Origin of the sequence: Streptomyces luteireticuli, from assembly GCF_041519305.1 — a bacterium.
GTDB classification, from domain to species: domain Bacteria; phylum Actinomycetota; class Actinomycetes; order Streptomycetales; family Streptomycetaceae; genus Streptomyces; species Streptomyces luteireticuli.
Map to the genome: position 1 here is coordinate 5510328 of NZ_CP167927.1, position 56345 is coordinate 5566672.

Genomic DNA, 56345 nt, shown 5'->3' on the forward strand with positions numbered 1-56345 from the left:
GGGCATGAACAACCAGCACTTCGGCATGGGTTCGGCCATCTCCATCCTCACCATCCTCATCCTGGTGACGATGTCGGCCTACTACCTGCGCCTGGTGCTCAAGCAGGAGGAGGACGAACTGTGAGGCGCTCCCTGTTCGGCCGCATCTGGCCGGGGGCCACGGCGGTCGTCCTGTTCCTGGGCTTCGTCTTCCCCGTCTACTGGATGTTCACCACGGCCTTCAAGGCCAACAAGGACATCGTCGGCGACACCCCCGTCTGGTTCCCCACCAGCCCCACCACCGAGCACTTCCGGCGGGCCGTCGAGGCCGACGGCTTCTGGACGTTCGTCGCCAACTCGCTGATCACCACGGTGGTCGCCGTCCTGCTGTCGCTGGTCATCGCCCTGCTGGCGTCCTTCGCCATCGCGCGGATGCGGTTCCGCGGGCGGCGCGGCTTCATCCTGGTGATGATGATGGCCCAGATGGCGCCCTGGGAGGTGATGGTCATCGCGTACTACATGATGGTGCGCGACGCCGACATGCTGAACAGCCTGCCGCCGCTCATCGCCATCTACACGCTCTGCGTGCTGCCGTTCACCGTTCTGACGCTGCGCGGCTATGTGGCCGCCGTGCCCAAGGAACTGGAGGAGTCGGCGATGGTGGACGGGTGCAGCCGGCCCCAGGCGTTCCTGCGGGTGATCTTCCCGCTGCTGGCGCCCGGGCTGATGGCCACCTCGCTGTTCGGCTTCATCACCACCTGGAACGAGTTCCCCTACGTCCTCATCCTGAGCAAGGACCCCTCGGCGCAGACCCTGCCGCTGTGGCTCACGGGGTTCCGCACCACGTTCGGCGACGACTGGGGCGCCACGATGGCCGCCTCCTCGCTCTTCGCCGTCCCCATCCTCATCCTCTTCGTCATCCTCCAGCGCAGGGCCGTGGGAGGACTGACCTCCGGCGCAGTGAAGGGCTAGCACTACACCCATGGACACGCTGACCCGTGACGCCCTGACCGTCCTCCAGCCCGGCTTCACCGGCACGACCGCCCCCGACTGGCTGCTGCGACGGCTCGGCGAAGGACTCGCCTCCGTCGGCCTGTTCGGCCGCAACATCGCATCGGACGAGCAACTCTCCGCACTCACCGCCCGGTTGCGCGCCGAGCGGGAGGACGTACTGGTGGCCATCGACGAGGAGGGCGGGGACGTCACCCGCCTGGAGGTCCGCACCGGCTCCTCGTTCCCCGGCAACCTCGCGCTCGGCGCGGTCGACGACACCGAGCTGACCCGGGCGGTCGCCGGGGAACTGGGCCGCCGGCTCGCCGCCTGCGGCGTCAACCTCAACTGGGCGCCGTCCGCCGACGTCAACTCCGATCCCGGCAACCCGGTCATCGGCGTGCGGTCCTTCGGGGCCGACCCCGCCCTCGTCGCCCGGCACACCGCCGCCTACGTCGAGGGCATGCAGGCGGCGGGCGTCGCGACGTGCGCCAAGCACTTCCCCGGGCACGGGGACACGTCGGTCGACTCCCACCACGATCTGCCGCGGGTGGACGTGGACCTGGCGACGCTGGAGGCGCGGGAACTGGTGCCCTTCCGGGCGGCCGTCGCGGCCGGTACCAAGGCCGTGATGAGCGCGCACATCCTGCTGCCCGCGCTCGACCCCCGGCTGCCCGCCACGCTCAGTCCCGCCGCGCTGCACGGGCTGCTGCGGGCGCCCGTCGGGAAGGGCGGGCTCGGCTTCGACGGGCTGATCGTCACGGACGGCATGGAGATGCGGGCCGTCGCGGACAACTACGGCATCGAGCGGGGCAGCGTCATGGCCGTGGCCGCCGGTGCCGACGCGATCTGCGTCGGGGGCGGGCTGGCGGACGAGGAGACCGTGCTGCGGCTGCGGGACGCGCTGGTGCGGGCCGTGCGGGACGGGGAGTTGAGCGAGGAGCGGCTCGCGGACGCGGCGGGGCGGGTGCGGGGGCTGGCGTCGTGGGCGGTGGGTGCGGGTTCGCGTGTTGTGCCCGCGCCCGAGGTGGGGCTGGTCGCCGCGCGGCGGGCCCTGCGCGTGACCCCCTCGGCGGGGTATGCGCCTTTCGACGGCCCCGTGCACGTCGCGGCGTTCACCCCGCTGGCGAACATCGCGGTCGGCGACGAGACGCCCTGGGGCGTGGGCGCGGAGCTGGAACGGCTGCTGCCGGGGACGACGAGCGGGACGTACGGCCGGGACACGGCCTCGGCGGACACCGTCCTGCGGGCGGCGGGGGAGCGGCGGATCGTCGCCGTGGTGCGGGATGTCCACCGGCACGGGTGGATGGCGGCCGCGCTGTCCGCGCTGCTGGGGGCGCGGCCGGACACGGTCGTGGTGGAGATGGGGCTCAACCAGGCTTTGCCTGTGGGGGCGTTGCATATTGCGACGCATGGTGCGGCGCGGGTGTGTGGGGTGGCTGCGGCTGAGGTGATTGCGGGGGTGCGGGTGGCGTCCGCCTGAGGGCGGGGGGTTTGCCCCTGGCCCGCCCTTTCACCGTTTCCCCGGGGCAAGCCCCGGACCCGACACCGCGCTTCGCGCGGGTGGGCGGGGCTTCGCCCCTGCGCCCCACCGGGGGCTTCGCCCCCTGGCCCCCGTTGTCGCGGCTTCGCCGCTCGTCCTCAAGCGCCGGACGGGCTGAATAGCCCGTCCGGCGCTTGAGGACAATGCGGCGAAGCCGCATTGCGGGCGGAGGGGCGCAGCCCCGGAAGAAACGGTGAAAGGGCGGGACCGGGGCACAAGCCATCCGGCGCCCGCCCCGCCCCCGCCCTCCACCCGTGGCAGGGGCTACAGCCCCTGCCACGCCGGCTTCGCGGCATACGTCGCCCGGAAGTAGTCCGCCAGCTTGAGCTCGGACGCCGCCGCCTCGTCCACGACCACCGTCGCGTGGGGGTGCAGCTGGAGCGCCGAGGCGGGGACCAGGGCGGAGACCGGGCCCTCCACCGAGCGGGCCACGGCCTCGGCCTTGCCGGCGCCGGTGGCCAGGAGGACCAGGTGGCGGGCCTCCAGGATCGTGCCGATGCCCTGGGTGATGACGTGGTGGGGGACCTCGTCGATGCTGTCGAAGAAGCGGGCGTTGTCCTGGCGGGTCTGGTCCGTCAGGGTCTTGATGCGGGTGCGGGACGCCAGCGACGAGCAGGGCTCGTTGAAGCCGATGTGGCCGTCGGTGCCGATGCCCAGCAGCTGGAGGTCCACGCCGCCCGCCCCGGCCAGCGCGCGGTCGTAGGCGTCACAGGCCCCCTGGACGTCCTCGGCGTTCCCGTCGGGGCCCATGAAGGAGGACTCGGTCAGCCCGAGCGGCTGCACGACCTCGCGCAGCACCGTGGACCGGTAGGACTCGGGGTGGTCGGCCGGCAGGCCGACGTACTCGTCGAGCTGGCAGATGCGGGCGCGCGAGGGGTCCAGGGCGCCGGAGCGCACCCGGGCCGCCAGGGCGTCGTAGACGGGCAGCGGCGTCGAGCCGGTGGCAACGCCGAGCAGAGCGTCGGGCTTGCGGCTCAGCAGGGCGGCGATGGCCTCCGCGATGAGTTCGCCGCCTGCCTTGGCGTCCGGGACGATGACAACTTCCACGCTGGGGCCTGCCGATCTGGTCTATGGGGTGGTATAGACCAATCTAACAGAGGCGGGCCCGGGGCGGCGGTCGCCGACCCGCTACAGAAGGGCGCCCCCTGTCGCGTCGATCCACTGCCCCGTCGCCCGGTGCTCGTCGGGGGAGGTCGGGAAGCCCCCACTTTCTGTAGGGGTCGTTACGGAAAGAAGGTAGCAGGTATTTTCTAGCGAGCGCTATAGAATTGGGGTATGGCAACGAAGCAGCGCGGGCGTCCCCGGTCCTTCGACCGGGCGACCGCCCTCGAACGAGCGGTGATGGCCTTCTGGGAGCACGGCTACGAGGCCACCTCCATCGCCGACCTCACCCGGGTCATGGGCATCGGCGCCCCCAGCCTCTATGCGGCGTTCGGCGACAAGAAGGCCCTGTTCTCCGCGGCCGTCGAGGAGTACGGCCACACCTACGGGGCGTTCCTCGGCCGTGCCTTCGCCGAGGAGCCCACCGCCCGCCGGGGGGCCGGGCGCGCCCTGCGCGAGGCGGCCGCCGAGTACACGGCCCCCGGCCGGCCGCACGGCTGCCTGGTCATCACCGCGGCGACCAACGCGACCGCCGCCTCGGCGGACGTCGTGGCGGATCTGCGCGAGCGCCGCGAGGCCCATGTGCGGGCCGTGGAGCGGGCGATCGAGGCCGACAAGGCGGCGGGCGAGCTGCCCGCGGACACCGACGCGCGGGCGCTGGCGCGCTTCATGGCGGCCACCGTCCAGGGCATGTCGCAGCAGGCGTGCGACGGCGCCACGCGCGAGGAGCTGGAGGCGGTGGCCGAACTGGCCCTGCGCGCCTGGCCGTAGAGCCTCCGGGCGGGGGCCGGGCAGCGCCACGGGCCGCGGCGCGCGGCAGGGACCCTCGACCCGACCGGCACCGCAGCCCGGAGCTGATATCGGCCGGTCCGGGTCCGCGAGGTGTGCGGGCCCCGTGCCCGGAGTCGGCCGACCGGGGGGCGCGGCGCGGTCAGGGCAGAGAGCGCCGGGCCCCGTGCCGCCCACCTGTGCGGGGAGGGCGGAGCTCGATGCCCTCATTGTGGACTAGACCATTCGCCCCTGTCCATGCCCGTGCCGGGGTTTCCGGATGCCGCCCGCGGGGCCCGCAGGGCTTCGGGGATCGAAGGCCCGTGCGCCTCGGGCGGGGGGTCACCTTTCGGCGTCAAGTTCGTTTGATTTCATGGTCAATGCATGGAGTCGAGGCGGGGGAGCAACTCCTCGCGCGGCCTTATGCCGGCCCTCGCCGGCCCTGAACCATGAGGGGAACACACGATGAGTACGACGCAGCCGACCACCCTGGCGCAACCGCTGTTGCAGCGGGTGGAACTCGGCGACTTCGAGCTGCCCAACCGGGTGGTGATGGCCCCGACCACCCGGGCCCGCGCCATCAACGACGGCCTGGTGCCCACGGATCTGCACGCCGCCTACTACGGACAGCGGGCCAGCGCCGGCCTGATCATCACCGAGGGCAGCTGGGTCAGCGAGCGGGCGATCGGCTTCATCAACGTCCCCGGCGCCTACAGCGAGCAGCAGGTTGCCGGGTGGCGGCGGGTCACCGACGTCGTGCACGCCCTCGGCGGCCGGATCGTCCAGCAGCTCTGGCACGTGGGCGCGGCCTCCCATCCCGACCACCTCGGCGGTGAGCTGCCCCTCGGCCCGTCGGCCGTCAACCCCAACGAAATGACCTTCACCGCCCGGGGGTTCACGGCCACCGTCACCCCGCGCGAGATGACCGCCGAGGACATCGCGGCCACCGTCGCCGACTACCGGGCCGCCGCGCGGAACGCCCGCGAGGCCGGGTTCGACGGCGTCGAGATCCACGGCATCGGGCCGTACTTGATCCCGCAGTTCCTCAACCCCCGGCTCAACCTGCGCACCGACGCCTACGGCGGGGACGCCGCCCGTCGCCGGCGCCTGCTGCTGGAGATCGTCGAGGCGGTGGCCGAGCCCTGGGGCGGGCGGTGCGTGGGCGTCCGGCTGTCCCCCTACTGGACCTCCGGGGACCGCTTCGCCCCCGACGAGCGCACCCTCGCGGACTACGACGAGCTGGTGGCCGAGCTCAATCACCACCCCGTGGCCTATCTGCACCTGCGCGGCCGCGACGTCCCCGCCCCCGGCGACACCCCGGACTTCGAGGCCATCGCCCGCTACCGGCGGCTGTTCGACGGGCCGTTGATCGCGAACAACGGTTTCGACCGGGAGACGGGCAACGCCGTCGTCGAGGCCGGCATCGCCGACGCCGTCGCGTACGCCACGCACTTCATCGCCAACCCCGACCTCGTCACCCGGTTCGCGATGGGCCGCGAGCTGGCCGGTGCGAACCAGGCTACGTACTACGCGGGCGAGGCCGAGGGGTATGTCGACTACCCCGTCAGCGGGTGGGAGGGCGGTGCCGGGGACGCCGGATGAGTGAGGGCTCCGTGCGGAACTCAACTCGTCTTAATTCCCCGGGGCTTGTCGGGTGTAGGGAGCACGAGTAAATTCCGTCGGGGTGGGTCCGGGTGTCGGCGGAAGAGGAACGACGGAAAAGGGTGGGGCCGGGGAAATCCCCGGCCCCACCGCGCCGTTCGAAGACCGGGCCGTTCGAAGGCTACGCCGTTCGAAGACCGCGCCGTTCACGAGCGCGTCCCTCCCGCGCGCCCCGTTCCCGGCGGTCAACGGCCCTCCTCAGTGGCCGCGTTCCGTCAGCCCGTAGAGATTGCCGTCGTCCCCGGCGATCTGCGCCCACCGGGCGTTCTCCCGCCACGGCGCCACCTGGGGTTCCACGACGATCGTGACGCCGCGTGCCCGCAGGTCGCCCACGGTGGCGTCCAGGTCGTCGCAGTCGAACCAGCCGTGCGTCATCCGGCCGACCGTCGAGCGCAGCCGCGCCAGGACGTCCGGTTCGACGGCGGCGAGCACCACACAGGTCTGCGACCCCTTCGGACGGACTTCGACCCAGCGTCCGCCGTCGTTGAGGGGCACGTCCGCCATGAGCTCGAAATCGAGGATCTTGGTGAGGAAGTCGAGGGTTCTGTCCCGGTCGCTGACATAGAGAATGGAGAGCCGCGGATTGGTTATCAACTGATTCCCTCCCGGGTTGTCGAGGTGGCCCGGGGAGAATAGTGAGAGCACTCGTACGGGATATTCAATCGCCGTGGCGGAACACCCCGTCGCCGGATTACTGTGATCCGGGGGCGAGTTGGGGAAACGGATCAACGGAAAGCTGATCGACGGGAAACGGATCGGCGCCGGCCGGGGCCCCGGTCACGCGCCTGGCCGGCGCACCTTTGCGCCGGGGCGCGCCATGGGTGGTGCTGGGCGGCTCCGCCGGCACGCCCCGGCGCGGTCCGCGCAGGGCCGCGGCGAGCGCGCCGGGCCGCATCGACGGCGCCGGAGTGACGAGGAGTTGGGCTTCGAGCAGGGCGCCGGCCGCCCGGCGGCTGCCCGGGGCGGCCGCGGCGAGCCGGTCGGCGTACCGGCGGCGGAGCCGGGTGCCCGGGGCGGGCGGCTCCGCCCCCTCGGCCCAGGGGAAGGGGAGATCCGCGGTGGTCGCGGTCCGCCAGGCCGCCGCGACCTGCCGGGCCAGGTTCTGCCGCAGCCGGTAGGTGACCCCCACCGGGCTGCCGTGGCTGCGCAGCAGCGCGTCGAGCAGCAGCGCGCTGTGCACGGCCACCGGTATGCCCTGGCCGTGGGAGGGGGTGAAGGTGGCCAGGGCGTCCCCGATGACGAGGAACTGGTCCGGCCAGCGGCGCATCCGCTCGTAGTGGCGCCAGCGGTTCTCCGCGAGGCGGGAGCGGTAGACGGGGCCGAGAGGGACGGCGCCCTCCAGGACCTCCCGCAGCAGGGGGTGCCGCAGCCCGCCGGCGGCCCGCAGGAAGCCGGCGTGGTCGGCGGGGAGGCCCTCCGGGCCGGTGCTCCCCGCGATCGACACCAGCCACTTGCCGTCGCCGACGGGGGAGAGGACGCCCTCGCGCGGGGTGTCCGGCGAGGCCATCAGCCGCAGGTACGTCCAGTCGGCGACGTGCCCGACGGGCGGGGCGAACAGGGCCGAGGCGCAGCCCGTCCCGGTGCCGGACACCGACTCCGGCGGTGTGCCGTAGCCCAGTTCGGCCAGCCACTGCGGGGCGCGCGAGGCGTCCCCCGAGGCGTCGACGACGAACTCCGCCTCGATCACGCGGGGTTCGCCCCAGCCGCCGGGTGCGCCGCGGTCGCGGCCGCGGACCCACAGGCCCGTCACGGTGTCGTGGCGGCCCGCGCGCAGTCCGACGGCCTCGTGCTCCTGGAGGAAGGTCACCTTGGGGTCGGCGCGCAGCCGGTCCCGCACCACCGCGTCCAGGACGTCGCGGGAGCCGGTGGTCATCGCCAGGTCGCTCTCGAAGCGGGGCAGCCAGCCGCCGGGGCCGAGCAGGAGGGTGTCCCGGGGGACGCGGACGCGGACCATGCCGGCGGCGTGCAACTCCCGGGTGATGCCCGGGAAGAGCTGTTCGAGACCCTGGAGTCCCGGGGGCATCAGATGGTGCGCGTGCCGGGCGTGCGGTACGCCGCGCCGCCGGCGCGGCCCCCGGGGGAGCCGGTCGCGTTCGACGACGGTGACCCGCTCCATGTGGTCGACCAGGGCCTGGGCCGCGGTGAGGCCCGCGAGGCCCGACCCGATCACGACGGCGTGGCCGTCCCCGGCGTCACGGCCGCCGGTGCCCGAGCGCAGGCTCATCTTCTCGCCCTTCTGGTCGCGTTGTGCAGCTGAGAGCGCATGGCCTGGCCGGGGTCCGGCGGTGCCTGCGGGGGTCGGAGCCGCGGTGGGGAAGGTGTCCCGCGGCCCCGGCCGGTGGTGCGGACAGCGAGGTGCGGCGGATGGTGAGGTACGGCGGCCGGCGAGGTGCGGCCGGTGCGGTGCCGCCGGGCGCGGAACGGCACGGTCCGGGCGGGGACGTCCGGGCGGTGGGGTCCGGCGCCGATGGGGCGCCGACGGTGGGCCGTCGATAGTGGGTCGTCGACGGGAATATGATCGCCGCTCGTCGTGGGCCCGGTCCAATGCGGGCGGGTGCACGCCCGCCCCGGCCAAGTCCCGTAGCGGGGACCGGAGATGGGAACGGCCCGGCGTCCCCGGGGAGGGGAGCGCCGGGCCGTCGGAACTCAGTGGCCGTGGCCGCTGGTGATCTCCCGGTACTCCTCGGCGGTCGGCTTGGGGATCTGCCGGCCCTCGCCGTAGAGGCCCTGGGAGAGCCGGGCCCGCAGCTTCTCCTTGCGGGTCAGCTTGCGCTCGACGCCGTTGGTGTCGACCGCGGCCTCCAGCGCGACGGGCAGGCGCTGCTCGTGCGCGGTGAGGACGTGCAGCTGCTCCTGCGAGAGCGGCTCGTGGACCTCAACGAACTCCCCGTGCGGCAGGCGCTTGATGATGCCGGACTCACGGCCGTGCAGCACCTTGTCGCGGTCGCGGCGCTGCAGGCCCAGGCAGATGCGCCGGGTGACGACGAACATCACCGGTGGGACCACGAAGAACCCGATGCGCGCGAACCAGGTGACACCGTTGGCCGAGAGGTGGAACAGCAGTCCCAGCAGGTCGTTGCCGCCGGCGAGCAGGAGCACGCCGTACCAGCTGACCCAGGCCACGCCGAAGGCGGTACGGGTCGGGGCGTTGCGCGGCCGGTCCAGGATGTGGTGCTCGCGCTGGTCGCCGGTGATCCACGCCTCGACGAACGGGTATACGGCGAGCACGGCGGGCACCGTGACCAGCAGCACCACCGGGACCAGGACACCGAAGTTGATGGTGTGCCCCAGGACGCTCCACTCCCAGCCGGGCATGGCCCGGACGGCGCCCTCGGTGTAGCCCATGTACCAGTCGGGCTGGGAGCCGTTGGAGACGTGGTCCGGGCGGTAGGGGCCCGCGTCCCAGACCGGGTTGATCGTGGCTATCGCGGAGATCGCCGCGATGGCGCCGAAGACCAGGAAGAAGAATCCCCCCGCCTTGGCGATGTAGACCGGCATGAAGGGCGCCCCGACCACGTTCTTGTCGGTCCGGCCCGGGCCCGCGAACTGGGTGTGCTTGTGGTGGAAGACCAGGATCAGGTGGCCCACCATCAGCGCGAGCATGAGGCCCGGCAGCAGCAGCATGTGGACCGGGAAGAACCGGCTGACGAAGTCCGTGCCGGGGAACTCCCCGCCGAACACGTAGAACGACAGATAGGTGCCGACCAGCGGAACGGCCAGGATCATGCTGTCGGCGATGCGGACGCCGGTGCCGGAGAGCAGGTCGTCGGGGAGCGAGTAGCCGGTGAAGCCGGCCAGCATGCCGAGGACGAACAGCAGGAAGCCGAACATCCAGTTGACCTCGCGCGGCTTGCGGAACGCGCCGGTGAAGAAGACCCGCATCATGTGGACGAACATGCCCGCGAGGAAGATCAGCGCGGCCCAGTGGTGGATCTGCCGGATCAGCAGGCCGCCGCGCACGTCGAAGCTGATGTCCACGGTCGACTTGAACGCCTCCGACATCCGCACGCCCTGGAGGGGGACGTACGAGCCGTGGTAGACGACCTCGTTCATGCTCGGGTGGAAGAACAGCGTCAGGTAGATACCCGTGAGAATGATGATGATGAAGCTGTACATGCAGACTTCGCCGAGCATGAAGGACCAGTGGTCCGGGAAGATCTTCCGCATGTTGGCCTTGGCCAGGCTGTAGATCCCCAGCCGGCCGTCGGCCCAGTCGGCGACCCGCTCGCCGGCGGGCGCTCGCCGATCGCCCGCTTGTGTGGTGGTGGTTGTACTCATCCGCGCTCCCAGAAGGAAGGACCGACGGGTGCCGCGAAGTCGCCGAGCGCTTCGAGGTGACCGTCCTTGTTGATACCGATCCGCAACTGGGGCAGTGCGTGACCGGCGGGGCCGAAGACCACGCGTGCGCCGTCCGAGAGGTCGAAGGTGGACTGGTGGCACGGGCACATCACGTGGTGGGTCTGCTGCTCGTAGAGGGTGATGGGGCAGCCGACATGCGTGCAGATCCGGGAGTAGGCGACGATGCCGTCGGCGGACCAGTCCAGTTCCTTCTTGTCCTTGATGTCCTCCGGACGGAGCCGGACGATCATCACGGCGGCCTTGGCGATCTGGTTCTGGAAGTCGTCGTCCTCCTCCTTCATGCCCTGGGGCATGGCGAAGGAGAGGGAACCGACCTCGATGTCCTCGGGACGCAGTGGCTGCAGGGTGTTCTGGTTGATCAGCACCTTGCCCCTGCTCCAGGCCGTGGTGCGCAGCTTGGTGCCGGGCGCCGCCTTGCTGAGGCCGCCCAGCAGCACCAGCCCGGACAGCGGGATCAGGGTCAGCGCGCCGAGCATGGTCTTGCGGATCAACGTGCGGCGGCCGAGGCCGGATTCGGCGGCACCCTCCTGGAAGTCGGCCAGGACCTTGGTCCTGATCTCCGGTGCGCTCTCGACGGGATGGCGCTCCTGGACGAGCTCGACGTCGGACATCAGGGTCCGCGCCCAGTGGACCGCCGCCGCCCCCAGACAGAAGAGCGCCACGCCCAGGGACGTCCCCAGCGTGATGTTGGCGGCGCTGACGCGGCCGATCGGGAAGAGGTAGACGCTCCGGTCCACCGGGATCGTGACATAGGCGACGATGAAGGCGATCGTGGCCAGCATCGACACCGTGAAGAGGAAGGCCACCACGCGCTCGGAGCGCTTGGCCGCCCGCTCGTCGACGTCCTGGACGCGGGGCTCGTGCGGGGGCAGGCCCGGATTGGCGAACGGATCGGACCGGCCCGTCGCGACGGTGCCCTCGCGCGTGTCGCCCCGCTCGCTCGGCAGGGCTGCTTCGGAGTGCTCTTGGCTGCTCATGACTGTTTGGCCTTTGCGGTCCGGGCGACGGCCCGGAGGGCGACGGCGATCGGCGCGCCCGGGCCGGAGCGACGACGTATTTTCACGGATATCCCTGGTGCGCGGACTCCGCCGCCAATACCGTTGCTGTTGCCACGCTCAGCATTATGCCCACGCGCCAAATGGCCGTCACGAACAGCGTGTTTGTACAGCAGTCCCTCTGATCACACGGCATGTGACCGGCCAGAACGGCGTATCTGTGGGGTGGTTGGGATCTTGTCCGGCGGGCGTCGCGAGGGTGTTCATGGACACAGTCCCGGGTGTCGGGTAAACAGGTCGATGGACAACTGTCCCCTTTCCCCGGTCGAATTCAGGTGCACTGCTCCGTAAGGGACCGGCAGCGCCCAGGAGTTGTCACCGTCCGGCGGAGGGACGGCGTTCCACCGTGGTCCGGTAGGCGGTCGTGACCTCGGCGAGCGTGGCGCTCTTGTCGCCGTCCGGCCGGGCGGCCAGGGCCTTCTCGGCGTGGTCCATCTCCCGGTTGGCCAGGACGATCGCCGTGGTGGCGGGCCGTCGCACCGCCTCGTAGCGCTCCAGCGCGACGGCCGGGTCCGCGTGCTCCGCGCAGTGGTCGGCGAGGGCCGCCGCGTCGAGGACGGCCTGCGAGGCCCCATTGGCCCCGATCGGGTACATCAGATGGGCGGCGTCGCCGAGCAGGGTCACCCGCCCGTCGCCCCAGCGGTCCAGCGGATCGCGGTCGACCATGGGGTAGTGCAGGATCTGCGGGCTGCCCAGGACCATCGCGCGCAGGTCGAGCCAGTCGAACGACCAGTGCGCCAGGTGCGGGAGCACCTCCTCCGGATCTCCCGGGCGGCTGAGACGGGGGTCGCCGGCCGCTCCCCCCGCCGGATCCGGCACCAGGCAGACCCAGTTGAGCAGGGCCTTGCCCCGGGCGGCGGCCCGGGTGGAGACGGGGTAGGCGATCAGCCGGGTGGCGCGGTCGTCCGCGGCCACGATCATGGTGCGTCCGTCGAGGAAGCCGTCGAGCTCGGTCAGCCCGCGCCACATCCGCGTCCCGCCCGTGGACAGCCCCGAACGCCCGGGGTGCAGCCGGTCGCGGACGGTGGAACGCACCCCGTCGGCGCCGATCAGCGCGGTGGCCTCCAGGAGGACCGCGGAGTCCGAGGGGTCCCGGGCCTCGACGCGGACGCCGTCCGCGGTCCGCTCGAAGCCGTGCACCCGCAGCCCGGTGCGGACCGCGCCGGGGCCGAGCCGCTCGCGCACCGCGTCCAGCAGCATCATCTGCAACTCGCCGCGGTGGAGGGAGTACTGGGGATGGCCGTACCCGGCGGCCAGGCCCCGCGGCTCGGTCCACAGCGTGGTGCCCCGGTGGTCGACGTAGAGGTGCTCGCGGGTGGCGATCCCGGTCGCGGCCAGCGCGTCGGCGAACCCCAGGGCGGTCAGTTCGGCGATGGCGGCCGGCTGGATGTTGATGCCCACCCCGAGGGGGAGGATCTCCTCGGCGGCCTCCAGCACGGTGGCCCCGATGCCGCGCGCGTGCAGGGCCAGGGCGGCGGTCAGCCCCCCGATGCCCGCGCCGGCGATCACGAAACCGGCGGTGTCGGCGGTGGTCATGGGTATGTCTCCGCAGGGTGTGTGGGCGGGGGAGCCTCGGAATGGACGAGCCCCGCTGATGTCTGGATCAGCGGGGCATACCCGGGGTGGCGCCGGAGGTCAGGCGTGGTGGACGGCGACGACCTTGTAGACGAGCGGGGCGGCCTTCGCCAGCTCGGCGGCCCGCTTCGCGAACGCACCCGCCTCGGGGTCGCCCAGGGTCGCCTTGATGTCGTCCGGGCTGCGCCACTGGGCGTAATTCACGACTCGCGTACCGTCGGCGCTCGCGAGCAGGTTCACCGAGATGAAGCCCGGGCGGTGCCGCATCACCTTTTCGGTTCCCTCGTTGAGGACAGCAATGAGCTCCTGCTGCTTCGACGGCTCCACATCGAAGACGTTGATCAGGGTCGCAACTTCGTCGCCTACGCGAATCACAGTCTCACTCATGAATTCCACGCTAGTGCAGGAGGTGGCCCCGTGACACCTGTACAGCAATGCCCAACACGTCTGTTCCGGCCGCTTGTTGATGGCGGACGTTGATGGCGGACATTGATGACGCCCGTCTTCCGTGTGACAGTGCGGAGCGGGCTTGCCAAAAGGGCGTTCCGGCGCTCCCGGAAGCGGGGCGGGACGGGCGGAATTCCGACGGCACCGGTCACGAGGACCGGGCCGGCCGGCCATGCCGTCGTGCCACGGGCCGTGGTGCCGCGGTGGAACCGGGCTGAAACCGGGCGGGGTGTGCGACCGGGGAAAGTCCGCGGTTGAACACCCGGTGGTACTGAACATCCGGTGGTACGACGGCACCCGACGCCGGAGGGGCGCCGGCACGCCCCGGGGGAAGGCGATCGCCGGCGCCCGGCCCGGCCCTCCGGCAGGACGGTGGGCGCGCCGCTCCGGACGTACCGGACGCAAGGGGGCGCGACCGCACCGCCGGTGTGGGTGGCACCGGAGTGCCGGGCGTCTAGGGGGTGGTGCGGACCGTCAGCGCCCACCCCCTTCGGGGGAGCGCCCGACGTGGCGGACCGCGGACTCGACGACCGTGGCCATGTCGTCCGCGCTGACACCCCAGGCGGCACGGCTGGCGTCGCCCCAGGCGCGGTAGCTGTGGAGGGTGAACTCACGGACCTGCGGGGTGTCCCGCCACGCCGCGCGGTCCAGGTCGTCGTGGAGGAAGAGGTCCAGGCCGAGCAGGACGAGGTCCCAGCCGGCCCCGTTCCTGACCGCCCCGGCCAGGCCCTCGGTGCGCACCAGTTCGGCCACGAGCTCGGCCGAGGAGGCGTGGCGCAGCTCGAAGACCGTGCCGCCGCGGGAGTCCCCGGAGAGGCGGACCTCGACCTCGGTGGCCGTGACCGGGCCGTAGTCCCAGGTGACCTTGAGGAGCCGGGGCCGCTCGCAGCGCAGCACCCGTCCGCTGGCGTTGCCTTCGACCTCGAACGCGCCGCCGACCCGGAAGTCCCCGCGGACCGGGGCCAGCCAGCGGCTGATGCGGGACGGGTGGGTGCAGGCGTCCCAGACGTCCTCGATGGCGGCGTCGTAGGAGCGGCGGATCAGCAGCGAGCGCCCCTCGCCCGAGCTGACCGGGTAGGAGTTGATCTCCCGGTGGGCAGCGTTGATCTGGCCGAGAACGTAGCTCAAGTCTCTTCCCTGTCCTTCGTGTGCGACGGGCTCCCCTCCGCCGGCTCCGGGCCGCCCCGGTTGCGCGCCCCGCGTCTGCCGCGCGCGAGTTCGGTGCCCAGCGCGTCCAGGCGTTGGTTCCAGAACCGGCGGAAGTGCTCCAGCCAGCCGTCGATCTCTTCCAGGGGTGGTGAGCCGACCGCGTAGAGGCGGCGGGTCCCTTCCGCGCTCACCGTCGTGAAGCCTGCCTCGCGAAGGACGCGCAGGTGGTGGGAGACCGCGGGCTGGGAGATGCCGAACTCCTGCTGGATGACCCCGCTCACCTCGCCGGCCGTCCGCTCGCGGTCGGCGAGCAGCTCCAGGATCCGGCGCCGGACGGGTGCACCGAGGACATCGAATGCGTGCACGGCAGGAAGCTATCGAACGCGGCTTATTTAAAACAAGGTTGAAACTGGCCACCCGGCGGCCGGCCGCGGTGCGCCGGTGCGCGGCTCCTCAAGTGGGGCGCTCCGGCGTAGAGTTCGGTGCACGGGAGGAGCGGGAGCGCCGCCGGGACCGGATCCGACACCGGTGGTCATGGGTTCCGGGCGTACCGCCCCGCCTCTGTCCTCCCGGCCGCCGGGCTCCGCGGGCGCTGTCGCCGGACCGCGCGGGGCCGTTGCACGGAGCGCGTGGCGGGGTCCGGTTCGAGCCAGAGCGGTCCCGGGGATGGTGGCCACCCCCGTCCTTGCCTAGCGTGGGCCGTGCGGGCCGGCCGGTCCGGCCTGTGACGTCGCCGGGGATTCGGCGGCCCAGCGCCTGACGTCGGTATTCCGTTTCCTGTCTCCGCTTTCCGGCGCCCGCCGAAACGGATGGAGATTGATCATTTGTGTTGTCCGATCGCCATCTGCGGCAAGTTCCGCACAGGGAACAGGGAATCGATTTACCCTCTGCCACGTCTGGGCAATCATCGAGGACTCACGTAGGAAGTTGCGGCCGTTGACACTCCACACCGCAGTCGACGCTGAACGGATCCATGCGGACGCCCTGTTGGAGACGCCCGAGCTCCTTCATGACCTTCCGCGGAAGACCGTTCCCATCGGCGACCTCATGCCCTCGCTCTCCCCCCGGGAGCAGCGCGAGGACCCCGCGCACGTCCGTCTCCTGGCCGAGACGGACGCCGCCCCCGATCCGCTCCTGGTGCACCGGCCCACCATGCGGGTGATCGACGGCATGCACCGGCTGCGCGCCGCCGTGATGAGGGGGCGCACGGAGGTGCCCGTCCAGTTCTTCGACGGCACCGAGGCCGACGCCTTCGTCCTCTCCGTCCAGCTCAATGTGCGGCACGGGCTGCCGCTCACGCTGGACGAGCGCAGGGCCGCCGCCCAGCGCATCATCGGCAGCCACCCGCACTGGTCGGACCGGGTCATCGCGCAGCGCACGGGCCTGAGTTCGAAGACCGTGGGCAAGCTGCGCCGGCGTTCGGCCAAGGACCTGCCGGAGATCGTCGGCAGCCGGCTGGGGCAGGACGGACGGGTGCGGCCCATCAGCACCGTCGAGGGGCGGCGCAGCGCCGCGGCGCTGCTCGCGGCCGACTCCCGGATCTCGCTGCGCGAGCTGTCCCGGCGCACGGGACTGTCGGTGGGCACCGTCCGGGACGTGCGCGAGCGCGTCGCCCGGGGCCAGGACCCGGTCCCCGAGCGGCTGTTGGGGGAGCGGACGGGCTCGGTCGTCGTCACCCCGGCGTTCGGCACGGCGCCGCCGCCCCAGTGGACCCCCGGCACGGCAGCCGCGGAGGAGGCGCGGGCGCAGCCGGAGGCACCCCGGTCCAGGGTGGAGGCGCTCGAAGCGAAGGACGAGGCGCGCGTGGCCGCGTTCGACCCGGTGACCGCGGTGCGCAAGCTGGCCCGGGACCCTTCCCTGCGGGCCACGGAGTCCGGCCGGTGGCTGCTGCGGATGCTGCTGGCCACGGAAATGGCCCAGCCCCAGTGGGAGAGGATCGCCGAGGCGATTCCCCCGCACTGCGTTCCGCTGGTCCGCGCGGTCGTGCTCAAGCGGTGCGACGACTGGGAAAGCCTGGCGCACATGGCGCTCAAGGATCCCGGGGAGGACGATTGATCGGAAGTCTTTCGGGCCGGGAGAACGCCGGAACATGTTCTCTTGACACTGCCCGGGGCGGTCGTCAGCATGGTTGAACACTGAGTCAAACGGTTTGTCAGCGCCTTCCACGGCGCCGGGCCGTAACGGGGCTCGCGATACGGGGATCGGGGGATCCATGATTTCGTCGAACGGCGATCTGGATATATCTGTGGCCGAGGACTGTCCTCGCCTCTGTCTTCTTCGGGCCCGTCTTCTTCGGGTCAGTCTTCTTCGGGCCGGCGCTCCCGGCCTCTGACCGGGTGCGGCCGTGGGCCGCCCGGTGAGCGCGGCGTCCTGCCGCGCCGGTGTTGCCCCCCCTTTCCTGCGGCCGGTGCCGCCGTCATGCGGTCCAACCCTGCCCGGATTATCCGCGAATTCCTGTGGAGCGGGCCGGGTTTGGATATTCAGGAGCGATGGAGGGGATTTAAAAAAGGTCTTTTCATTTGTCATGTCCACGCTCATCGATGATATCTTGCGAAGCGACGGGAATGAGCGTCCTTCTCATTTCTTAGGGCCGGGCCATAGCATCGTCCGGCAGACGGGCCCGCCGGTGTTCGGCACGCCGGTCGGTGCGCGCCCGTGAATTGCGCAGACACATCCGTTCCCCGGCCGGGTGCTCCCATGCACGGCAAGACGGCCGTCACCCCGGACGGCCACAGGACCTGTGTCCTCCTGACGTCCCATCGATTACCGACGCAATGGAGTTGCACCGTGAACGACACCATCGAGACCGACTTCGACGCCATCGTGGTCGGCGCGGGGTTCGCCGGCATCTACATGGTCCACAAGCTCCGCAACGAACTGGGGCTGACCGTAAGGGCCTTCGAGAAGGGCAGCGGGGTCGGCGGCACCTGGCACTGGAACCGCTACCCGGGCGCCATGTCGGACGTGGAGGGCTTCGTCTACCGCTACTCCTTCGACAAGGAGCTGCTCCAGGAGTGGAACTGGACGAGCCGCTACACCCCGCAGGCCGACGTCCTGGCGTATCTGGAGAAGGTGGTGGAACGCCATGACCTGGCCCGGGACATCCAGCTGAACACCGCCGTCGAATCGGCCGTGTTCGACGAGACCCGCGCCATATGGACGGTGACGACCTCGGGCGGCGCGTCCCACACCGCGCGCTACGTCGTCACCGCGCTCGGGCCGCTGTCGAAGACCAACCTCCCCGACATCAAGGGCCGGGACAGCTTCGCGGGCCGCCTGATCCACACCGGCGCCTGGCCCGAGGGCGTCACGGTGCACGGCAAACGCGTCGGCGTCATCGGCACCGGGTCGACCGGCACCCAGTTCATCTGCGAGGCGTCCAGGACCGCCGCGCACCTGACCGTCTTCCAGCGCTCGCCGCAGTACGTCGTCCCGTCGGGCAACGCCCCCGTCACCCCCGAGCAGGTGGCCGCGGTCAAGGCCGACTACGACCGCATCTGGGACCAGGTGCGCAACTCGATGGTCGCCTGCGGGTTCGAGGAGAGCACGATCCCCACGATGAGCGTCTCCCCGGAGGAGCGCCGGCGGATCTTCCAGGAGGCGTGGGAGGAGGGGAACGGCTTCCGCTTCATGTTCGGCACCTTCTGCGACATCGCCGTGGACCCGGCCGCCAACAAGGCCGCCGCCGAGTTCATCCGCTCCAAGATCCACGAAATCGTCGAGGACCCGGAGACCGCCCGGAAGCTCACCCCCACCGAGTACTACGCCAAGCGCCCCATCTGCAACGCGGGTTACTACGAGGCGTACAACCGCCCCAACGTCTCCCTGGTGAGCATCCAGGAGAACCCGATCGTCGAGATCACCCCCCGGGGCGTGATCACCGCGGACGGCGTGGAGCACGAGCTCGACATCCTGGTCTTCGCGACCGGCTTCGAGGCGGTCGAGGGCAGCTACAACCAGATCGACATCCGCGGCCGCGGCGGCGAGAGCATCCAGGATCACTGGGAGGACGGCCCGAGCACCTATCTGGGCGTCGCCACCTCCGGCTTCCCCAACCTCTTCATGGTCCTCGGCCCCAACAGCGCCTTCACCAACCTGCCGCCCGGCATCGAGACCCATGTCGAGTGGATCGCCGAGCTCGTCAGGACGGTGGAGAACGGCGGTCACTCCTCCATCGAGGCCACCCGGGAGGCCGAGGACGGCTGGACGGAGACCTGTCGCGAGATCGCCGAGCAGACCCTCTTCGCGAAGATCGACTCCTGGATCTTCGGGGCGAACATCCCCGGCAAGGAGAAGCGCGTCCTCTTCTACTTCGGCGGGCTCGGCGCGTACCGCCAGAAGCTGCGCGAGGTCGCCGCGGCCGACTACGACGGCTTCCGGCTGCGCGGCGGCGTGGCGCTGGCGGCGGCGTAGCGTCCGTCCGGCGGAGCCGGACGGGCTCCGGCGCCGCGCCGTCCCGCCGCACCGTGCGCCCCGGCCCCGGCCGTCCGGAGCGTCCCGCTCCGGCCGGTGCCGGGGCGCGCGGGGACGCCGACGACGGGCCGGCGCCCCACGCGTACGGCACGGGCCGCCCCGCCCCACCGCGTTCCGGCGCGACGGCCGTTCGCCCGGCCTTCCGGTCCCGGACCGTCGTACCGCGAGGTCCGGTCACGGGATCGCCGGACGGGCCGCCGGGGCCGGGGGCTCGTGGCCGTGCCCCGGCCGGCGGCATCGGCATCGGTACCGGTGCGGGGCCGTCCGGTCGCCGCGCCACGGCCCGCCGGGCCCGCCCCGGCGGCACCCCGGGCCCGGCTCACGGAGCGATCCCGCTCCCGCCCCGGCCGGAGCGGGACCGCTCCAAGCGGCCGGGCCGGGGCCGTCGCCGCCTCCCTCCGCGAGGAACTAGGCTCACAGCGTGCCCTCCATGAACGATCTCGTACGCCAGCACACCGCGCTCGACGACTCCGACCTCGAGTGGCTCCATCTGCTGGTCTCGGAGTGGCAGCTGCTCTCCGACCTGTCCTTCGCCGATCTCGTGCTGTGGATCCCCACCCGGGACGGCACCCGCTACGTCTCCGTCGCCCAGATGCGGCCCAACACCGGCCCCACCTCGTACCAGAACGACATGGTCGGCCACATGGTCCCGCGCGGCCGGCGGCCCATGCTCGACGCGGCGCTCGACGAGGGCCGGATCGTCCGCGAGGGCGACCCGGAGTGGCGCGAGGAGGTGCCCGTCCGCGTCGAGTCCATCCCGGTCCGCCGCGACGGCCGGGTCCTGGGCGTGATCGCCCGCAACACCAATCTGCTCACCGTGCGCACCCCGAGCCGGCTGGAGCTCACCTACCTCCAGAGCGCCTCCGACCTCGCGCAGATGATCGCCGGCGGCGCCTTCCCCTTCCCGGGGCAACAAGTCGACATGGACGCCTCGCCGCGCGCCGGCGACGGCATGGTCCGCCTCGACGCGGACGGCGTCGTCCAGTACGCCAGTCCGAACGCCCTCTCCGCGTTCCACCGGCTCGGCCTCGCCGCCGACCTCGTCGGGCATCATCTGGGCGAGACCGCCGCTCAGTTGGCGCCCTCGCGCGCCCCGGTGGACGAGGGTCTGGCGAAGCTCGCCAGCGGCTGGGCGCCGCGCGAGTTCGAGGTGGAGGCCAACGGCGGGGTCATCCAGCTGCGGGTGATCCCCCTCAAACCCAAGGGCAGCCACATCGGTTCACTGGTGCTGCTGCGCGACGTCACCGAACTGCGGCGGCGCGAGCGCGAATTGATCACCAAGGACGCGACCATCCGGGAGATCCACCACCGGGTGAAGAACAACCTCCAGACCGTGGCCGCCCTGCTGCGCCTCCAGGCCCGCAGGATCGGTTCGCCCGAGGGCCGCGAGGCGTTGGAGGAGGCCGTCCGCCGGGTGGGGTCCATCGCGATCGTCCATGAGACGCTCTCGCAGAACCTCGACGAGCGGGTGGAGTTCGACGAGATCGCCGACCGGGTGCTCGCCATGGTGGCGGAGATCTCCCCGGGCCGGGTCACCACCCGCCGCACCGGCCGCTTCGGGATCCTGGACGCCGAGGTGGCCACCCCGCTCTCCATGGTGCTGACCGAACTGCTGCAGAACGCCCTGGAACACGGCTTCGGCCCGGGGGAGCAGGGCACCGTCGAGGTCACCGCCGTGCGCGGGGGCACCCGGGCCGATGCCCGGCTGCTGATCTCCGTCCAGGACGACGGCCGGGGACTGCCGGCGGACTTCGATCCGCACCGGGCCGGGAACCTCGGCCTCCAGATCGTCCGGACCCTGGTCGAGGGCGAGCTGGGCGGCAGGTTCGACATGGTGCCCGCCTCGGAACGGGGCACCCGCGTGGTCCTCGACCTCCCGGTACGCCCCGGAAAGCCCTGATTTCCCGGGCGCGGATTCACCGGGCACAGCACTGAGCCCCGGACCCTGTGGGTCCGGGGCTCAAAGCTTTATGGTGCGGTGCTCGGGGGCGTCCCCGGAACGTCGGGGACACTGCGCGCTGCGGCTCGGGGGCCGAGGGGGCGTCGGGGGGACGCTGCGCTACGGCATCAGGCCGTGGCGTTGCGAGCCCGGTTGCGGGCGGCGCGGCGCTTCATCGCGCGGCGCTCGTCCTCGCTGAGGCCACCCCAGACGCCGGAGTCCTGGCCGGACTCGAGTGCCCACTGCAGGCACTGCTCCATGACGGGGCAGCGGCGGCAGACGGCCTTGGCTTCCTCGATCTGCAGCAGCGCAGGACCGGTGTTGCCGATGGGGAAGAACAGCTCGGGGTCTTCCTCGCGGCAAACGGCGTTGTGACGCCAGTCCATGGCTGCTCCATCTCCTCGTTATTGCGGCTACGTGGCTTGTGAATGTGAACGCTTTCACGAATCCCCCCGCAAGGGAAGGGCCGACGCCCAGCCAGAGACTGGTGCGGTCCAGGAAGGAGAGAGGGGGTTCGGGCAATCCGGGAAGCCGAGATGAGCGGCCGTCCCGATCGCCATGAAGAGACTCGCAAACCTCGGCGGCGGATACAACCCCTTCTGGAAAGTTTTTTTTGATTCCTCGGTGTCGGCTAGGTCACAGCCGTACTTCCAGGGGGTGGAACCCAGGCTAAACGTTCGACTGGAAGGACTTTAGGCCCTGGCACTCACACAATCACACGCAGTGCACGGCGAACGCCTGTGAACGTCACGCTCGTACGCAGTCCCAGGTGGTCTCCGTCCATCTGAAACGGCAGGGGTGCCTGCGAATGCAAGGTGAACGAGTCCTGGTCATGAAGTGACACAGCGTGTCTGCCCTCGGGTCCCCGCTCCGGGGAGGAGGTCAGCAGCTGGCTGATGTAGTGGCCGGCCGTGAGCGTCGAGAGCTTGGTGAGTCCGAGCACGTCAAGGGCGGTGTCGAAGGACGCCTGGGGCAGCGCGTAGATCGGCCGGTTGCCGAAGTACGTCCATGGCGAGGTGTTGCAGATTATCGACATGACGAGATTCGCGAGTGGCTCCTCGCCAGGCCGTTCGAGCGTGATCGTCCCGTGCCGGCGGTTGGATTCGCCCAGGAACTGACGCATGAACTGTCGCACGTACAGGGAATGCGTCGAACGTTTGCCGCGCTCCCGCTGCTGTTCCACCCGCCCGACCACACCGGCGTCGAAGCCGAAGCCCGCGCAGAAGGTGAACCAGCGGCCGGGCACCCCCTCGTCCTCGGTGCCCTCGGTACCGGCGGCGTGACCGAGGCCGATGGTGCGCCCGGTGCCGTCCCGCAGCGCGTCCAGCAGGGCGCCGGTCGCCTCGACGGGCTCGTTGGGCAGGCCCAGCGCGCGGGCGAAGACATTGGTGGAGCCGCCGGGGACCACGGCCAGCCGGGGCAGGCCCTCCGGGTCCGGTCCGTGGTGCAGCAGCCCGTTGACCACCTCGTTGACCGTGCCGTCGCCGCCGAGCGCCACGACCAGCTCGGTGTTCCCGCTCTCGGCGGCCGCCCGGGCCAGGTCACGGGCGTGCCCCCGGTACTCGGTGGTGGCGACCTCCAGCTTGAGGTCGCTGGCGAGCGCATGCACCAGGACATCGCGCGTACGGGCACTGGTGGTGGTGGCCGAAGGGTTGACCACGAGAAGCGCACGCATGCGCGCCAGCCTACCTACCTGTCGGTACACGACCCACCTCAGGTCCGGGCCTCCGGGTCGGCCGCGCCGCCGGGAGCGGTGTGCGGGATCGCCCGGCGGGGGCCGCACCGGGACACGGCGGGGCTACCCTGCCGGTATGAGCAGCAAGCAGTCCGCGCCGAAGTCCGCCCGGAAGAGCGCCCCCCGCGAGCGCGGGCAGAGCCCTGAGCAGACCCGCGAGCGGGGCAAGGCTCCCGCGGCCCCCGGGCCGGCCGGCCCGCGGCCCGCCCGGCTGACCGCCGCCGCCGCGCTCACCGGACTGGAGGGCGCGGCCCTGGCCGCCGGCGGGGTGTACATGCTGGTGATGGGGCTGCTGGGGAAGCCGGACAGCCCCCAGCAGGCCGAGCTCGGCGGGCTCACCGTGCTGGTCCTGGCCCTGCTGCCGCTGGCCGCGGCGCGCGGGCTGTGGCTGCGCCGCCGCTGGAGCCGGGGGCCCGCGCTGATCACCCAGCTCATGGCCTTCCCGGTGGCCTGGACGCTGTTCAGCACCGGCGGCGCGATGATCGCGGCGGGCGTGCTGCTGGCCCTGGCGGCCCTGGCCACCCTGGTGCTGCTGGTGAACCCGACGGCGACCGAGGCGCTGGGCATCGGCCCGGACGCCTCGTCTTCCTGATCCGCTTCCCGATCCGTTCCCGGGCCGTCCCGGCTACTCCTCGACGAGCAGGCGCTCGCGCAGCTGGGCGAGGGTACGGGCCAGCAGCCGGGAGACGTGCATCTGGGAGATGCCGACCTCCTGGGCGATCTGCGACTGCGTCATGTTGCCGAAGAACCGCAGGAGAAGGATCTTCTTCTCGCGCGGCGGCAGGTCCTCCAGCAGCGGCTTGAGGGACTCGCGGTACTCGACGCCCTCCAGCGCCTCGTCCTCCGCGCCGAGGGTGTCGGCGACGGCCGGCGACTCGTCGTCCGTGTCGGGGACGTCCAGGGAGAGCGTGCTGTAGGCGTTGGCCGACTCCAGCCCCTCCAGCACCTCCTCCTCGGAGATGCTCAGATGCTCCGCCAGCTCGTGGACCGTGGGCGCGCGGCCGTGCCGCTGGGAGAGCTCGGCGGTGGCCGTGGTGAGCGCGAGGCGCAGCTCCTGGAGGCGGCGCGGCACGCGCACGGCCCAGCCCTTGTCCCGGAAGTGCCGCTTGATCTCGCCGACCACGGTGGGCGTGGCATAGGTGGAGAACTCCACGCCCCGGTCCGGGTCGAACCGGTCCACGGACTTGATCAGGCCGATCGTGGCGACCTGGGTCAGGTCGTCCAGCGGCTCCCCGCGGTTGCGGAACCGCCGGGCCAGGTGCTCCACCAGGGGCAGATGCATCCGCACCAGGTGGTTGCGCAGCTCCGCGCGCTCCGGCGAGCCGTCCGGGAGCGAGCGCAGCCGGACGAACAGGGCCCGCGCCCCGCTGCGGTCGTGCGGCCGCTCCTGCCGCTGCTGATGCTGCTGATCCATGTGGTCCGCCCGCTCCGGTCGGTCACTCGCCTGGTCCGGCTCCGGAGCCGCAGTGCTCCCCGGCTGGTGTCGGGCGGGCTGCTGCGGGATGGCCGGGGTACGCACTTCCCGCGACGATGCAGTACTCACGGAGCCCCCTCTTCCGTCACGGCTGCCCGGGGCCGGCGCCGCGCTTCTTGTGCAGGCTGATGCTGACCGTGCGGTCGTCCGCGACGGTGGACTCGACCTCGCCGGCCAGGGCGGAGAGCACCGTCCAGGCGAAGGTGTCGCGCTCGGGCGCGCGGCCGTCCGTGGTGGGTGCCGAGACGGTCACCCGCAGCGCGTCGCCGACCAGGCGGAAGACGCAGCTCAGCACGGAGCCGGGAACGGCTTGTTGGAGCAGGATCGCGCATGCCTCGTCCACGGCGATGCGCAGGTCCTCGATCTCGTCGAGGGTGAAGTCCAGGCGGGCCGCGAGGCCGGCTGTCGCCGTCCGCAGCACCGACAGGTAGGCACCCGCAGCGGGCAGCCGGACTTCCACGAAGTCCTGGGTCGCCCCAGGCTCGCCTGCGATGGGGGACACCCTCACCTCCAAGGTGGCACAAGCTCTTTGAGCTGTTACGGGCGTCGGCCGCGCGCCCCTCCGGGAGGAGGTGCGCGGGCCGCCGCGGCAGTTGTTCCGGCAGCGACGCTATCGCGATCCGGGAGTCCGCGCCGCAGGCCCACGACTGTCACTCATGGTAAGCCCATGAGTACGGAAAGTGGCTAGGGGTCTGCGGTCTCAATTCGAAAGAGAAGACGCCCTGTTGGGATTTTCGTCACTCTGCGCGAGTGCCGCAAGAGCGTGGAGCGACTCACCGGACAACCGCTGCCCCGTCCACCCGTCCATGGCCTCGGCGCCGAGCGACTTGTAGAAGCGGATCGAGGGTTCGTTCCAGTCCAGCACTGACCATTCGAAACGCTGATAGCCGCGCTCCACGCAGATGCGCGCCAGCTCCGCGAGGAGGGCCCGGCCGTGGCCCCCGCCGCGCGCCCCCGGGCGCACATAGAGGTCCTCCAGGTAAATACCGTGCGTGCCCGTCCAGGTGGAGAAGTTGCGGAACCAGAGCGCGAAGCCGGCCGGTTCGCCCGCGTTCTCGTCACTCTCCGCTATCAGCGCGAAGACGGCCGGATGCGCCCCGAAGAGCGCCTCGCGCAGCTGTTCCTCGGTGGCGCGCGCCTCCTCCACCGCCCGTTCGTACGCGGCGAGTTCGCGGATCATCGCGCGGAGGGCGGGGACGTCGGCGGGCGTCGCGGCTCGGATCATGGATGCATGCTAGCGGGCGGCTACGACACCAGGCGCCGGTCCACATAGCACCAGCGCCAGCTCTCCCCGGGCTCGACGCTGCGCATCACCGCGTGCCCGGTCGCCTCGAAGTGGGCGGTGGAGTGCCGGTACGGCGAGGAGTCGCAGCAGCCGACGTGCCCGCAGACCAGGCACATCCGCAGCTGGACGGGGTGGCTGCCGAGCGCCGCGCACTCGGGACAGGTCTCGCTCAGCGGCTCGGGTTCGGGGCGCGGCAGCTCGGCACGGTGCGGGCACTCGATCATGATGGCCAGGTTAGAACGCCGGACTGACGAACGAGACGAACGAAGGGGAGGGGCCGGAACGATGGACGTCATGCCCTTGCTGGCCCTGGTCGCGGGGAGCGCCGCCGTCGCGGGGGCCGCCCGCCGCACCCCGGTGTCCGCGCCACTGGCCCTGGTCGCCGTGGGGCTCGCCGTCTCCTATCTGCCCGGGGTGCCCGACTACACCCTGGACCCGCACGTCGTCCTGCCCCTGGTGCTGCCGCCGCTGCTGCACACCGCCGCGCTCGACAGCTCGTACCTCGGACTGCGCGCCAACGCGCGGCCGGTGGCGCTGCTCTCGATCGGCTACGTGCTCTTCGCCACGCTCGCCGTCGGCGCCGTCGCCTTCCTTGCGGTGCCCGGACTGCCGCTGACCGCGGCGCTCGTCCTCGGCGCGGTCGTGGCGCCGCCGGACGCGGTCGCCGCCACCGCCGTCGCACGCCGGCTGGGGCTGCCGTCCCGGCTCACCACCATCCTCCAGGGCGAGTCGCTGGTGAACGACGCCACCGCCATCACGGCGTACAAGGTGGCCCTCGCCGCGGCCGTCGGCGAGGGCGCCACCTGGGCGGGCGGCGTACGGGAGTTCGCGGTCGCGGCGCTCGGCGGGGTCGGCGTCGGACTCGTCCTCATGGTGCCGCTGCACTGGCTGCGCACGCATCTGCGCGAGCCGTTGCTGCAGAACACCCTCTCGCTGCTCATCCCCTTCGTCGCCTACGCGACCGCGGAAGCGGCCGGCGCCTCCGGGGTGCTCGCGGTGGTGGTCGTCGGGCTCTACCTCGGACACCGGTCCTGGCAGGTCGACTTCGCGACCCGGCTCCAGGAGGCGGCGGTGTGGAAGATGGTCTCCTTCCTCCTGGAATCCGCCGTGTTCGCCCTCATCGGGCTCCAACTGCGCGTCGTCCTCGGCGGACTGGGCGCCTACGGCACGGGGGACGCGGCGTGGTACGCGGTCGTGGTCTTCCTCGCGGTGGTGGCCGCCCGCTTCGTCTGGGTCTATCCCGCCACGTTCCTGCCGCGGGCGCTGTCCGCGCGGATCCGCGAGCGCGAGCCGGACGTGACCGGGCGGGGGGCCTTCGTGGTCTCCTGGGCCGGGATGCGTGGCGTCGTCTCGCTGGCCATCGCCTTCTCCCTCCCCGGGGACTTCCCCGCGCGGAACCTGGTGCTGTTCCTCACCTTCACCACCGTCATCGGCACGCTCGTCGTCCAGGGGCTCAGCCTGCCGCCGCTCATCCGGGCGCTGCGGCTGCCCGCGCGCGACCCGCGCTCCGTGACCCTCGCCGAGGCCCAGGCCCAGAGCGAGGCGTCCGCCGCGGCCGAGCGCCGCCTCGACGAACTCCTCGCGGACGAGCGCAACGCGCTGCCGCAGCCGTTGGCGGACCGGCTGCGCGCCGTGCTCGAACGGCGCCGCAATGCGGTGTGGGAGCGGCTGGGCGCGGTCCACGGCACGACCGGGGAGTCGGCGGACGACACCTATCGGCGGCTGGCGCGGGAGGTCATCGGCGCGGAGCGGGCCGTCTTCGTGGCGCTGCGGGACGCGCGGCGGATCGACGACGAGATGCTGCGGGTGCTGCTGCGGCGGCTGGACCTGGAGGAGGCGGCGGCGTACCGGGAGGAGGGGGCGGAGGGCTGATGCGGGCTCGCGCCCGGGCTACTCCACCCCGCCCGTGACCACCGCCGCCACCGTCGTCCCGGGCGCGAACGCCCCCTCCTCCGCCAGCGTCGTCAGACCGAGCAGCGCCTTCGCCACGTACAGCCGCTCCAGCGGCACCCCGTGCCGGGCGGTGAAGTCGTCGGCGAAGGCGGTCAGCGCGGGGGAGACGCGCGCGTAGCCGCCGCCGTGGAAGCGGTCGTCGAGCAGCCAGTCGCCCCGCCGGCCGCCGAAGGCCTCCGTCTGGAGGCGGGACACCTCGGCGGTCAGGAAGCCGCCCTTCAGCACGGGGAAGCCGATCGCCCGGCCGGCCCCGGCCAGCCCGGCGGCCAGGCCCGCGAGCGTCCCGCCGGTGCCGCAGGCGACGCCCACGACGTCCGCCACGCCGCGCAGTTCCGCGCCGAGCGCCGCGCAGCCGCGGGCGGCCGCCGCGTTGCTGCCGCCCTCGGGGACGACGAAGCAGCCGTCGGCGCCGAGGGCGGAGAGCACCGAGGGCTCCGTCTTGCGCCGGTACGTCGCACGGTCCACGAAGCGCAGCTTCATGCCGTCGGCCGCGCAGCGGGCCAGCGACCAGTTGAGCGGCCGGCCGGCCAGTTCGTCGCCGCGGACGATTCCGACCGTGGCGAAGCCGAGGAGCCGGCCCGCGGCGGCCGTGGCCCGCAGGTGGTTGGAGTAGGCGCCGCCGAAGGTGAGCAGGGTCCGCCGGCCCTCGGCGGCGGCGGTGAGCAGGTTGGGCTCCAGCTTGCGCCATTTGTTGCCGGGCAGCCGGGGATGTATGAGGTCGTCCCGTTTGAGCAGCAGCCGTACGCCCCGCCGGGTGAACCGCTCGTCGGCCACTTCCTCGACGGGCGAGGGCAGGCGGGGCCGCAGGGCGGCGAGGTCGGGCGGGGGCGGGCTGGTCACCCCACCATTGTCGCCTCAGGTGTCACTTCAGACGGGCGCGGATCCGTTCCCGCAGCTCGTCCATGGCGAAGCCGCGGGGATCCACCTTCCCCGGCCGCCACTCGTGGTGCCCGATGACCGATCGCTCGCTCCAGCCGTGGTGCCGGCAGACCGCGGCCGCCGCCCGCTCCACGGCCGCCAGCTGGGCCTCGGGCCACGGGTCGTGGCCGTCCCCGAGGTTGACGCACTCGAAGCCGTAGAAGTGCGCGTTGCCGTCCGTGTCGGACTTCCGCACCGGCGGCAGCCGCTTCTCCGCGATCACCGCGCGCAGCACGTCCCCGTCGCCGCCCCCGGCGTGGTTGGCGCGCCCGCTGCCGACGAGGTGGACGCGGGCGTCCTTGGCGACGACCGCGTGGCACAGCGGGCCCGGCAGCACGGGGGTGCCGTTCCAGCAGAGCTTGACGGTGGTGTCGGTGCCGGAGGTGGCGGTGTGGTGGATCACCACGCCGTGCACCGGGCCCCAGGGCCCGTGCCCGGCGCGGCTGTGGGTGCGCCAGCCGGGTACTTCGACGACGGTGGAGTCCTCCGCCCGCAGGGCGGCGAGGAAGGCGTCCGCGGACATGGGTGCGGCCACGGCCTTGCTCCTTGGCGGTCCGGTGGCGCACGCCCTGTCACGTACGCCTGAATGGCCCCGTTGTACCGAAAAGTTCGCAGGTGGTCCGGGTGTTCGGATATCGTGCGAGCCGATTCGGCCGCAGGCCGGAGCCCGCACGCCCGTACGGACGTGTCCTTACAGAAACACGTTCGTACAGAACAGAAAGCGCACCGCCCGTGGACTATCAGGCCGTCCTCGAAGAGGTCGCCGCGTTCGCCCGCCCGCTGGTCGGCCGGGGGCAGGCGGCCCAGTACATCCCGGCCCTCGCGGATGTCGACGCCGCACAGTTCGGCATGGCGGTCGCCGATGTCGACGGCGGGGTGTACGGCGTGGGGGACTGGCAGCGGCCGTTCTCCGTCCAGTCGATCTCCAAGGCGTTCGCCCTGGCGCTCGTGCTCGCCGAGGGCGGCAACAAGATCTGGGAGCGGGTCGGCACCGAACCGTCCGGAAATGCCTTCAACTCCCTGGTCCAGCTCGAATACGAGAACGGCATTCCGCGCAATCCGTTCATCAACGCGGGCGCGCTCGTCGTCACCGACCGGCTCCAGACGCTGACCGGCGACGCCAGCACGACGATGCTGGACTTCCTGCGCGCCGAGAGCGGCAACCCGGACGTCGCCTTCGACCCGGTCGTCGCGAAGTCCGAGTCCGAGCACGGCGACCGGAACGCGGCGCTCGCCCACTTCATGGCGAGCTACGGCAACCTCGACAACCCCGTCACCACGGTGCTGGAGCACTACTTCTGGCAGTGCTCCGTCGAGATGAGCTGCCGCGACCTCGCCGTGGCCGGCGGCTTCCTGGCCCGCCACGGGCTGCGCGCCGACGGCACCCGGCTGCTGCCGCGCCGCGAGGCGAAGCAGGTCAACGCGGTCATGCTGACCTGCGGCACGTACGACGCCGCCGGCGACTTCGCCTACCGAGTCGGCCTGCCGGGCAAGAGCGGCGTCGGCGGCGGCATCGTCGCCGTGATACCGGGCCGCTGCACGCTGTGCGTGTGGAGCCCCGGGCTGGACGCGCGGGGGAACTCCGTGGCCGGCGTCGCGGCGCTGGACCACTTCACGACGCTGACCGGCTGGTCCGTCTTCTGAGCGGTGGCGTCGGCACGTCCACCGGAGGATCGTGGGTCCGAGGAGAACCACGAGGAGGTGCGGTGACATGGAGCACGAGTTGCGCGCGGAGTACGCGGACGGCAGCTCCCCCGGGGACGACGACCCCTCGGTCAAGACCTGGCACGTGGTCCGCGGCGCCGACTCCACCGCCATGTGCGGCCGTGACCTCGACCCCGCCTCGGCGGTGCGCTCCGTGGATCTCTGGGGCACGGGCAAGGTGCCCATCTGCCACTCCTGCGGGGCGCTCTTCCTGCGGGAGTCGCCGTAGTGACGTATCGGGAGCGGCCATCGGCGGCGGTCGCCGGGGCGGTGGTGTGGACGCGCGCGGGTGACCCCGTGCGCGTCCTGCCGGACGGCTGCACCGACCTCATCTGGGCGGACGGACGGCTCGTCGTCGCCGGCCCCGACACCCGGGCGCACCTCGCGCCCGCCGGGGAGTTCACCGGTCTGCGCTTCGCCCCCGGCACCGGCCCCGCGCTGCTCGGCGTCCCCGCCCACGAACTGCGCGACCTGCGGGTGCCGCTGGAGGACCTGTGGCCGGGGCGGCGCGTACGGATCGTCACCCAGCGGGTGGCGGAGGGGGCGGCACTGGAGTCGGTGATCGGACGACGCACGGACGCGGACCGCGTCGGCGCCGCGATCCTGGCCTCCGCCCGGCGCGGGGAGCCGGTGTCCGCGCTGGCCGCCCGGCTGGGCATGAGCGAACGGCAGCTGCACCGGCGGGCGTTGCGCTCCTTCGGCTACGGGCCGAAGACGCTGGCGCGGGTGCTGCGGATGGGGCGGGCGGTGGAACTGGCGCGGGGCGGGGTCGCGTTCGCGGAGGTCGCGGTGGTGTGCGGGTATGCGGATCAGGCGCATTTGGCGCGGGAGGTGAGGGGGTTGGCGGGGGTGACGCTGGGTGTGCTGGTGGGGTGAGTTTACCCCGGTCCCGCCCTTTCACCGTTTCTCGCCGCGCTTCGCGCGGGTGTCCTCAATCGCCGGACGGGCTAAATTAGCCCGTCCGGCGATTGAGGACAGCGCGCGCAGCGTGCTGCTGCGGAAACGGTGAAAGGGCGGGGCGGGGAGAACTACCGCGTCAGCGGCCCAGCGGCGCGAACAGATCCACCGCATTCCCGTCCGGATCGAGGACCGTCGCATAGCGCTGCCCCCACACCGCATCCCACGGCCTCAAATGCCCGGCATAACCGGCTTCGACCAACTCCCCGTACACCCGGTCCACTTCCCCCGCATCCGCACACGCGAAGCCCAGCGTCGCCCGTCCCACCCGCCCCGGCCCCTTCGGCAGATCCGCCCCCGGGTCGAACGAGGCGTGGACCTCGTCCGTGTCCCACAACAGCCGCAGCCCGCCCTCCAGCGCATGTTCCACATGCGGCAGTTCATCGGCGGAGGCCGGAATGTCCAGGCCCAGGCGGCGGTAGAAGGCGAGCGACGCGGGCATGTCCGCGACGACGAGTCCGATGCAGTCGAAACGTGGTGTCATGCCGCCACCGTAGGCAGCGGCCGTACGAACGGTCTTGAACGAATCGGACGCCCCTCACGGGCAGCGGATGACCTGCCCGCCGTACGACAGGTTCCCTCCGAAGCCGAACAGCAGCACCGGCGCCCCGGGCGCCACCGTCCCCCGCTCGACGAGCTTGGACAGGGCCAGCGGGATGCTGGCCGCGGACGTGTTGCCGGATTCGGTCACATCCGTCGCGATCACCGCGTTGACGGCGCCGATCCGCCGCGCCACCGGCTCGATGATGCGCAGGTTCGCCTGGTGGAGGACGACCGCCGCCAGTTCCTCCGGCGTGACCCCGGCCCGCTCGCAGACGCTGCGGGCGATCGGCGGCAGCTGGGTCGTGGCCCAGCGGTAGACGGACTGGCCCTCCTGGGCGAAGCGCGAGGGGGTGCCCTCGATGCGGACGGCGTGGCCCATCTCCGGCACGGAGCCCCAGACGACCGGTCCGATGCCGGGCTCCGGGGAGGCGGTGACGACGGCGGCGCCCGCCCCGTCGCCGACCAGGACGCAGGTGGAGCGGTCCGTCCAGTCGACCACGTCGGTGAACTTCTCCACGCCGACGACCAGGGCGTTCCGCGCCGCCCCGGCCCGGATCGCATGGTCCGCGGTCGCCAGGGCGTGGGTGAAGCCGGCGCAGACGACGTTGATGTCCATCACCGCCGGGGAGCCGAGGCCCAGCCGGGCGGCGACGCGCGCGGCCGTGTTGGGGCTGCGGTCCACGGCCGTGCAGGTGGCGACGAGGACGAGATCGATGTCGTCGGGGGACAGGCCGCTGTTGGCGAGCGCCTTCACCGCGGCCTCGGCGGCCATCGAGTCGACCGTCTCGTCGGGCTCCGCCACGCGCCGCGTGCGGATGCCGACCCGGGAGCGGATCCACTCGTCGCTGGTGTCGACCATCCCGGCCAGCTCGTCGTTGGTCAGCACCCTGGCGGGCTGGTAGTGGCCCATGGCCAGTACACGAGACCCGGACATGGGGTTCCTCCTGCAGAGCGCGCGGGTGGTCCGGAACCCCCAGTGTCGATGCCGCCCCACCCCATCACCGGTGCGAGATCCACCAATCTTCCGGCGCGATAACTGGAGCAATCCCTAGGGCCCGGCCCGCGGACTGGAATCCGCGGCTCCGGGCCCTGCCCCGCCGGTGGGACCGGCGCCGGTGGGGTCAGCGCAGCGAGAGCGCCTTCCGGATGGTGGTGAAGAGCTGGGTCTGGTCCGTCACGCCGAGGACGCGCTCGGCCTGCGGGCCCTGGGCCGCGATGCGCACCTCGGTGCCGGTGTGCTCCTGGGACTTGCCCGGGGTGTTGGTCGAGTAGTTGACCTTGAGCTGCTGCCCCTCATTGGTGACCAGCGTCGAGGACAGCCCGGGCGGGGTGGCCTCCAGCGGCACGATCTGGCTGGTGTGGCCGTGGTCGGCGGTGGTGACGACCAGGGTGTCCGGGTGCTGCGCGGCGTAGTCGCGGGCGACCTTCACGGCCCGGTCCAGGGCCGCGGTCTCACCGATCTGCCCGCAGGGGTCGGCGGCGTGGTCGCGCTTGTCGATCGAGGCGCCCTCGACCTGGAGGAAGAAGCCGTTCCTGCCCTTCTGCTTCCGCTCCAGGAGCTGGATGGCCCGGCGCGTCTGCTCCTCCAGGCTCGGGGTGCCGGCCTTGCGCTCGGGGTTGTCCGTCGTGCAGCGCTGCGGGGCGGTGCCGCCGACGGCCGCGGCCTTGCCGGTCCACTCGACGGGGACGTTGCCCGGGGCGAAGAGGCCGAGGACGGGCTTGCCGGCGCGCGCCCTGCCGAGGCCCTTGGCGTCCGTCACCACCTGGTAGCCCAGCTTCTCGGCCTGCTGGGTGACGGTCAGGCCCTTGTACCGGCCCTCGGTGATCTTCTGGTCGAAGCGCTGCTTGCCGCCGCCCAGCAGCACGTCCACCTTGTGGTTCACGCTCTGCTCGGCGATCGAGCCCGGACCGCCCTTGGCGACCGTGTCGTTCGGGCACTCCTTCATATCGGCCGGGCCCTGGCAGCTGCGGTCCGTGGCGTGCGAGGCGAGGACGGCCGGGGTGGCGTCGGTGAGCTCGGCGGTGGTGACGCTGCCGGTGGCCAGCCCGCCCCGCTGGGCCAGTTCCAGGATCGTGGTCATCGGCTTGTCGGTGCCGGGGGTCTTCGATATGCGGCCGTTGACCGTCTTGTGGCCGGTCGCCCAGCCGGTGCCGCTCGCCGCTGAGTCGGTGACGTAGTCCGGCTTGCCGTTCCTGTCCACGGAGTACGTGGTGTAGGCGCCGGTCATCGGGAACTTGTCCATGTTCAGCCGGCCGGCGGCGCCCACGGTGTAGTCGCGGGCGAGAGTGATCTCCGAGTCGCCCATGCCGTCGCCGATCAGCAGGATGACGTTCTTGGCCTTGGCGGGGCCGTGCAGCTGCTTGGCGACGGACGCCCTGGCGCTGCCGTCCGTGCCCGTGCCGCCGTCGGACACGGCGGCCGCGGCGGGCACCGCGACACCGGCGACGAGCAGGGCGGCGGCGCACCGGGCGAGACGGCGCCCGCGACGGCCGTACGGACGAGAACCCATGGTGATTTCCTTCCTCGTGGGCCGGCGGAGTGCGGCCGGAGGAAGCTCACCAAGCGAGGGTGTACGGGAGGGTAACCCCGGGTGACGGCAGGGTCAGCGGGGGCTTTCGACAGAGGTGGGGGTGATGGGGGACTGCGCGCCGGGCGCCGGCGGAGGGGTCTGGACGGACGCCGGCGGGGCCGGGTCCTCCTTCATCGCCTTGGCCTCGCTCTTGAGGATGCGCGCCGACTTGCCGAGGGCGCGTGCCATGTCGGGCAGCTTCTTCGACCCGAACACGACGACCAGGACGACCACGACGATGATGAGGTGCCAGGGTTCCAGGGCGTTGCGCAGCACGGCGTCCCACCTGCTTTCTCTGCAATCTGCCGACGGCGTCGTGCCGCGGCGGTCCCCTCACCATACTTGCCAATTTGCGCAACCGGACAACCTCGGGTGAAGTCCGGTCGTCTCTGGGGATGAGAAGGGAAGCAGTCGACGGGGCGGGGTGGCCGATGGGCTCGTACACGACCGGGTCGCGCACATGACCGGGAACGGCGGACGGACCCCGGGCCGGCTGCGGCCCGCGGGCGTCGTGGCCCTCTCGCTCCTGCTGCTGCTCGTGCTCGGCGCCGGATGGATCGTCCTCAAACTCAACGGCAACCTCAGCACGTTCGGCGCCGACGGCATCGCCCGTGACCGCCCGGGCGCCGCCGCGGGCAAGAACGTCCTCGTCATCGGCTCCGACTCGCGCGCGGGCGGCAACCGCGCGCTCGGCGGCGGGACGGGCGACGTCGGCCGCTCCGACACGGCCTTCCTGCTGCATGTGTACGGGGACGGCGAGCATGCCACCGCCGTCTCCATCCCCCGTGACACGCTCCTGGAGATACCCCCGTGCAGACTGCCCGACGGCAGTTGGACGAGCACGCGGAGCCGGGCGATGTTCAACTCGGCCTTCACCGTGGGCGGTACGGCCAAGGGCAACCCCGCCTGCACCCAGAACACGGTGGAGAAGCTCACCGGTCTGCGCGTGGACCACACCGTCGTCGTCGACTTCTCCGGCTTCTCCGCCATGACGGACGCGGTGGGCGGGGTGGAGGTCTGCCTGCCCCAGGACGTCCACCAGGGCGACCTCGACCCGAACCGCGGCTCGCCGGGCGAGGTGATCTTCCACAAGGGACGGCAGACGGTCTCCGGCCAGAAGGCGCTGGACTACGTCCGGGTGCGGCACGGGATCGGGGACGGCTCCGACATAGGCCGCATACGACGGCAGCAGGCGTTCATCGCATCCATGATCAAAAAGGTGCGCTCCGAGGGTTTCTCCCCCACGACGCTGCTCCCGCTGGCCGACGCCGCGACCAAGTCGCTGACCGTGGACCCCGGGCTGGGCTCGGTGGACAAACTGCTCTCCTTCGCGATGTCGTTCAAGGACATCGACCTGCACGACATCACGTTCGTCACGATGCCCTGGCGTTACGAGGGCGACCGCGTGGCCGTCGTCCAGCCCGACGCGGACGCGCTGTGGGCGGCGCTGCGGGAGGACCGGCCGACCGGTCCGACGGCCTCCGCGGACGCCAAGCGGGGCGGCGGACGGGTCGCCGTCACCGACGCCTCCGGCGTCCCGGGGCTCGCCGCCCGGGCGGTCGCGCGGCTGAAGGAGCAGGGGTGGAGCGTCGCCGGGATCCGCCCGGGCGGGGGCCGGGCGGAGGGCACCACCGTGATCGAGTTCGGTCCGGGCCGGGCGGGGCAGGCGCGGACCCTGGCCGGGCTCTTCCCCGGGGCCTTCGTCCGGGGCACCGCGGCGGAGGGGATCTCCGTCACGCTCGGCCGGGACGCCGCGTCCGTCCCGGGGCCGCGGACGGAGCCGGTGAGCGCCGCGAGTGACGGGACGCGAGCGGCGGACGACAATCCCTGTTCCGATCTCTCCTATGGGTGAGGGGTAAGGGGTGGTGTCCAGGGGAACCGAGTGCCCGAATGGTCCGTTGTCGTAGTAAACACAGAGTAAGTGCAATGATCTTGATGAGTAACCGTTCCGTTGTCTCCACCGTGAGTACGTCCCCGAGGAGTACCTCCATGTCCGCCATCCCCCGGGCGTTGCCCAGGCCGCTGCCGGCCCTTCTCGCAGGGCTCTTCGCGGCCCTGCTCGCGCTGGCCGGCACGGTGACCCTCGCCCCCGCCGCCCATGCCGCCTCCGGTCTGAACGCGGTGGCCGACGGGCTCAAGAAGAGCCCGGTCTACGTCGACCCGCGGGCCTCCGCCCAGCTGCCGGCGGCGGACGCGGACGCGCTGGCGAAGAAGATCAAGGACGCGGGGAAGCCGGTGTTCGTGGCGGTGCTGCCGGACACGGCGGAGTTCCCGAAGAGCACGGTGCTCAGGGACCTGCGCCGTGAGGTCGGCATCACCGGTCTGTATGCCGTCCGCCTCGGCGACGGGTTCAACGCGGGCGCGGACGGCCGGGTCATGTCGCGGAACGCGGTCCAGAACCTCGTCGGCGACGTGAAGCGCAACGACAACGCCAACGCCAAGACCGAGCTCACCGCGTTCGTGGACGGCGCGGTCAAGGACGCCAAGGGCCACGCCCCGAGCTCCTGGGGCGGCTCCTCCGACTCCGGCAACGGATCCACCGCGCTGATCGTCGGCGGCGTCGTCGTCGCGGCGGGCGCGGGCGGCGGGTACGCGCTCTACCGGCGCAACAAGAAGAAGCGCGAGGAGCGCGAGCGCGCCGAGCTGGACGCCCTGCGCGTCGTCGTGGACGAGGACATCACCGCCTTCGGCGAGGAGCTGGACCGGCTGGACTTCTCGCCGCGCGAGGCGGGCGCGACCGACGCCATGCGCCAGGACTACGGGCAGGCGCTCGACGCGTACGAGGAGGCCAAGTCGCGGATCGCGGCGGCGCAGCGGCCGCAGGAGGTCACGGCGGTGACCGAGTCGCTGGACAAGGGCCGGTTCGCGCTGGCCACCCTGGCCGCCCGGCGCAGCGGAGCGCCGCTGCCCGAGCGCCGGCTGCCGTGCTTCTTCGACCCGCGGCACGGGATGTCCGTCGTGGACGTGCAGTGGGCGCCCCCGGGCGGGGCGGTGCGCACGGTGCCCGCGTGCCAGGCGGACGCGACGCGGATCGCGAGCGGTGCGGAGCCGATGTCCCGCACGGTGCAGACCGACGCCGGTCCGCAGCCGTACTGGAACGCGGGTCCGGCGTACGGGCCGTGGGCGGGCGGCTACTTCGGCGGCGGGATCCTGCCGGCGATGCTGGTGGGCACGATGCTCGGCAGCATGATGAGCGGTCCCGCGTATGCGGCGGACCACTCCTTCGGGGGCGGTGACTCCGGCCCGGAGGGCGGGGAATACTCGGGCTCGGACTTCAACTCCGGTGACTTCGGTGGCGGAGGATGGGGCGACGGGGGCGGCGGTGGCGGTGATTTCGGGGGCGGCGACTGGTAGTTCCGGGCCCTGGGGCCCGGGTTTCTTCCCCCACCCCGCCCCTTCCCGAAACCGGGGTGGGACCCCGGGCCCCGCAATGCGGCTCCGCCGCATTGTCCTCAAACGCCGGACGGGCTGGATCGTGCTCCCGGGCACGAATTCAGCCCGTCCGGCGTTTGAGGACGAACGCGGCGAAGCCGCGTTGCCCCGCGCGGAGCGCGGCGAGAAACGGTGAAAGGGCGGGACCGGGGCACAATCCCCCCGGCGAACCCTCAGCGGGCAGCGCCCTCGTACCGCCGCCGCGCCACCGCCAACCCCGCCCCGTACACCACCAGCACCCCCGCCAGCAGCGCGTACGACACCGCTGGCAGCCCCGTCATCGACAGCAGCGGCCCCAGCGGGGACAGCGGCAGCAGCAGGCCGACGACCGCCAGGGCGGCCGTCGCCAGGCGCAGTGCCCCGGGCACGCCCCGCCGCCCGGACCGCAGCAGCAGCATCACCATCGCCTGCGTCAGCAGGTTCTCCGTGAACCACCCGGCGTGGAAGGCCTCTTCGGCCCCGCCGTGGCTCAGCGTCAGCACGGCGAACGTCGCCACGTCCGCCGCCGCGTTCAGCACCCCGAACGCCGTCACGAAGCGCAGCAGATCGCGTGGACGCAGCCGTGCGGGGCGGCGCAGCACCCCGTCCGCCGGGCGGTCGAAGGCGAGGGCCAGCTGGGCCGCGTCGAAGCAGAGGTTCTGGACCAGCACCTGGGCCGGGAGCATCGGCAGGAACGGCAGGAGCAGCCCGGCGACCAGCATGGCGATGACGTTGCCGAAGTTCGACGAGAGCGTGATCCGCAGGTAGGCGGAGATGTTGCCGGTGCTGCTCCGGCCCGCGAGCACCGCCCGGTCCAGCGCGGTGAGGTCCTTCGAGGCGAGCACCACGTCCGCCGTCTCGCGGGCGACGTCCACCCCGTCCCGCGGGCAGACGCCGACGTCCGCCTCGCGCAGCGCGGCCAGGTCGTTGACGCCGTCGCCGAGGAAGCCGGTGGTGCGGCCGCCGGCCCGCAGCGCCCGGACGACGCGGGCCTTGTGCTCGGGGGCGCAGCGGGCGAAGACCGTCGTCCGCGCGGCGAGCGGGGCCAACTCCTCGTCGGAGAGGCCGTCCAGCCGCTCCCCGGTGATCACCTCGCCCGGTGGCAGGCCGAGTTCGCGGCAGACCCGGGCGGCCGTGCCGGGGTGGTCGCCGGTGAGCACCTTCACCTCGACGCCCCGGTCGGCGAGGACCGACAGGGCCTCCGCGGCGGTGGGGGCCACGGCGTCGCGGAGCGCCACGAAACCGGTGAAGTCCAGGCCGCGTTCGTCGGCCGGCCCGTACGGGCGCCCCCGCGCCGGGCGTTCGGCGCGGGCCACGGCCAGCACCCGCAGCCCGTCCGCCGCGAGCTCACCGGCGTGCCGGAGCAGCCGTTCGCGCTCCGGAGCGTCGAGCGCGCAGCGCTCCAGCACTTCCTCCGGTGCGCCCTTGACGACCAGCAGATGGGTCCCCGCGAGGGCGAAGCGGGGGTCCCCGGCCCGCCGGACGACGGCGGTGGACAGGGGACGGCCGGGGGCGCAGGGGAGCGCGGCCACGCCCTCGTACTCCTCGGCGGCGTCCACCACGGTGTCCCCCGCGGCGTCGAGCACCGCCTCGTCCAGGGCGTCGGGAACGGGCAGTTCGGCGAGCTGGAGCGTCCACAGGGCATTGACGGCGGCCCAGTGCAGGACGTCGGGGTCGTCGGTGCCGTGCCCGTCCACGGCCCGGTCGAGGACCGGCCGGTCCTGGGTGAGCGTGCCCGTCTTGTCCACGCAGAGCACGTCGACGGCGCCCAGGTCGTGCAGGGCCGGCAGCCGCCGCACGATGACCTCGCCGCCGCGGGCCAGGGCGGCGGCGCCGCGGGCCAGCGCGGCCGTGACGACGACGGGCAGCATCTCGGGCGTCAGCCCGACCGCCACCGCCACCGCGAAGGGCAGCGTCTCCATCCCGCGCCCGCGCAGCAGCGCGCTCGCGAGCAGCACGAGCGGCGCGGTGAGCAGCATGAACCGGACGAGCGTCCAGGCGATGCCGTTGACGGAGCGGTCGAACGGCGACGTCCGCCGCTCCCACGCCCCGGCCCGGGCGCCCGGGAGCGCGCCCGACAGCCGGGTGCCGGCGCCCGTGGCGACGACGACGCCGGTGGCGGTGCCGGAGACGACGCTGCTGCCCTGGAGGCAGAGGTGCTCGTGGTCCCCGGCCGGATCCCCGGCGGCCAGCTCCGGGACCCGCTTGGCCACCGGCCCCGACTCGCCCGTCAGGGCCGCCTCGTGGACCGTCAGCCCCGTCGCGCGCAGCAGGCGCAGGTCCGCCGGGACGAGATCGCCGGGGCCGAGGAGGACGACGTCGCCGGGGACGAGTTCGTCCACGGGCAGTTCGCGGTGGACGGGCGGCGCGTCCGGTGCGGGGCGGCGGCGGACCGTCGCCGTCGTCGCGATCAGTTCGCGGAGCGCGGCCGCCGCGCGGTCGGCGCGGTGCTCGCCCGCGGTCCGCAGTGCACAGCTGACCGCGACGAGGACGGTGATGACGCAGGCCGTGCCCCAGGACGCCAGGACCGCCGACACCAGCCCCAGGCACAGCAGGACGGCGGTGAACGGATCGCGCAGACCCCGGCCGAAGCGGCGCAGCCGGCCCTCCGGACGCCGGTCGGGAAGGACGTTCCCGCCGTGGCGTACGAGGCGGTGCTCCGCCTCGTCCTCGGTCAGTCCGCGCGGGCCGCTCCCCAGCTCCCGCAGCGCTTGAAGGGTGGAGCCGGCCTGGCCGCCGTCAGGCGCCCAGGCCACGGAGGCGTCCGGAACCGGAGGCGGAACCGGTCCGGGACCGGGGCACGGTGTCGGCCTGGCGGTCGGCGAGCTGGCCGACCATGAGACGGACGATGGTCACCACATGGGGGTCGTCCACCAGGTAGACCACCCGGCGGCCCTCGCGCCGCGACCGGACCAGGCCCGCGAGCTTGAGCTTCGCCAGGTGCTGGCTGATCGCGGGCAGCGCGCCGCCGACCCGCTCCGCCAGTCCGCTCACATCGCTCTCGCCCTGGGCCAGCGCCCAGACCAGATGGAGCCGGGCGGGCGAGGCGAGCAGCCCGAACGCGGCGGCGGCCTCGTTCAGTACGTCCGCCGACGGGTCGGCGCCTTGTTCGACGATGCCCTCGAGTCTGCCGACGCCTGCCGCCACTGTCGCTCTCCCGTCCCGGTCGGGCCTCAGCGTGCCCGCGCGGGGACCAGTCTAGGCAAGGCGGTGGCAAAGTCCCCGGGGCCTGTCCGCCGCCTACGTCCCTGCGGCGGCCGTCGCCGCCTTCGTCCCTCCGCGTCCCGCCAGGGCCAGCGGCACCGCCGCCGCCACCGCGAGCAGGCCCCCGAGCCACAGCGCCCCCGACAGCGACACCGCGTCCACCGCGCGTCCGCCCAGCAGCGCCCCCAGCGAGATCGCCACGTTGAACACCGCGACGAACAGCGCGGAGGCCGCCTCGCGCGCCTGCGGCGCCGCCTGGGTCAGCCAGGTCTGTGTGCTCACCGACACGCCCCCGTAGGCCAGCCCCCAGATCACCAGGAGCCCGGCCGCCGCTGCCGTCCCGCCTCCGGTGAACGACACCATCGGCACCACCACCCCCAGCACCACCGCGATCGTCAGCAGCACCGCACGCGGACGGCGCACCACCGCCGCGCCCGCCAGGAAGTTGCCGCCCACCCCCGCCAGCCCGTACGTCAGCATCAGCGCGCCGATCGTCCCGGAGTCCGTCCCCGGCAGCCGCTCCAGCGCCGGGCGGACGAACGTATAGCCCGCGAAGTGCCCGCTCACCAGCAACAGCACGACCAGCAGGCCCAGGCGTACCGCCCGTCCGCGCAGCAGCCGGGGCATCGCCCCGAAAGAGGACCCTTCCTGCGCGGGCAACGGCGGCAGGAGGACCGCCAGCGCCGCCGTCACCAGCAGCGCCACCACGCCCATCGCCGCGAAAGCCGCCCGCCAGCCGAACCGGCCGCCCACCAGGGTCCCGGCCGGCACACCGAGCACCGACGCCACTGCGATCCCGCTGAACACCAGCGACGTCGCCGCCCCCGCCGACCGCGCCGGCACCAGCCGTCCGCCCAGCCCCGTCGCCACCGCCCAGACCCCGCCGATGGACACACCCACCAGCACCCGCAGCGCCACCAGCACCGCGATGTCCGGCGCCACGGCGGCGAGGAAGTCGGCCGCCGCCAGCAACCCCATCAGCAGCACCAGCAGCCACCGCCGGTCCAGCCGCCCCGCCGCCCCCGTGACGAGCGGCGCGGCCGCGGCCGCCACCAGCCCGGGCACGGTCATCGTCAGCCCCGCCGTGCCGTCCGACACCCCGAGATCCGCCCCGATCGGACTGAGCAGCCCGATCGGCAGCATCTCCGTCGTCACCACCGAGAACGTCCCGCCGGCCACGGCCACCACGGCCGGCCAGCCCCCCATTTCCCTGATCTTCGCCATGCGCCCAGCCTCCGCGGCGCCCGGACCGGGAACAACGGCCGATCCCTCACCCTTCTATGAGCGGGGCTCATCGATCTCGGGGGTGGCGGAGTGGAGCTGCGCGAACTGGAATGCTTCCTCGTCCTCGCCGAGGAACTGCACTTCGGACGTACCGGCGAGCGCCTGTACGTCTCGCAGAGCCGGGTCAGCCAGCTGCTGCGCTCCCTGGAGGGCCGCATCGGCGGGCGCCTCGTCGACCGCACCAGCCGCCGCGTCGCCCTCACCCCGCTCGGCGAACGCTTCCTCGCCCGGCTCCGCCCGGCCCACGACGCGCTCGGCGCCGCCGTCGAGGACGCCCGGGGCGCGGCGCGCGGGGTGGAGGGCGTCCTGCGCATCGGCTTCCAGGGCACGGCGGACGGGCAGGTGACGGCCGCCGTCCACACGTTCCAGGACCGTCATCCCGGCTGCACCGTCGACATGTCGGAGATCCCGCTCGCCGACCCCTTCGGCCCGGTCCGCCGGGGCGGCTGCGACGCGGCGGTGGTGCTGCTGCCCGTCCGCGAGCCCGACCTCGCCCTCGGCCCGGTCTTCTCCCGCTACCAGCAGACCCTCGCGGTCTCGGTCCGCCATCCGTTCGCGCGGCAACCGTCCCTGTCGGCCGAGGACTTGGCCGCTCTGCCCCTCATCGCCATCGCGGGCACGGCCCCCGCATACTGGCGCGAGGCACAGGCCCCCTCCCGCACCCCCGGCGGCCGTCCCGTCCCTCCCGGCCCGTCCGTGACCACCCTCCAGGAGGGCCTCGCCCTCGCCGCCGCCGACCGCGGAGGCATGCTCCTGTGCCGCAACACGGCCGATTACCACGGCCGTCACGACCTCGCCTTCGTCCCCGTCACCGGCCTGCCCGAATCGGCCCTCGGCCTGGTCCGGCGCCGGGGTGCGGAGACGGTGCCGCTGCGGGCGTTCGCGGACGTCCTGGCGGAGGTCGCGGGCGGTGCGCGAGCGGTCACTCCGGGCCGGGCATCGAGTCCGCACGGAGCGCCGAGGTGAACGCCGACCAGGAAGGGGCGGGGAAGGCCAAGGGTGTGAGATGGGGGGATTTGCTGTCGCGGACGGGGACGGTGCCGTTTCCCGTACGGGCGAATTCGACGCACTGGCCCTCATTGCCGCCACTGAAGCTGGACTTGCTCCATCTCGCGCCGGTTATGCCGGATATGGCGGACGAGCTCATGGGATCCATTCCTCCATCACGTCACGAATCAACGCCAGGGATTCCTCCGGGGAGAGCGCGTCGGCGCGCAGCCGATCGTAGGTGACGGCCGCGTTCATCACCGTCGTCGGTGAGTCGATCACCTGGCCGGAGACCGGGTTCTCCACATAGAGGGCGTCGGGTTCCCCATCGTCGAACTTCAATACGTCGAAGGGGAGATGCGCGGCAGCGGCGCCGGACCGGTAAGGGAGCACCTGGAGTGTCACGTGCGGCGAATCGGCCTGTTCGAGCAGGTGTCCCATCTGCTCCCGCATGACCGCCGGTCCGCCGATCGAACGGCGCAGGCACGACTCGTCGAGAACGACCCACAGCAGGGGCGGATGCCGCCGGTCCCACACCCGGCGGCGCCGGGCCCTTCGCGCAACCCTCTCCGCGGTCGCGTCCGCGTCGTCCCGGGGATGTACCTTCCGGAAGACCGCATGGGCGTACCGCTCGGTCTGGAGCAGCCCCATGATCAGGGTGGGGCTGAAGTCCAGAATCGTCGTCGCCCGCTGCTCCAGCGCGAGATACGGCTCGAACCAGTTCGGATACCCCCGCTCCGCGACCCGCCTGCGCAGCCGCGCGAACGTCCCCGGCGTCCCGAAAACCCGATCGCACGCGTCCGCGAACTCCGGGCTCGCCAGCCGCTCTCCCGCCTCCACCTTCGCCACGTACTGCTGCCCGTACCGGGCCTCCTCGGCCAACTTGCGCTGACTGAAGCCGCGTTCCAGTCGCCAGGCCCGTACCTCGACGCCGAGATACGCCGCTCCGTCCAGTGGTTCGTCGGCCATGCTCCGTTCACCCCAGATCGTTTGGCGTGGGCCGGGACCTTCTCACCGTAGGCGCGGAGCGCGACGCTGAGGGTGCGGGCGGTGAGCATCGCTCGCATGAGTGACAAGGAAACTGGAGTTCCGACGCCATGGCTCATACCCCTCAACCGGCCGGTGAAGCGGCCCCGGTTCCGCCCGTCGGCTGCGCCGAGTGCCGCCGCCTCAAGGCCGGCCGCGCCGAAGCCGTCCGCGCGGGAGACCGCGAACTCGCCGAGGGGTGGGCCGTGGTGCACGGTCGGCATGTGCGGTACTGCCACTGATGGCGGGGGTCGCGGCGGCCAACTGCCGCCACCCCAGGGGCGGGTGGAGCACCACATCCGGCGTGGCGACCTGCGTCGTCTGCGGTGTACGCCGTTTCCCCACGTACGTGGCGCTCCGCCCGGCGGCCGTCAGCGCCGAACGCCCGGAGCCGCCGTCCCCGGAGCGGCGCACGGTCCGGGGAGCGGGGGTGGCGCGGCTGTCATGAACATCCCCGCGTACACTCGGTCGCCGTTTCCGGCCGCACTGGCCGGAAGAGCACCATTGAACGTACGGGGGAAACCTTGCGCACCACCAAGAAGACCGCACTCGCCGCCGTGGCCGTGTTCGCGGCCCTGGCGCTGACGGCCTGCAACGGATCCGACGACGGCAAGAAGTCCGGTGGGAAGGCCGCGCCGGACAGCATGAAGTCCGAGGCCCTCAAGGCGGGGCAGCCCGCCTCCGAGCTGCAGGAGCTGACGGCGGACAAGAAGACGGGCAAGTTCACCGTCACCGGGCAGCGCGTCGTGATGGGTAAACCCGAGAGCCTCAAGGGCAACAAGGAGGACGAGAAGAAGTACGCGGGCAAGACCGTCGCGTACGTCTACCTCAGCGCCAAGCTGAGCGACGGCGACGCGCCCATGAAGCCGCCCATGGTGATCACCAACATCGGCGCCCTGAGCCAGGGCAGCCTGCCCGCGACCCGCCTCATGGTCATCGGCAGCCTCCCCGGCACCCCGGCCGACTGCCACGACGAGGACTTCAACAAGCCCTGGCAGAAGGGCGAGGAGCGGACCTTCTGCCAGCCCGTCGTCGTCCCGGAGAGCAGCAAGGTCTCCCACATCACCTTCATGCGCGGTTTCTACAAGGAGCCGCTGAAGTGGGCCCTGGAGAAGTGACGTTGCGACGTCCACCGCAGACCCTTTGTGTCACCCACTGTGACGAATTTGTCTGCCGATGTAACTGATCGTGGCACTGGGCGGTCAGTTCGGCGGGGGCGTGGCCTCGGCCGACGGACCGGTCGGCGGTTCTTCCTGCAGAGGCGGTGGCGGGGGATGTTCCGCCACTCTCAAGTCGGCCCGGGTGTACGCCGGTCAGGCCACGCTGAACCCCCTCACGCTCCAGCTGGAGAACCTCAACGCCAGGGTCATGGACGCGGAGTGCGGCGAGCCGGTGGGAGGCATGGTGGTGAAGTTCTACCTGGCCAGTGGCAGGGCGGTGGGCACCGCCGTCACCAACGGCCGGGGCGTCGCAGTGGTCAACAGCCCGCTGTCCATTGCTCCGTCGACGGTCCAGGCGCTGCTCGGCGGTGGCTACTACGCCGACGCGGAGGGGAACGGTACGTACGGAGGGGCCCAGGGCCACGGCTCCGTCGAGCTGGGCACGGTCTGAGCCGAAGCGGCCGTGGTGAGGCCCTGTTCGTCCGCCCGCCCGGCGGGCGACGGGCCCCTCACGGGAGATAGCCGGGCTTGGTGAGGGCGGTCCTCGCCACGTGCCGGATCAGAGCCGGGTAGGTGATGCCGTCGGCGCGGGCCATGGCCGCCAGATTGCCCCGGGGGGAGAGGCCCGGCAGGGTATTGGCCTCCAGCAGGGTCGTCCGCCCGTCGGCGGTGACCAGGAAGTCCACCCGCAGCACGCCGTGCGCCCCGATCAGGCGGAACACCCGCTGCGCGTCGTGCCGTACGGCCTCGGTGATGTGCGTGGGGAGGAGCGATGGACAGTTCTCCGTGCACAGGGACGCGTCGCGCTTGGCCCGGTTGTCGTAGAACTCCCGTCGGGTCACCACATCCAGCACCGGCAGCGTTCGCAGCCTGCCGTCGACCTCGATCAGGCCGACCGTGCAGTCCCGGCCGTCCCTGATGTACTCCTCCACCATGAACTCGGTGTACGGGAATGCGCGAGCACCGGCGAGCAACTCCCGTAATCGCGCCTTGTCGTGAGCGATACCGGCCGCGAGACTGGCGCCGCCGGACGCGGGTTTGACGAAGACGGGATATTCCAGGCCGGCGGAGGCGAGGGTGGCGGCGACGGACCGTTCGGGCCGGAGGACGGCCCAGCGGGGCGTGTCGATTCCGGCCTGTGCGGCGAGCATCTTGAACGTCGGCTTGTGCATGCCCAGAGCCGATGCCAGCACGCCGGACCCGCTGTAGGGAATGCGGAGCGCGTCCAGGGCACCCTGGATCTTCCCGTCCTCGCCGCCCAGGCCGTGCACGGCGAGCAGAGCGAGGTCGATGCGCCCGGGCAACTCCCCCGGACCGGTGCGGGCGAGGTCGATCAGCTCCACGGCGAGGCCGGATTCGGCCAGAGCCTTGGACGCGCCTTCGGCCGAGGAGATAGACCCTCGGCACTCGGGAGCGGTCCGGTCGAAGAGGATCCCTGTCCTCGCGTTCTCCAGGCTCTGAACGGCTGTGGCCATGCAAGCCCCTTCGTTCGCACTCACGTCGGCTGCCGCCGGGACGGCGCAAGAGATCACCGACCGGTGGGGAACCGGGCCGAACATCCATCGGGTGGGAACATCCGCACCCGGTTCCTGGCCCGGGACAGGGCGGTGGAAAGACAAGGCGGTGGAAAGACAAAAAAGGCAGGGATGAATACTCACCCTTGCCTCTCCCAAGGTATAGCGCACCGGGGGCCTTGCGGCAAGGCCCCGGTCATGCCGCAGAATCACCGACCGAGGCCAGGACCTGCGGATATCGGCGATTCGACGTCGCGCCGGTTCCGGCCTGATTCCAACGCGTCGGAAAAATGGGGGAATTCATGGTGGACGTGATCGTGGTCGGCGGCGGACCCACCGGCCTGATGCTGGCCGCCGAACTGCGGCTGCACGGCGTGCACGTGATCGTGCTGGAGAAGCTGACCGAGCCGACCGGGGAGTCCCGCGGACAGGGCCTGCACGCGCGCAGCGTCGAGGTGATGGACCAGCGCGGCCTGCTCGGCCGGTTCCTCGCGGTCAGCGAGAAGTTCCAGGTCGGCGGTCTCTTCGGCGGCATCGCCAAGCCGTGGCCGGACCGGCTGGACACGGCGCACGCGTACGGCCTCGCCACCCCGCAGCCGGTCACCGAGCGGCTGCTCGAGGAGCGCGCGCTCGAACTCGGTGCCGGGATCCGGCGCGGCTGCGAGGTGACCGGCCTGGAACAGGACGAGGACGGAGTGACCGTCGAGCTGGCGAGTGGGGGCACCCCCGCCAATGAGGGCGTAGCCGGCGGGGGAGGAACGAGGCTGCGCTCGCGCTATCTCGTCGGCTGCGACGGCGGCCGCAGCACCGTGCGCAAACTCCTCGGCATCGCATTCCCCGGAGAACCCGCCAGGGTCGAGACCCTGGTGGGGCAAATGGAAATGACCGAGGACCCGGCGACAATTGCCGCCGCCGTCAAGGAAGTCAACAGGACCCAGCCGCGATTCGGCGTCACCGCCCCCGACGAGAACGGGCTGTGCCGCGTGGTCCTGCCGGCCGACGGCGTGGCCGAGGACCGCGGGACCGCGCCGACCCTCGACGACTTCAAGAAGCAGCTGCGGGCCTTCGCGGGCACCGACTTCGGCGCACACTCCCCGCGCTGGCTCTCCCGGTTCGGCGACGCCACCCGGCAGGCCGAGCACTACCGCGCCGGCCGGGCGCTGCTGGCCGGGGACGCGGCGCACATCCACCCGCCGACCGGCGGGCAGGGCCTCAACCTCGGCGTCCAGGACGCGTTCAACCTCGGATGGAAACTGGCCGCCGCCGTCAACGGCTGGGCACCGGAAGGACTCCTCGACACCTACCACACCGAACGCCACCCGGTCGCCGCCCGCGTCCTGGACAACACCCGCGCGCAGATCACGCTGATGGGAACCGGCCCCGGCGCGACCGCACTGCGGGAACTCTTCTCGAAGCTCATGGACTTCGACGAGGTCAACCAGTGAGCTCTTTCAGCAGTGCTGCTCCAGGGTGAGGACTGCTCTGGCGATTGCCGTCATTCGATTCGGGCTGCACCGGGCTTTGCGGAAGATCCGCCAGGACTTCAGGCGGGCCACGCCCCTCTCCACCGGTGCTCGCGCTGCCGACAGCGCGCGGTTGACTGTGCGCTGGGTCGGCGACAGGTCCCCGCCCGGCGGGCGCCTGGCCGGTGTCGTCACCCATGAACTGGCACCCATGTAGGCGCGGTCGGCGAGCACCGGGATGCCTTGGCGCTCGCAGATCCGGATGATCCGGTGGGTGCGCGCTGCCGTCAGGTCGTGGGCCCGGCCGGGCAGTGTGGGCGAGATCCACAGCAGCCGCCCGGCCGGATCGGTCACCACCTGCACGTTCACCCCATGTCGGCGATGCTTGTGGGAGTAGTCGGCCCGGCTGTCGCCGACCCGGTCGCACTCCGCCAGGGTGCCGTCGAGAAGGACGTAGTCAGGGCCGGCCTGGCGCAGAGCGCGCAGCAGGCCGGGCGCGCGGTCGGCGAGCAACTCGACGACAGCCGCGGTGTAAGCGTGTGCCGTGCCGACGGAGATGCCGAAGCCGGCGGCGAGTTGGGCAAGAGTGTCGTGTCTGCGCAGGTACACCAGCCCGACCAGGGCACGCTGGTGCGGCGGGAGTTTGCAGCGGCGGTCACCCTCGCGGGTGACGATGAGCATCGTGACCCACTCGACCAGCGCATGCGGCAGGTCGAGTGCGGCAGGATAGGGAACCAACGAGGCTCCTGTGCCGATGGGTTGAGACTTCGAACACCTCCCTCAACGGCACGGGAGCCTCGTGCGTTGCGGACACCGACGCCCCCACCCGATCAGTGGCCACACTGAAAGAGCTCAGTACATCACCGGAATGATCACCGCGGTCGGAGTCCGCTACGACCTCGGCGAGGGCCACGAGCTCCTCGGCCGCCGACTGCGCGACCTCCGGCTGAAGCAGGGCCGCCTCTACGACCTCATGCACAGCGGCCGCGGCCTCCTCCTCGACCGGACCGGCCGCCTCTCGGCCGAAGGCTGGACGGACCGGATCGACCACGTCGTCGACGTCAGCGAGGAACTGGACGTCCCCGCAGTCCTGCTGCGCCCGGACGGCCACGTCGCATGGGCCGGCGAGAACCAGCAGGACCTGCTCGCCGCACTGTCCCGCTGGTTCGGCGCCGCGGCCCGCTGAGCGCACCGCGGCGGAGACGCCCGCATCCGGTCCGCCACGACGTCATGCGATGGACCGGATGTTCTGCCATCCGCTCGCGCCCACCAGGGTCGGCTCGCCGTCGACGGCGCCGCCGTCGGGTTTCCTTTCCCCCGCGTAGTGGAGCAGGGTGCCCTCACGGGTGGTGGCCCACAGATCCGCGATCCCGTCGTGGTCCGCGTCCGCCGCTCCGGCGATCAGCGGGCGGTTGAGGGTGTCCCAGCCGCGGCGTCCGTAGACGGTGCGGTCGCCGAAGGTGCCGTCGGGCCGGCCGTGGTAGAGCCAGAGCGTGCCGTTGTCGTTCTCACGTACGAGCAGGTCGGGGCGGCCGTCGCCGGTGGCGTCGCCGGGCGCGGTCAGCGTCATGGGCGCCCAGCCTCGGGCGCCGATCCGGACCCGGGGCTTGAGGTGCGGCTTGTCGGCCGGGTCGCCGGGGCAGAGCCAGAGCTGGTCGTCGTAGCCGGCGACCAGGTCCGGGAAGCCGTCACCGGTGACATCGCCGACGCTGACGATCCGGCTGTCGGTGGGCAGGCCGGAGCCGACGCGGATACGCGTGCCCAGGGTGCCGTCGCCGTTGTTGGGGTAGACCCACAACTCTCCGCCCATACGGACGAGGAGGTCTTCCCGGCCGTCGCCGGTGTAGTCGCCCCGGTGCGTGATCGCGGCCCCGGAGAAGCCGTCGCCGATGACCGTGTGGCCGCCGGTGACCTTGCCGTCGCCGGACCCGCGGTAGAGGCGGAGTCTTCCGGCGTCGTCCACGGCGACCAGGTCCGGGTGGCCGTCGCCGGTCATGTCACCGGGGACGGGTGCGCCTCGCAGATACACGATGATCGGCGCGTGGTCCGAATAGCCGTTGGGCTCCCCGCTGTCGGGCTCATTGGGGGTCGTGTCCATGCGCGACTTGTCGATGTCCCAGTGCATGACGCGGCTCTTGCCTGCGGCCTTGGTGAAGTAGAAGTGGTCGAGCTTGTTGGTGTCGCGGTAGGTGTAGCCGTCGATGACCCGGTCGAGGCTCTCGGTGAGCGGCTTCATCTGCGCGGCATTCGCATTGCGGTTGAAGTCCCCGCCGAGCAGCACATCGGTGCCGAGATCCGTGCCGAGGTGGTTCTTGACGTTGAGAACCTGTTGGCCGACGCGCGCGTCCTCGCCGGGCTTGAGGTGGGTGGTGCATACCCGGGTCGTCCAACCCCGCACCGTGGCGCACAGGATCGGCAGGGTCTGCTTGTCCTTGCCGGTGGGGTCGGCCGGGAGGGTGTTCTCGGTGGTGATGCCCTCGACCGTGCCCTTCACGGCGAGTGCGATGCCCAGTTGGCCCTTCAGACCGGCGCGGCAGTCGGTACGTCCGTCCCCGCGGGCGCCGACGGCGTGCTCGACGAACCATTCACTGCCGAGCTTCTCGCGCAGCAGGTCCGCATGGCTGCCGGGTGCGCCGCCGCACACTTCCTGCAGCATGACTACATTCGCCCGGTGCTCATCGACCAGCTGCTTGATCTGGTCGACCTTTTTCTCGGGTTCGTTTCGGTAGGGGCAGTAGCCGTCCTGGCCGCGGTCACCGCCTGCCTCACCGCAGATGTTCCAGGACACCGCGCGCACTTCGGGAACGGTCCGTTGCGGTGCCCCGGAAGGCGTGGGCGAGGCCCCTGCCGGAGTGGGAATCGCGATGACGGAAGAGGCAGCGAGCCCAAGGCCCGAAAGCCATAGGGGAATACGGGAGGAGCGTTTCACCGGCGAATCCTGTTCCTGGCCCCCGCGGCAGTGCAGGGGTGCGTCGACGGGAAGAAGTGTGTGACGTGAACGGCGTCAGGGGGCCGACGACTTGTCGTCGGCCCCCTGACGTCCTGATGTGCGCCGCACGGAGCGGATCACTTGTGGATCACTTGCGGAGCACGACTCCGGCGGGCCACACGGAGCGCCCGTCGCCGAGGGCCCCCTTGCCGTCACCCCCGTACCAGCGCATCTCGTAGGCACGTGCGGGCAGGCCCATGGCGGCCTGTGTGGCGTCGGTCGCCGCTTCCTTCGCCCTTTCGCTGGCGGACAGGTTGTCGGGAGCCCAGCGGCCGATCAGGTCGGCCTTGCCGTCACCGTTGAAGTCACCGCCCATGACTGCCCACATGGACCCCCAGGACTTGTCCCGCCACATGTCCCGGGCATCGTCGAACGAGCCCTTGCCGTTGCCCGGGTAGAGGCGGAGCTGGCCGTCGTACGCGGCCATCGCGATGTCGTCCTTGCCGTCGCCGTTGAAGTCCCCGGTGGTCAGGTGCTTCGTGCCGCCCCAGGTGCGGTCGCGCCACATCTCGCGCTTCTGGCCGGTCAGCGTGCCGTCCGGGCCGGTGGTGTAGCTGAACAGCGCGCCGTTGCCCCAGACGGCGATCAGGCCGTCCCGGCCGGAGTCGTCGGCCTTGTAGCGGGCGATGTGCTGCATCGTGGCCCAGGACGAGTCGTTCCAGATCTTCTTGCGCGGGGCCAGGTTGCCCTTGTTGTCGCCGAGGTACAGGTAGAGGTTGTCGTCGCCGCCGAGGGCGATGATGTCGCCCTTGCCGTCGCCGTTGAAGTCACCGCCGACGATCTTCTTGTAGCTCTTCCAGGAGTCGTCGTTCCACAGCGGACGGCCGTACTCCAGCGTGCCGTCGGCGCTGGTGTAGTAGGCGTGCAGCGTGCCGTCGTAGTGGATCGCGGCGACGTCCGTACGGCCGTCGCCGTTGAAGTCGGCCGTGGTGAGGAAGTTCTCCTTGACCATTCCGGCCTTGCTGATGACACGCGTCTGCTGGATCCAGCTGTTGACGTCGTCCACGCGGGTGTTGACGGTGCCGGTACGGGACTCGTTCACCGTGCCGAGGCAACCACCCTGCCAGGAAGCGTGGTTGACACCGACCAGCTCGAACGTGCCGCCCTTCTCGCGGAAGAGGGGGCTGCCGGCGTCGCCCTTGCACATGCCGGCGCCGTTCTTGCCGGTGGCGTCGAAGGCGCCGTCCTTCACCGCGTCAACGGTGAACACGCCCGAGTGCGCCTTCCCGGGCACCCACTGGTCCTTGGTCCGGCCGAAGCCGCTGCCGAGCAACTCCTCGCCCTGGGCGGGCGCGTTGGTGCCGACGGTGACCGGGGTGGCGGTGGAGCCGAGCCCGCTCTGGAGCAGCGCCATCACCAGGTCGCGGTCCTTGTGGGGAACGAGCCGGACGACCTTGGATCCGCGGCCGCCGCCCGCGGCGGTCACCAGGGTGTTCTCCTTGGGTGCCCCGGCGGCGACCTTGGAAGCGTCGCCCGTACCGTCCGCGAAGCAGCTCGCGGCGGTGAGCACCCACCGCTCGTCGATCACGGCGCCGGTGCAGCTCCGCTTGCCGTCACCGATGTCGAGCTTGACCGTGAACTGGTACTGGCCGTCCTTGACCTCGTCCCCGACGACGGCGTGTGCGGGAGCGGCGACCAAGGCGCCGGTCGCGACGACGGTGGTGAGGACCCCAGCGGCCCATATCGGGCGCGAACCTCTGCCGAACATGTTTCTACCTCGTGAGTGTTGGTGAACGCGAAGGGGTGCGCCCGGCTACTTCTTGGCGGTGATTTCCAGCAGGGTGAAGTCGCGCGACTGCGAGTCGTCGGTCTCACCGATGGCTGTCCACTGGTTCTTCTGCAGCTTGAAGGACTTCTCCTCCTCGCCCGTGGTCATGTTGACGTCGACGTTGTAGTCGTTGCCCTTGGCCGTGTAGGCACGGGGCAGTTCCAGGCTCAGATAGCCGGTCGTGCCGGTGACACGGAAGCAGAACTTCCCCTGGCCGACCTTGTCCCTTGTCTTCATCTTCCGCGCGTCGACCTCGATCAGACCGGGCTGGTCGTCGCATGCGACGAGCATGATGTTGCCGTCGCCCCGCTTCAGCTTGATGCCCCGGTCCTCGAAGATCTTGTCGGCATTCGGATAGGTGAAGTCCTCGACCGTCGACGGAGGAGTGTCCGACGGGGAGGCTTCGCCGCCGCTCGCCGCGGCAGTGGTCATCGCGGTCCCGCCCGCGATGACACCGATGGCCGCACCGGCCACAAGCACTCGAGAAATCAACCTCATCGGTCCCTCACCCTCGTAATCACATGTGTGGAAACGCGCATGCGTGAGCACGTGCCTGCAGACGCATGGGATCCGTCCCCGATCGCGGGTGGGCCCGGCACCTTCCCCCATAACCGGTCCGGACGGTGAGCCCGCACCCCCCGCGAAAGGCTCAACGCGCCATTGTTACCACCTGTTCGGGTTTACCGGGAAATTGAGCGCGGGTGGCGGGCATCACATGCCGTCAGGATTTCGGATCCTTATTCAATGTTCCTTGACAGTGCGACATGCGCGATGTTAGGTCGGCCGATTGTGCGTCATCGCATTACCTGTGACTTGCGTCTCGCCCGTGCTGATGCGGAATTACTTATTCCGAATTCTGCAACCCGCTGGCCGCCGTCATCTTCCGGAATCTGCAAGGGAGTTGCCCGTCCGCGGTCGGGTGTCGCAGTCGCTCTCCGCCAGTTATGGGAGGCCGGCTGCTTGGGTATGTCATTGCGAGGCCTTTGCCTGTGTGATCGTCTCTCCCCTGGGGGGTTGACTCCCGCGTTCCGTAATAAGAATGAGACCTCGCAAGAGGTGGGGAAGAAACGGGAATGAAGAGATCTGATATATCGCGTGGGTGGAACTCACGCAGGGGGGCCACGGCAGCCGTCGCTCTGGGCCTGGCCATGACGGTGTTCGGTACGACGGTGGCCCAGGCCGTTCCCGCCGAGCCGGATGCCTCCGCGCTTCCGGCGGACTCGCGGGCGCAGGCGGTCGAGGCGTGGCGAACCGGCGGGACCGCGGTCAAGGACGCGGCCGCGAGGGCGCTGACGGGTTCGGACGAGGACCTCCGCTCCTTCCTCACGCAGGAACTCGACCGGGCGACGGCCGAGGACGAGCGTTTCGCCGTGGTGAAGATGCTCAGTTCGTCCGGCAAGGGCGTGCGTGAGGCCGCGTCGAAGGCGCTGGATGGTTCGGACGCGGACATCCACGCATTCATCAAGTCGGGCTACAAGGACCCGCTCGACGACGACCGGCGCGTCGCGGTGGTCACCGTGATGAACAACGGTGACCGGGGCGTCCGGGAAGCGGCGCAGGAGGCGCTGGACGACGGTTCGGCCAAGGCGCTGGACGCGTTCCTCACGAAGGGCCGGTTCGAGGCCCAGGAGGAGGACGACCGCGTCCGGACCCTGAAGATCATGCAGGCCGGCGGGCCCGAGGTGAAGAAGCAGGCGCAGCGCGCGCTGGACGGATCGCCGCAGAACGTCCGGGAGTTCCTGGAGACGGGCCAGAATCTGGCGCGTACCCGGGACCAGGAGACGCTGACGATCTCCCAGCTGGCCGACGCGGCCAAGGAGGCCGGCAAGCGCGCCAAGGCCGAGACCGACGCGGCCAAGGAGGCGTCGGCGCGGGCCGAGGAAGCCGCGGCGAAGGCCAAGGAGCTCGCGCAGAAGGCGGCCAAGGAGACCGAGGCCGCCAAGGGCGACCTGAAGGCGGCCGGCCGGGCCGCCAACCGCGCGGCGGCGGCCGCCGAGGGCGCGGCGGGCGCGGCGCGCACCGCCATCGCGGCGTCCAACACGGCGGTTTCCGCCGCCCGTACGGCCGCCGCGGCCGCCCAGGCCGCCGCTTCGGCCGCTGCCGCGGCGGGCCAGGCGGCCGTGCGCGCGTACAACGCGGCTTCGGCCGCGGCGGGCGACGCGAGCCAGGCCGCCGCGGCCCGGGAGGCCGCTCAGGCCGCGCGGAACGCCGCCGCCGGTGCGCGTACGGCGGCCGCGGCCGCTTCGGATGCCGCCGACGCGAGTGCGGCGGCCGGGCGTTCGGGTGCCGCCGCGGCTCGTGCCGCGCAGAACGCGGCGGCCGCGGCGGCCGCTTCGGCGGACGCCAGCAGCTCCGCCGGTGAGGCGACGGCCCAGTCCCGCCGGGCCCGTGAGGCCGCCGACATCGCAAGCAGTGCGGCGAACAAGGCCACCGCGGCGGCGGGCCGGGCTCAGTCGCTCGCCGACCAGTCCGCTTCGGCCGCCCGTGACGCGCGGGACGCCGCCAACCGCGCGGCCGGGCACGCGGAGAACGCGGCCAAGGCGGCCGACGGCGCGGCCGCCGAGGCGGGCAAGGCCAAGGACTGGGCCAACAAGGCCACCGAGCATGCCAACGCGGCGGTCGAGGCCGCCAAGTCCGCCTCCGACGCGGTGACTCGGGCACAGAACGTCGAGAAGCTGGCCCGTGAGAGCGAGGCGGCCAAGCTCGACGCCGACACCAAGCAGGGCGTCGAAGAGGCCAAGGCCGTCGCGAAGGGCGACCAGGAGGACCGCGCATGGGCGACCGGTCTGCAGAGGCAGGGCACTGCCACTGACAAGGAGACCAAGGAGCTCCTGGACAAGGCCATGGCTCCCGGGACCGATACCCGGACCGTGGTGGAGCTCGGCCGGAAGGCCGCGGTCAACCTGCTCGCCAGCACGGGGGCGTGGACTCGCGGCGCGGCCGAAACCGCCCTCTCCGGGCCGGACGACGCCGTGGTCACCTGGGTGAAGACGGACTACAGGAAGGCCCGGCAGCAGGACGACCGCGAGAACGTCCTGCAACTGGCCAGGATCGGTGGCTCCGACCTGGCGGCGGAGGCGGCCAAGGTCCTGCGGAGCGACGACGCGGACGCGGCGGAGAAGTTCCTGACCAAGGGTGTCTTCGACACTCAGGCCGAGGAATACCGGGTGCGGGTCGTCAAGCTCATCAACGGTGCGGGCAAGGCCGTCAGGGCGGCGGGCAACGCGGCCCTGGACGACGGCAGCGTCAAGGCTCTGTACGCCTTCCTGTCCACGGGCTACGCCGAGGCCCGGGCCGAGGACGACCGTGTCGAGACGGTCCGCGTCATGAAGAACGGCGGTCCGAACGTCCAGGCGGCCG

52 protein-coding genes and 2 pseudogenes (2 of these 54 cut by a window edge) are annotated in these 56345 nt (G+C 71.8%); 23 read left to right on the forward strand and 31 right to left on the reverse strand.

The window, feature by feature from the left end; genetic code table 11:
* The 3 genes in view from AB8735_RS24785 to AB8735_RS24795 are tightly spaced (at most 10 nt apart) and all read left to right on the forward strand, a layout consistent with a single transcriptional unit that may run on beyond the window.
* Positions 1 to 124, forward strand: partial view of a sugar ABC transporter permease gene (locus AB8735_RS24785; RefSeq protein ID WP_344033106.1) — the end only. The gene continues 866 nt to the left of window position 1, outside the view; the window shows 124 of its 990 coding nt (coding positions 867–990); its start codon lies beyond the left edge, outside the window; it ends in the stop codon at positions 122 to 124.
* Complete coding sequence (locus AB8735_RS24790) at positions 121 to 951, forward strand: carbohydrate ABC transporter permease (RefSeq protein WP_372409456.1); 831 nt, start codon at positions 121 to 123, stop codon at positions 949 to 951. The genes AB8735_RS24785 and AB8735_RS24790 overlap by 4 nt, the downstream gene beginning before the upstream one ends.
* Before the next feature lie 10 nt (positions 952 to 961).
* Positions 962 to 2452 carry a glycoside hydrolase family 3 protein gene (locus AB8735_RS24795; RefSeq protein ID WP_372409457.1) on the forward strand — a complete coding sequence of 497 codons (1491 nt, stop codon included), beginning with the start codon at positions 962 to 964 and terminating at the stop codon, positions 2450 to 2452.
* Positions 2453 to 2776: 324 nt separating this feature from the next.
* Here AB8735_RS24795 and nagB read toward each other — a convergent pair whose 3' ends face one another.
* Positions 2777 to 3559: a glucosamine-6-phosphate deaminase gene (gene nagB, locus AB8735_RS24800; RefSeq protein WP_372409458.1), complete on the reverse strand. Its 783-nt coding sequence runs from the start codon at positions 3557 to 3559 to the stop codon at positions 2777 to 2779.
* A 228-nt stretch (positions 3560 to 3787) separates the two neighbouring features.
* On the opposite strand from nagB, the gene AB8735_RS24805 reads away from it, so the two are divergent.
* Positions 3788 to 4384, forward strand: a complete 597-nt coding sequence (locus AB8735_RS24805) for a TetR/AcrR family transcriptional regulator (RefSeq protein WP_372409460.1) — start codon at positions 3788 to 3790, stop codon at positions 4382 to 4384.
* 462 nt (positions 4385 to 4846) lie between these two features.
* A complete protein-coding gene (locus AB8735_RS24810; RefSeq protein ID WP_372409461.1) occupies positions 4847 to 5983 on the forward strand; it encodes an alkene reductase in 1137 nt (378 codons plus the stop codon).
* Between the two features lie 258 nt (positions 5984 to 6241).
* Here the strand turns inward: AB8735_RS24810 and AB8735_RS24815 are convergent, their stop codons facing one another.
* The 8 genes from AB8735_RS24815 to AB8735_RS24850 all read right to left on the reverse strand — a co-directional run bounded on the left by AB8735_RS24815 (position 6242) and on the right by AB8735_RS24850 (position 14993).
* Positions 6242 to 6637: a VOC family protein gene (locus AB8735_RS24815; protein WP_344023414.1), complete on the reverse strand. Its 396-nt coding sequence runs from the start codon at positions 6635 to 6637 to the stop codon at positions 6242 to 6244.
* A 97-nt stretch (positions 6638 to 6734) separates the two neighbouring features.
* Positions 6735 to 8267, reverse strand: coding sequence for an NAD(P)/FAD-dependent oxidoreductase (locus AB8735_RS24820; RefSeq protein WP_372409463.1), 1533 nt, complete (start codon positions 8265 to 8267; stop codon positions 6735 to 6737).
* A 422-nt stretch (positions 8268 to 8689) separates the two neighbouring features.
* Positions 8690 to 10321 (reverse strand): ubiquinol-cytochrome c reductase cytochrome b subunit, encoded by a 1632-nt coding sequence (locus tag AB8735_RS24825; RefSeq protein WP_344023410.1) that lies wholly within the window; start codon positions 10319 to 10321, stop codon positions 8690 to 8692.
* The gene (locus AB8735_RS24830; RefSeq protein ID WP_372409465.1) at positions 10318 to 11379 is read right to left on the reverse strand and encodes a Rieske 2Fe-2S domain-containing protein; all 1062 of its coding nucleotides are present in this window, start codon (positions 11377 to 11379) and stop codon (positions 10318 to 10320) included. Before AB8735_RS24830 ends, AB8735_RS24825 begins: the two co-directional genes overlap by 4 nt.
* Before the next feature lie 393 nt (positions 11380 to 11772).
* The gene (locus AB8735_RS24835; protein ID WP_372409467.1) at positions 11773 to 12993 is read right to left on the reverse strand and encodes an FAD-dependent monooxygenase; all 1221 of its coding nucleotides are present in this window, start codon (positions 12991 to 12993) and stop codon (positions 11773 to 11775) included.
* 99 nt (positions 12994 to 13092) lie between these two features.
* Positions 13093 to 13419 (reverse strand): antibiotic biosynthesis monooxygenase, encoded by a 327-nt coding sequence (locus AB8735_RS24840; RefSeq protein WP_344023404.1) that lies wholly within the window; start codon positions 13417 to 13419, stop codon positions 13093 to 13095.
* 534 nt (positions 13420 to 13953) lie between these two features.
* Complete coding sequence (locus tag AB8735_RS24845; protein ID WP_372409469.1) at positions 13954 to 14607, reverse strand: SRPBCC domain-containing protein; 654 nt, start codon at positions 14605 to 14607, stop codon at positions 13954 to 13956.
* Positions 14604 to 14993 carry an ArsR/SmtB family transcription factor gene (locus AB8735_RS24850; protein WP_372409470.1) on the reverse strand — a complete coding sequence of 130 codons (390 nt, stop codon included), beginning with the start codon at positions 14991 to 14993 and terminating at the stop codon, positions 14604 to 14606. The genes AB8735_RS24845 and AB8735_RS24850 overlap by 4 nt, the downstream gene beginning before the upstream one ends.
* 571 nt (positions 14994 to 15564) lie before the next feature.
* On the opposite strand from AB8735_RS24850, the gene AB8735_RS24855 reads away from it, so the two are divergent.
* The 3 genes from AB8735_RS24855 to AB8735_RS24865 all read left to right on the forward strand — a co-directional run bounded on the left by AB8735_RS24855 (position 15565) and on the right by AB8735_RS24865 (position 21001).
* Positions 15565 to 16683, forward strand: a complete 1119-nt coding sequence (locus tag AB8735_RS24855; RefSeq protein ID WP_344023397.1) for a winged helix-turn-helix transcriptional regulator — start codon at positions 15565 to 15567, stop codon at positions 16681 to 16683.
* Between the two features lie 732 nt (positions 16684 to 17415).
* Positions 17416 to 19041 (forward strand): NAD(P)/FAD-dependent oxidoreductase, encoded by a 1626-nt coding sequence (locus tag AB8735_RS24860; protein ID WP_344023394.1) that lies wholly within the window; start codon positions 17416 to 17418, stop codon positions 19039 to 19041.
* A gap of 490 nt (positions 19042 to 19531) precedes the next feature.
* Positions 19532 to 21001 (forward strand): histidine kinase N-terminal domain-containing protein, encoded by a 1470-nt coding sequence (locus tag AB8735_RS24865; protein ID WP_344023391.1) that lies wholly within the window; start codon positions 19532 to 19534, stop codon positions 20999 to 21001.
* 167 nt (positions 21002 to 21168) lie between these two features.
* On the opposite strand, the gene AB8735_RS24870 is transcribed toward AB8735_RS24865, so the two are convergent.
* Both AB8735_RS24870 and AB8735_RS24875 read right to left on the reverse strand, forming a co-directional pair.
* Positions 21169 to 21426: a WhiB family transcriptional regulator gene (locus AB8735_RS24870; protein WP_004937597.1), complete on the reverse strand. Its 258-nt coding sequence runs from the start codon at positions 21424 to 21426 to the stop codon at positions 21169 to 21171.
* Between the two features lie 320 nt (positions 21427 to 21746).
* On the reverse strand, positions 21747 to 22715 hold the full coding sequence (locus tag AB8735_RS24875) for a diacylglycerol kinase family protein (RefSeq protein WP_344023389.1): 969 nt from the start codon (positions 22713 to 22715) through the stop codon (positions 21747 to 21749).
* A 136-nt stretch (positions 22716 to 22851) separates the two neighbouring features.
* On the opposite strand from AB8735_RS24875, the gene AB8735_RS24880 reads away from it, so the two are divergent.
* On the forward strand, positions 22852 to 23367 hold the full coding sequence (locus tag AB8735_RS24880) for a hypothetical protein (protein WP_372409474.1): 516 nt from the start codon (positions 22852 to 22854) through the stop codon (positions 23365 to 23367).
* A 33-nt stretch (positions 23368 to 23400) separates the two neighbouring features.
* Here AB8735_RS24880 and AB8735_RS24885 read toward each other — a convergent pair whose 3' ends face one another.
* From AB8735_RS24885 to AB8735_RS24900, 4 genes are all read right to left on the reverse strand, one after another.
* On the reverse strand, positions 23401 to 24279 hold the full coding sequence (locus AB8735_RS24885; protein WP_372411911.1) for an RNA polymerase sigma factor SigF: 879 nt from the start codon (positions 24277 to 24279) through the stop codon (positions 23401 to 23403).
* A 55-nt stretch (positions 24280 to 24334) separates the two neighbouring features.
* On the reverse strand, positions 24335 to 24751 hold the full coding sequence (locus tag AB8735_RS24890) for an anti-sigma regulatory factor (protein ID WP_199890768.1): 417 nt from the start codon (positions 24749 to 24751) through the stop codon (positions 24335 to 24337).
* A gap of 198 nt (positions 24752 to 24949) precedes the next feature.
* Positions 24950 to 25474: a GNAT family N-acetyltransferase gene (locus AB8735_RS24895; RefSeq protein ID WP_344023382.1), complete on the reverse strand. Its 525-nt coding sequence runs from the start codon at positions 25472 to 25474 to the stop codon at positions 24950 to 24952.
* 20 nt (positions 25475 to 25494) lie between these two features.
* On the reverse strand, positions 25495 to 25758 hold the full coding sequence (locus AB8735_RS24900) for a UBP-type zinc finger domain-containing protein (protein ID WP_344023380.1): 264 nt from the start codon (positions 25756 to 25758) through the stop codon (positions 25495 to 25497).
* A 61-nt stretch (positions 25759 to 25819) separates the two neighbouring features.
* Between AB8735_RS24900 and AB8735_RS24905 the strand changes: the two genes are divergently transcribed.
* On the forward strand, positions 25820 to 27406 hold the full coding sequence (locus AB8735_RS24905; RefSeq protein WP_344023378.1) for a Na+/H+ antiporter: 1587 nt from the start codon (positions 25820 to 25822) through the stop codon (positions 27404 to 27406).
* A gap of 18 nt (positions 27407 to 27424) precedes the next feature.
* Here AB8735_RS24905 and AB8735_RS24910 read toward each other — a convergent pair whose 3' ends face one another.
* Together AB8735_RS24910 and AB8735_RS24915 are read right to left on the reverse strand one after the other, a co-directional pair.
* A complete protein-coding gene (locus tag AB8735_RS24910) occupies positions 27425 to 28327 on the reverse strand; it encodes a 1-aminocyclopropane-1-carboxylate deaminase/D-cysteine desulfhydrase (protein WP_372409476.1) in 903 nt (300 codons plus the stop codon).
* Between the two features lie 22 nt (positions 28328 to 28349).
* Entirely contained in the window at positions 28350 to 28940 is a 591-nt protein-coding gene (locus AB8735_RS24915; RefSeq protein WP_344023374.1) for a peptidoglycan recognition family protein, read from the reverse strand.
* Positions 28941 to 29137: 197 nt separating this feature from the next.
* Between AB8735_RS24915 and AB8735_RS24920 the strand changes: the two genes are divergently transcribed.
* The 3 genes from AB8735_RS24920 (at position 29138) to AB8735_RS24930 (ending at position 30985) form a co-directional block, all read left to right on the forward strand.
* Positions 29138 to 30049 carry a glutaminase gene (locus AB8735_RS24920; protein WP_344023372.1) on the forward strand — a complete coding sequence of 304 codons (912 nt, stop codon included), beginning with the start codon at positions 29138 to 29140 and terminating at the stop codon, positions 30047 to 30049.
* 67 nt (positions 30050 to 30116) lie between these two features.
* Positions 30117 to 30338 (forward strand): hypothetical protein, encoded by a 222-nt coding sequence (locus tag AB8735_RS24925; protein WP_344023370.1) that lies wholly within the window; start codon positions 30117 to 30119, stop codon positions 30336 to 30338.
* Positions 30338 to 30985 (forward strand): helix-turn-helix transcriptional regulator, encoded by a 648-nt coding sequence (locus tag AB8735_RS24930; protein WP_344023368.1) that lies wholly within the window; start codon positions 30338 to 30340, stop codon positions 30983 to 30985. Before AB8735_RS24925 ends, AB8735_RS24930 begins: the two co-directional genes overlap by 1 nt.
* 160 nt (positions 30986 to 31145) lie before the next feature.
* On the opposite strand, the gene AB8735_RS24935 is transcribed toward AB8735_RS24930, so the two are convergent.
* The 4 genes from AB8735_RS24935 to tatA form a co-directional block, all read right to left on the reverse strand.
* Positions 31146 to 31550, reverse strand: coding sequence for a VOC family protein (locus tag AB8735_RS24935; protein ID WP_372409479.1), 405 nt, complete (start codon positions 31548 to 31550; stop codon positions 31146 to 31148).
* A gap of 54 nt (positions 31551 to 31604) precedes the next feature.
* Positions 31605 to 32543: a beta-ketoacyl-ACP synthase III gene (locus tag AB8735_RS24940; protein ID WP_344023364.1), complete on the reverse strand. Its 939-nt coding sequence runs from the start codon at positions 32541 to 32543 to the stop codon at positions 31605 to 31607.
* Between the two features lie 187 nt (positions 32544 to 32730).
* Positions 32731 to 34119, reverse strand: coding sequence for an alkaline phosphatase (locus tag AB8735_RS24945; RefSeq protein WP_372409482.1), 1389 nt, complete (start codon positions 34117 to 34119; stop codon positions 32731 to 32733).
* Positions 34120 to 34212: 93 nt separating this feature from the next.
* Positions 34213 to 34455, reverse strand: a complete 243-nt coding sequence (gene tatA, locus AB8735_RS24950) for a Sec-independent protein translocase subunit TatA (protein WP_344023360.1) — start codon at positions 34453 to 34455, stop codon at positions 34213 to 34215.
* A gap of 184 nt (positions 34456 to 34639) precedes the next feature.
* Here tatA and AB8735_RS24955 point away from each other — a divergent pair, with 184 nt between their 5' ends.
* Together AB8735_RS24955 and AB8735_RS24960 are read left to right on the forward strand one after the other, a co-directional pair.
* Positions 34640 to 36031, forward strand: coding sequence for an LCP family protein (locus AB8735_RS24955; RefSeq protein ID WP_372409483.1), 1392 nt, complete (start codon positions 34640 to 34642; stop codon positions 36029 to 36031).
* 137 nt (positions 36032 to 36168) lie between these two features.
* A complete protein-coding gene (locus tag AB8735_RS24960; protein ID WP_372409484.1) occupies positions 36169 to 37533 on the forward strand; it encodes a hypothetical protein in 1365 nt (454 codons plus the stop codon).
* Positions 37534 to 37784: 251 nt separating this feature from the next.
* Here the strand turns inward: AB8735_RS24960 and mgtA are convergent, their stop codons facing one another.
* The 3 genes from mgtA to AB8735_RS24975 form a co-directional block, all read right to left on the reverse strand.
* Positions 37785 to 40346 carry a magnesium-translocating P-type ATPase gene (mgtA, locus tag AB8735_RS24965; protein WP_372409486.1) on the reverse strand — a complete coding sequence of 854 codons (2562 nt, stop codon included), beginning with the start codon at positions 40344 to 40346 and terminating at the stop codon, positions 37785 to 37787.
* Entirely contained in the window at positions 40330 to 40737 is a 408-nt protein-coding gene (locus AB8735_RS24970) for a metalloregulator ArsR/SmtB family transcription factor (protein WP_344023352.1), read from the reverse strand. The genes mgtA and AB8735_RS24970 overlap by 17 nt, the downstream gene beginning before the upstream one ends.
* A gap of 93 nt (positions 40738 to 40830) precedes the next feature.
* Positions 40831 to 42018, reverse strand: coding sequence for an MFS transporter (locus AB8735_RS24975; RefSeq protein WP_372409488.1), 1188 nt, complete (start codon positions 42016 to 42018; stop codon positions 40831 to 40833).
* A gap of 90 nt (positions 42019 to 42108) precedes the next feature.
* Between AB8735_RS24975 and AB8735_RS24980 the strand changes: the two genes are divergently transcribed.
* Positions 42109 to 43044 carry a LysR family transcriptional regulator gene (locus AB8735_RS24980; RefSeq protein WP_372409489.1) on the forward strand — a complete coding sequence of 312 codons (936 nt, stop codon included), beginning with the start codon at positions 42109 to 42111 and terminating at the stop codon, positions 43042 to 43044.
* Here the strand turns inward: AB8735_RS24980 and AB8735_RS24985 are convergent.
* The gene (locus AB8735_RS24985; RefSeq protein WP_372409491.1) at positions 43001 to 43234 is read right to left on the reverse strand and encodes a DUF397 domain-containing protein; all 234 of its coding nucleotides are present in this window, start codon (positions 43232 to 43234) and stop codon (positions 43001 to 43003) included. The genes AB8735_RS24980 and AB8735_RS24985 overlap by 44 nt on opposite strands.
* Positions 43222 to 44034: a helix-turn-helix transcriptional regulator gene (locus AB8735_RS24990; protein WP_372409493.1), complete on the reverse strand. Its 813-nt coding sequence runs from the start codon at positions 44032 to 44034 to the stop codon at positions 43222 to 43224. Before AB8735_RS24990 ends, AB8735_RS24985 begins: the two co-directional genes overlap by 13 nt.
* Before the next feature lie 128 nt (positions 44035 to 44162).
* Here AB8735_RS24990 and AB8735_RS24995 point away from each other — a divergent pair, with 128 nt between their 5' ends.
* The 4 genes from AB8735_RS24995 (at position 44163) to AB8735_RS25010 (ending at position 45702) form a co-directional block, all read left to right on the forward strand.
* On the forward strand, positions 44163 to 44333 hold the full coding sequence (locus AB8735_RS24995; protein ID WP_372409494.1) for a hypothetical protein: 171 nt from the start codon (positions 44163 to 44165) through the stop codon (positions 44331 to 44333).
* A complete protein-coding gene (locus tag AB8735_RS25000; RefSeq protein ID WP_372409495.1) occupies positions 44333 to 44539 on the forward strand; it encodes a DUF6255 family natural product biosynthesis protein in 207 nt (68 codons plus the stop codon). The genes AB8735_RS24995 and AB8735_RS25000 overlap by 1 nt, the downstream gene beginning before the upstream one ends.
* A 76-nt stretch (positions 44540 to 44615) precedes the next feature.
* Positions 44616 to 45209 carry a hypothetical protein gene (locus AB8735_RS25005; protein ID WP_372409497.1) on the forward strand — a complete coding sequence of 198 codons (594 nt, stop codon included), beginning with the start codon at positions 44616 to 44618 and terminating at the stop codon, positions 45207 to 45209.
* A gap of 184 nt (positions 45210 to 45393) precedes the next feature.
* Entirely contained in the window at positions 45394 to 45702 is a 309-nt protein-coding gene (locus AB8735_RS25010; RefSeq protein WP_372409498.1) for a hypothetical protein, read from the forward strand.
* Between the two features lie 58 nt (positions 45703 to 45760).
* Here AB8735_RS25010 and AB8735_RS25015 read toward each other — a convergent pair whose 3' ends face one another.
* On the reverse strand, positions 45761 to 46726 hold the full coding sequence (locus tag AB8735_RS25015) for a D-alanine--D-alanine ligase (protein ID WP_372409499.1): 966 nt from the start codon (positions 46724 to 46726) through the stop codon (positions 45761 to 45763).
* A 341-nt stretch (positions 46727 to 47067) separates the two neighbouring features.
* Here AB8735_RS25015 and AB8735_RS25020 point away from each other — a divergent pair.
* A pseudogene (locus AB8735_RS25020) lies at positions 47068 to 48207 on the forward strand (FAD-dependent monooxygenase); the annotation flags it as partial.
* Between the two features lie 9 nt (positions 48208 to 48216).
* Here the strand turns inward: AB8735_RS25020 and AB8735_RS25025 are convergent.
* On the reverse strand, positions 48217 to 48966 hold the full coding sequence (locus tag AB8735_RS25025; protein ID WP_372409500.1) for a transposase family protein: 750 nt from the start codon (positions 48964 to 48966) through the stop codon (positions 48217 to 48219).
* Positions 48967 to 49081: 115 nt separating this feature from the next.
* On the opposite strand from AB8735_RS25025, the pseudogene AB8735_RS25030 reads away from it, so the two are divergent.
* Positions 49082 to 49414 (forward strand): annotated as a pseudogene (locus AB8735_RS25030) (FAD-dependent oxidoreductase); the annotation flags it as partial.
* A 42-nt stretch (positions 49415 to 49456) separates the two neighbouring features.
* Here AB8735_RS25030 and AB8735_RS25035 read toward each other — a convergent pair.
* The 3 genes from AB8735_RS25035 to AB8735_RS25045 form a co-directional block, all read right to left on the reverse strand.
* A complete protein-coding gene (locus AB8735_RS25035) occupies positions 49457 to 51025 on the reverse strand; it encodes an FG-GAP-like repeat-containing protein (RefSeq protein WP_372409501.1) in 1569 nt (522 codons plus the stop codon).
* 280 nt (positions 51026 to 51305) lie between these two features.
* On the reverse strand, positions 51306 to 52925 hold the full coding sequence (locus AB8735_RS25040; RefSeq protein ID WP_372409503.1) for an FG-GAP-like repeat-containing protein: 1620 nt from the start codon (positions 52923 to 52925) through the stop codon (positions 51306 to 51308).
* Between the two features lie 45 nt (positions 52926 to 52970).
* Entirely contained in the window at positions 52971 to 53465 is a 495-nt protein-coding gene (locus AB8735_RS25045) for a hypothetical protein (protein ID WP_372409505.1), read from the reverse strand.
* 668 nt (positions 53466 to 54133) lie between these two features.
* On the opposite strand from AB8735_RS25045, the gene AB8735_RS25050 reads away from it, so the two are divergent.
* Positions 54134 to 56345, forward strand: partial view of an ALF repeat-containing protein gene (locus tag AB8735_RS25050; RefSeq protein ID WP_372409506.1) — the 5' portion only. The gene runs 1067 nt beyond the window's last position; the window shows 2212 of its 3279 coding nt (coding positions 1–2212); it begins with the start codon at positions 54134 to 54136; the stop codon falls past the right edge of the window.

Bases quoted from the DNA above. Each gene is read 5' to 3' on its own strand.
- AB8735_RS24795 (WP_372409457.1), top strand. From the start codon at position 962: ATGGACACGCTGACCCGTGACGCCCTGACCGTCCTCCAGCCCGGCTTC.
- AB8735_RS24805 (WP_372409460.1), top strand. From the start codon at position 3,788: ATGGCAACGAAGCAGCGCGGGCGTCCCCGGTCCTTCGACCGGGCGACC.
- AB8735_RS24810 (WP_372409461.1), top strand. From the start codon at position 4,847: ATGAGTACGACGCAGCCGACCACCCTGGCGCAACCGCTGTTGCAGCGG.
- AB8735_RS24820 (WP_372409463.1), bottom strand. From the start codon at position 8,267: ATGAGCCTGCGCTCGGGCACCGGCGGCCGTGACGCCGGGGACGGCCAC.
- AB8735_RS24825 (WP_344023410.1), bottom strand. From the start codon at position 10,321: ATGAGTACAACCACCACCACACAAGCGGGCGATCGGCGAGCGCCCGCC.
- AB8735_RS24830 (WP_372409465.1), bottom strand. From the start codon at position 11,379: ATGAGCAGCCAAGAGCACTCCGAAGCAGCCCTGCCGAGCGAGCGGGGC.
- AB8735_RS24835 (WP_372409467.1), bottom strand. From the start codon at position 12,993: ATGACCACCGCCGACACCGCCGGTTTCGTGATCGCCGGCGCGGGCATC.
- AB8735_RS24840 (WP_344023404.1), bottom strand. From the start codon at position 13,419: ATGAGTGAGACTGTGATTCGCGTAGGCGACGAAGTTGCGACCCTGATC.
- AB8735_RS24865 (WP_344023391.1), top strand. From the start codon at position 19,532: ATGAACGATCTCGTACGCCAGCACACCGCGCTCGACGACTCCGACCTC.
- AB8735_RS24870 (WP_004937597.1), bottom strand. From the start codon at position 21,426: ATGGACTGGCGTCACAACGCCGTTTGCCGCGAGGAAGACCCCGAGCTG.
- AB8735_RS24875 (WP_344023389.1), bottom strand. From the start codon at position 22,715: ATGCGTGCGCTTCTCGTGGTCAACCCTTCGGCCACCACCACCAGTGCC.
- AB8735_RS24880 (WP_372409474.1), top strand. From the start codon at position 22,852: ATGAGCAGCAAGCAGTCCGCGCCGAAGTCCGCCCGGAAGAGCGCCCCC.
- AB8735_RS24895 (WP_344023382.1), bottom strand. From the start codon at position 25,474: ATGATCCGAGCCGCGACGCCCGCCGACGTCCCCGCCCTCCGCGCGATG.
- AB8735_RS24900 (WP_344023380.1), bottom strand. From the start codon at position 25,758: ATGATCGAGTGCCCGCACCGTGCCGAGCTGCCGCGCCCCGAACCCGAG.
- AB8735_RS24905 (WP_344023378.1), top strand. From the start codon at position 25,820: ATGGACGTCATGCCCTTGCTGGCCCTGGTCGCGGGGAGCGCCGCCGTC.
- AB8735_RS24925 (WP_344023370.1), top strand. From the start codon at position 30,117: ATGGAGCACGAGTTGCGCGCGGAGTACGCGGACGGCAGCTCCCCCGGG.
- AB8735_RS24935 (WP_372409479.1), bottom strand. From the start codon at position 31,550: ATGACACCACGTTTCGACTGCATCGGACTCGTCGTCGCGGACATGCCC.
- AB8735_RS24940 (WP_344023364.1), bottom strand. From the start codon at position 32,543: ATGTCCGGGTCTCGTGTACTGGCCATGGGCCACTACCAGCCCGCCAGG.
- AB8735_RS24945 (WP_372409482.1), bottom strand. From the start codon at position 34,119: ATGGGTTCTCGTCCGTACGGCCGTCGCGGGCGCCGTCTCGCCCGGTGC.
- AB8735_RS24955 (WP_372409483.1), top strand. From the start codon at position 34,640: ATGACCGGGAACGGCGGACGGACCCCGGGCCGGCTGCGGCCCGCGGGC.
- AB8735_RS24960 (WP_372409484.1), top strand. From the start codon at position 36,169: ATGTCCGCCATCCCCCGGGCGTTGCCCAGGCCGCTGCCGGCCCTTCTC.
- AB8735_RS24975 (WP_372409488.1), bottom strand. From the start codon at position 42,018: ATGGCGAAGATCAGGGAAATGGGGGGCTGGCCGGCCGTGGTGGCCGTG.
- AB8735_RS24985 (WP_372409491.1), bottom strand. From the start codon at position 43,234: ATGGATCCCATGAGCTCGTCCGCCATATCCGGCATAACCGGCGCGAGA.
- AB8735_RS24990 (WP_372409493.1), bottom strand. From the start codon at position 44,034: ATGGCCGACGAACCACTGGACGGAGCGGCGTATCTCGGCGTCGAGGTA.
- AB8735_RS24995 (WP_372409494.1), top strand. From the start codon at position 44,163: ATGGCTCATACCCCTCAACCGGCCGGTGAAGCGGCCCCGGTTCCGCCC.
- AB8735_RS25000 (WP_372409495.1), top strand. From the start codon at position 44,333: ATGGCGGGGGTCGCGGCGGCCAACTGCCGCCACCCCAGGGGCGGGTGG.
- AB8735_RS25015 (WP_372409499.1), bottom strand. From the start codon at position 46,726: ATGGCCACAGCCGTTCAGAGCCTGGAGAACGCGAGGACAGGGATCCTC.
- AB8735_RS25040 (WP_372409503.1), bottom strand. From the start codon at position 52,925: ATGTTCGGCAGAGGTTCGCGCCCGATATGGGCCGCTGGGGTCCTCACC.